Consider the following 57671-nt stretch of genomic DNA (forward strand, 5'->3'; position numbering starts at 1 on the left):
TCACTTCTGGTCACCGTCCTACTTCGCCGCCTCCGCAGGCGGAGCCCCACTCGCCATCATCGCCGAGTACATCACCAACCAAAAACGACCCGAACAGGCTTCCTCTGATTAATCCGGTGAAACACCGGGTGCTGAAGGTGCCGGACGGTCCGGTCGTCAGTGAGGCCAGTGCACGCGCGATGGCCGGAGCGGTCGCGGAACTGCTCGGAGCCGACATCGCCGTCGCGGTGACCGGTGCGGGCGGCCCCGACCCACAGGACGGGCAACCGCCGGGGACCGTCTGGTTCGGACTCTTCACCCACGGTCGCATCGACACCGAGATGCACCGATTCGACGGTGAACCGCAGGACGTCGTGACCGCCACGACCGACCGCGCCCTGGAACTGCTCGAGCAGGCGCTGGCCTCCGTGCCCAGTCGTGTTTCTCCCCCGCTCGCGTAAATCTCCGAGAGTCGGGTAATCGTCCGAGCGGGCACCTCTACACCCGAGGAGGATTTCCGTGCCGAAGACCACCGACAGTGGCAAGCCGAAGAAGAGCGAGCTCCCCGAGACGCTGAAGAAGTCGTCCGAGAAGGCGCAGCGCACGTTCGCCAAGGTGTACGACTCCGCGATGGACCAGTACGGGGACGAGGAACGAGCGCATCGCGTCGCGTACGACGCCCTCAAGCACAGCTACGAGAAGGTCGGAGACCACTGGGAGGCCAAGGACGAGAAGGGCCCCTCCGACGAGCGCGCGAAGAGCGGCGGCCCGAACGCGTCCGGTGAGACGGCCGAGGGCGTCGATGCCAACGCGAGCAAGGACCACCTCATGCACATCGCGCAGAGGCTCGACATACACGGCCGGTCGACCATGACCAAGGACGAACTCGTCGACGCGATCGAGAAGGCGAACCGGAGAGCCCGATGAGAGCCGTGACGTGGCAGGGCAAACGGAAGGTCAGCGTCGACACCGTCCCCGACCCGGTGATCGAACAGAAGACCGACGCGATCGTCAAGATCACCACCACCAACATCTGCGGCTCCGACCTGCACCTGTACGAGGTGCTCGGCGCGTTCACCAACGAGGGCGACATCCTCGGTCACGAACCGATGGGCATCGTCCGGGAGGTGGGGTCCGAGGTGACCGACGTGAAGGTCGGCGACCGGGTGGTCATCCCCTTCCAGATATCCTGCGGCAGTTGCCACATGTGCGATCGGAAACTGTTCACCCAGTGTGAGGTCACCCAGATCCGGGACGAGGGCATGGGTGCGGCGCTGTTCGGGTATTCGAAACTGTACGGGAGCGTTCCCGGCGGCCAGGCCCAGTACCTTCGGGTGCCGCACGTGAAGAACACCCACATCACGGTTCCGGAGGGTCCACCGGATTCGCGTTTCGTGTACCTGTCCGACGTGCTGCCGACGGCATGGCAGGCCGTCGAGTACGCGGGGATACCCGACGGCGGTTCCGTCGTCGTTCTCGGGCTCGGGCCGATCGGCGACATGGCGGCACGCATCGCCGCGCACAAGGGTTTTCGTGTCATCGGCGTGGATCTCGTGCCCGAGCGTCTCGCCCGTGCGCAGGCGCGGCAGATCGAGACGGTCGATCTGAACGACGCCAAGGGCGAACTCGGCGACGTGATCCGGGAGATGACCGACGGCCGCGGCCCCGATTCCGTCATCGACGCCGTCGGCATGGAAGCGCACGGCTCCCCCGGCGCGAGATTTCTTCAGCAGGTCACGTCGTTCCTGCCCGATTCCATCGCGGGCCCGCTGATGTCGACCGCAGGCATCGACCGGCTCCACGCGCTGTACTCGGCCATCGACATCGTGCGGCGCGGCGGCACCCTCTCGCTCGTCGGGGTGTACGGGGGAATGGCCGACCCGATACCGATGCTCACCCTGTTCGACAAGCAGATTCAGCTGCGGATGGGGCAGGCCAACGTCAAGCGGTGGGTCCCGGACATCCTGCCGTTGCTCACCGACGCCGACCCCCTGGGGGTCGACACGTTCGCCACGCACGAACTGCCACTGGACCACGCGCCGCACGCGTACGAGATCTTCCAGAAGAAGGAAGACGGCGCTGTGAAGATTCTCCTGAAGCCGTAATGCCTTCTCTGTGGCTCGATCACGTCGCCGGGCACCGCGGTGCAGTCACCGGGCGGTCGTGGGACGAACGCGGACGGTACGACACCGTGGTGGTGGGCGCGGGGGTGACCGGCCTGATCCTCGGGTTGCTGCTCGCCCGCGCGGGACAGCACGTCGCCGTCGTGGAAGCCCGGACGATCGGCGCCGTCACGACAGGGAACACCACGGGCAAGGTCAGTGTGCTGCAAGGTACCCGGCTCGCCGAGATCGGCCGACGCCACGCGGTGCACATCCTGCGCTCGTACGTCGAGGGAAACCTGGAGGGCCAGCAGTGGCTGCTCCGGTACTGCCACGACCGCGAGATTCCCGTCGGCACGGCACCTGATTTCACGTTCGCGCAGACCGAATCCGGCGTCGACGCGGTGCGCGCTCAGTACACGGCCGCCCGATCGGCGGGCCTGCCCGTGCGACTCGCGCGCGAACTCGAGATCCCGGTGCCCCACGTCGACGCCGTCACGCTCGACGACCAGGCGTTCCTGGATCCGATGCCCGTTCTCTATGCAGTGGCCCGCGACCTGATCACGCACGGCGGCGACGTGTTCGAGCACCGTCGCGTGACGTCGGTCCGGACGCTGGTGCGACTCCACGTCCTGTCGACGCCGGACGGCGACATCGAAGCCCGCCGCGTGGTTCTCGCGACGGGAACGCCGATCCTCGACCGCGGCGGATTCTTCGCCCGGCTGAAGGCGGAGCGATCGTACGCGGCGGCGTTCCGGGTACCGGGCGGTGCACCGGGGGGCATGTACCTGACCGCCGATCAGCCAACCCGGTCGTTGCGCCCGGCCGACGAGGGTCGCGTTCTGGTCGTCGGCGGCAACGGCCACGACGTCGGCCGAAGCACGTCGCCGCAGGCCGCGGTCGACGATCTGCTGGCCTGGACCGGCCGTCATTTTCCCGGGGCGACGCCGACTCACCGCTGGTCGGCGCAGGACTACTCCTCGCTGAACGCGCTCCCCTACGTCGGCTCACTGGTTCCCGGCAGCGACGGCATTCTCGTCGCGACCGGCTACGGCAAGTGGGGACTCTCGAACGGCGTCGCCGCCGCTCTCGCGCTCGCCGGACGCATCCTGGGTGGCCACATGCGGTGGGCGGAGGCCTTCCAAAGCTATTCGCCGACGCAGCTTTTCGACCTCCCCGCGGCAGTGAAGGCGAACGGTGAGGTGGCGGTGGAGATGGCCGCGGGCTGGGGCGACGCACTCGTAGGGCGACAACGAGGGAAGGGCCGGGCCCGTATCGTGAGAGAGGGCCTGCTGCCCGTCGGCGAGTACACATCGAACGGTCACACCGACCGCGTATGCGCCGTCTGCCCGCACCTCGGTGGTGTGCTCCGCTGGAACGATGCGGAGGCGTCGTGGGACTGCCCGCTGCACGGGTCCCGATTCACTGCCGGCGGAACACTTCTCGAGGGCCCCGCAACCACTGATCTCCGACGACTCTGATTGCCGATTGACCCCGGGCCTCCCGGGTACCCGTCGCCTGTACTCACGAGAGGAAGGAATTGCCCATGACATCGGCACAGACACTTCGCGGCCGGAAGGTCGCGATCCTGGCCACCGACGGCGTCGAGGAAGTCGAACTCGTCGAACCCCGGAAGGCCGTGGAGGACGCCGGCGCGGAGGTTCGGCTGATCTCGTTGTCCCCCGGCAAGATCCAGGCCATGAATGCGGATGTGAACGCGGCAGGAACCTATGCCGTCGACGCAGTTGTCGGCGACGTGTCCGTCGCCGACTTCGACGCACTGATCCTGCCCGGGGCACCACGAATCCCGACCACCTCCGGATGGACGAGTCGGCCGTCGCCTTCGTCCGGAACTTCGTCGATTCGGGCAAACCGGTGGGCGTGATCTGCCACGGACCGTGGACGTTGGTCGAGGCCGACGTCGTCCGCGGCCGCACTCTCACGTCGTATCCCAGTGTGCGCACCGATATCCGCAACGCCGGCGGAAACGTCGTCGACGAGGAAGTGGTGGTCGACAACGGATTGGTATCGAGCCGCAACCCCGACGACCTGCCCGCGTTCTGCGCGAAGATCGTCGAGGAATTCGCCGAGGGCCGCCACCCGCAGTGACGTCGGCGGGCCCGGTCAGCCGGAATCCGGGACCGTCACCACCACGCGGGTGCCCGCCCCGGGTGAGGACGTGACGTCGAAGGTGCCGCCGAGGCTTTCGACCCGCACGATGTGCGACGCCAGTCCGATGTGCCCCTGCGCCACCCGTTCCGGGACGACGGCCGGATCGAATCCGGCGCCGTCGTCGGCGACCGTCAGCGTGGTCCGCCCGCCGGCGCGGGTGAGTGCGAGTTCGATCGTGGTGGCGCGGGCGTGTTTGGTCACGTTGGTGAGCAGTTCCCGCGCCACCCGGTAGAGCAGTTCCTGGCTGTCGGGGTGACCGACGTCGTCGAGGCTCACCGACATCTCGAACCCCCGCCGGGCGTAGAGATCCGCGAGTTCCCGCAGCGCCGCGGTGAGACCCAGCTGCGCGAGGACCTGCGGATGCAGTGTGGTGACGGTGGACCGCAATTGTGCCGCGGTCTCGCGGAGGGCGGACTCGGCGGCGACGAGCATGTCGTCCGGGTGCCGCTCCAGCGCCTCCTCCACGTCGAGCCGGGCGGCCAGCACATTCTGCAGGGGCCCGTCGTGCAGGTCCTCGGCCAGTTGCCGTCGCTCGCGTTCCTCGGCACCCATCGATTCGGCGATCAGCTGCCTGCGCACATCCATCAGCGAGATCACCGTCGCAGAGCGCCGGACCAGCACGTACGACAATGCGGTCGTCGCGGCCGCGAGCCACAACAGGAAACCGAAGTAGAGGTACACCTCGTCGGGGAAGCCGACTGCGTCGTCGCGCTTGGAGTAGACGATCCACACCACCTGGTACCCGACGGCGGTGCAGACGCCGACGATCGCCGTCAGACGCGGCCGGTACTGGAACGCCACCGAGATCGGCAACAGGAAGAACACCGGGAGCAGCACCGACGTCGCGCCGCCGGAGACGACACACAACGCCACCACCGCGGTGACGTCCGCGGCCGTGGACACCCAGCCCGCCCATGGTCCGACGTCCCGCACCAGGACAAAGATCAGCCAGCCGAGCGCGACCGCCGCGTACCCGATCAGCAGGCCCGCGAAGACGTCGGGTTGCCAGTGCGTCACGCGGATCACCGGCCCGAGCAGCGCCATCAGTCCGATCAGCGGTAACCGGAGAATAGCGGTCACCCGGACCGCCTCGGTGCTGTAGCGACGAACTACGCGACTCTGGGACGGATGCGGCACGTCACTCCAGCAAGCCGCGTCGCATCGCCTCGGCCACCGCGGCCGCACGGTCGCTCACCCCGAGCTTCTCGTAGAGACGCTGGACATGGGTCTTGACCGTCGACGGCGCCAGATACAGCTCACCGGCGATCGTGGGAATGCTCTGGCCGCGTGCAATGAGCGCCAGCACTTCCTTCTCCCGACCACTCAGCACCGGCCCGACCGGTTCACTGCGACGACGCACCTCGCCGGCCAGTCCGACGGCGAGGGAGGCGGGGAGGACGTCGCGGCCCTGAGCGCAGTCGAGGACGGCTTTCACGATCTCCGCCCGGGTCGACTCCTTCGGCAGGAACCCCGCCGCCCCCTCCTGCAACGCGTGGTAGACGATCGCGGACTCGTCGTGCGCCGAGAGCAGCAACACACGCGTGGCGAGTTCGGCTCGTCGCACGGCCGCCGCCACCTGGGAACCGTCCAGCTCCGGCATCCGGTAGTCGAGCAGTGCGACGTCGGGGGCGAGTTCGCGGATCAGGGCGAGCGCGGCCGCGCCGTCGTCCGCCTCGCCGACCACCTCGATGTCGCCACTCGCGAGGAGCGCACGGACGACACCGTCCCGAAAGATCGGGTGGTCGTCGCCAACCACGACCCGCACGGCACTCACGGCGCGGTCCGATGCGAAGCGACTCCGGCGAAGTCCATTGCTCACTTTCTCACGAGAGCAGGCCCGCGCGGAGCACTTCGCGGCGCCGGTGTCCCCCGATCGGTGGACACCGGATTCATCCCGCCCTCGGTCCTGTCGGTGGACAGACGACGGCGCACATTCGCGACATAGTTGGTGCATACCGGAAAACGGGGACATCGGAAATCGAAACCCCCACGGCCCCAGACGTTCCACCCCCCCGAAGCGTCAGAACTCAGGAGAAGCCATCATGCGCACCACCGCCCGCCGCCGCATCGCCCTCTTCATCGCCCTGCCCGCCACCGCACTGGCTGTCACCGGACTCGCCGTTGCGGCCGCCGGGACGGCCACCGCCGGAACGATGCCGACGTCGGGACCCACGATCGCGATGACGATCAGCAACGACACCGACCTGCCGATGGTCCTCCAAGGGTGGTCGAACCCGTACGGGCAGTGGATTCAGGCGCCGTCGGACTACCTCGCCCCGCACAGCAGCCAGATCGTGAAGGCATACTCCACCGACCCGAACGGCGTCGAGGTGGACGCCACCTACTCGCTTCCCGGTGGCGCCCAGGCCGTGTTCCGCGCCGACAACTACAACAACACGACCGACGTGGACGGAACTCGCGTCGACGCCAACTACGGCCACGCCTACGGCATCAGCAGCTGGATCGACTCGGGCTACCCGAACATGAACGCCGGTTACCACCTGTACGGACACCCCTGACAGACGATCCCGACCATCCACTGAACACTCGAAGAAAGCCGGAGAACATGATCATGCACGTCACCGAGACCCCCACCCCGACGGTCTCCCGCACGATGTGGACCACCGAGGAGATCAAGGCGCGTCTCGAGGAGATGAACATTCCGCGCTCACGTACTCGCCGCGGGCCCCGCTGGGGAAACCGCGACCGATAAGCCGGGGGTTGGGGCCCGATGTCGCACTGGTTCACTCCGACAGAACCAGTGCGACATCGGTTCGGTTCACCCGGATGTTCGCCGGGTCAGCGCTGGTGTCGCGGCTTCCACACGACGAGCGCGTTGCTCCGCGGGATCGGCACGAGGTCGCGCCGGTAACCGGCGTGAATCTTCGCGACCTCCTCGGCCAGCTCACGGACCCGGTGCTGCAGAGCCTCCACCTGGTTGGTGAGTTCGATGATCCGCTTGATCCCGGCGAGGTTGACACCCTCGTCCTGCGAGAGGCGTTGCACCTCGCGGAGCAGCGCCACATCCCGCGGCGAGTATCGTCGCCCGCCACCGGACGTGCGGTGCGGGGTGACGAGACCGAGCCGGTCGTAGGTGCGCAACGTCTGGGCATGCATGCCGGCGAGTTCCGCGGCCACCGAGATCACGAAGATCTGGGCGTCCGGATCAACCGCGGTCTCGCGTGGATCCTGGGTCGTATCGCTCATCAGGCACCCGCCCACCCGGCCCTGGGATCGAATCCGCTGGCCTTCTCTGCTTCCAGATAGGTCTTCAGTGCTTCGGTGGCCGGGTCGTCGAGCTTCTGCGGAACGGCGACCTTGACCGTGACTAGCAGGTCACCGGCGCCACCGGCGCGCTTGGGAACGCCTCGGCCGCGTACACGCAGGACCCGGCCGTCGGCCGTGCCCGCCGGAATCTTCACACCGACACGCCCCTCCAAAGTGGGGACGGAGGCGGTGGTTCCGAGCACGAGCTCACCGTAGCTGACGGGGACGACGAGCGTGAGGTCGTCGCCGTTGCGGCCGAACACCTTGTCGGGACGCACCCGGACCGTGACGAACAGGTCGCCGGACGGCGCGCCGCGCAGGCCCGCCTCGCCCTGGCCTGCCAGCCGGATCTTCTGTCCGTCGCTGACACCAGCGGGGACGCGGACGGTGATGGTGCGGGTCCGGTTGGTGACCCCGTTGCCGTGGCACACCTCGCACGGCGAGTCGATGATCGAGCCGGTACCGCGGCAGTCGTCGCACGGCTCACTGAACCCGAATGCGCCCTGGTTGCGGCTGACGATTCCGGTTCCGTTGCAGCGCGGGCAGACTCGCGGGCTGGTTCCCGGCTTGGCACCGCTGCCGTGGCAGGTGGTACACGGCGACGGGCTGGTCAGTCGCAGCGGCACCGTGACACCCAGCGTGGCTTCGCGGAATTCGAGGGTCGTCTCCGTCTCGACGTCGCTGCCACGACGGGGACGGTTGGTCGTGCGGGTCGCGCCGCCACCACCGGCGCCGCGATTGAACAGGCCACCGAAGATGTCGCCGAGGCCGCCGTCACCGGCCGCCGCGCCGCCGCCACCGAACAGGTCGTTGATGTCGAATCCGCCCTGGCCGAAACCGCCGGCTCCCGGGTTGAATCCGCCGCCGCCCTGACCGAACCCGCCGCTCGCGAACAGCCGCCGGGCCTCGTCGTATTCCTTGCGCTTGGCAGGATCCGAGAGCACGGCGTGTGCTTCGCTGACGGACTTGAAACGCTCCTCGGCCTTCGTGTCGCCGGGGTTCGCGTCGGGATGAAGGTCGCGGGCGAGCTTGCGGTACGCCTTCTTGATCTCGTCCGCGGATGCGTGGGACGAGACGCCCAGCTCCTTGTAGAAGTCCTTTTCGATCCACTCCCGCTGGCTCACTGGGCGTCTCCTCCTCTCGCTCTTACTCTTGTTCCGACTCGGCGGGCTTCGCCGCCTCGTCGGAGGTGTTCGCGCCGTCATCGCCGGCGCGGTCGATCACAGCTACCATCGCATGCCGCAGGACGCGATCACCGAATTTGTAGCCCTTTCGCATCACCGTGCCGAGAACGGGGTCGTGACCCTCGCCCTCGTGCTGCACTGCCTCGTGCAGCGCCGGATCGAATGCGTCGCCCTCGGCACCGAACTCGCTCAGGCCGAGCGAGGTGAGGGTGCCGGTGAGCTTGTCTGCCACACCCTTCAGCGGCCCCGAGTCGAGGTCGCCGTGGCTGCGTGCACGGTCGAGGTCGTCCAGCACCGCGATGAGCTCACCGACGACGGACGCCTTGGCGTTCGCGATGTCGGCCTGCTTGTCGCGCTGGACACGGCGGCGGTAGTTGGCGTACTCCGCCTGCAGTCGCTGCAGGTCGGCGGTGCGCTCCGCCAACTCGTCCGTCTCCGGAGCTGCCGTCGCCGGCAGGTCCCCTTCGTCCACCGAGCCGGGCTGCGGGGCGGCAGCGGTGCCCGCGAGGGGCTCCACTACCGGCTCCGCGTCCCGTGTCCGACCGGTCTCGGGGTCGATCTTCCGCTTGTCCACGAAAGTGACCGGTTCCTGCTCGGTGTTGTCGGACGTCACTTCTTCTCCGAGTCGGACGGCTCGTCCACGACCTCGGCGTCGACGACGTCGTCGGCACCACTCGCGCCGGAGCCGTCGGTGTTGGCGGCTTCCTCAGCGGCACTGGCTTCGTAGATCGCCTGGCCGAGGGCCTGCGACTCGGTGGCCAGCTTCTCGACCGCGGTCTTCACGGCCGCGATGTCGGTGCCTGCGAGAGCGTCGTTGGCTTCCTTGATGGCAGCCTCGACCTTCTCCTTGACGTCGGCGGGCACCTTGTCCTCGTTGTCCTTGATGAACTTCTCGGTCTGGTGCACCAGCGACTCGGCCTGGTTGCGAACCTCGGCCTCCTCGCGGCGGGCCTTGTCTTCCTCGGCGTGAGCCTCGGCGTCCTTGACCATCCGCTCGATCTCTTCCTTGGACAGACCGGAGCCGTCCTGGATCTTGATCGTGTTCTCCTTGCCCGTGCCCTTGTCCTTGGCGGTCACGTGCACGATGCCGTTGGCGTCGATGTCGAAGGTGACCTCGATCTGCGGCACGCCACGCGGGGCGGGCGGCAGGTCGGCCAGCTCGAACGAGCCGAGCAGCTTGTTGTGCGAGGCGATTTCGCGCTCACCCTGGAACACCTGGATCTGCACCGAGGGCTGGTTGTCGTCAGCCGTGGTGAAGGTCTCGGAACGCTTGGTCGGGATGGTGGTGTTGCGCTCGATGAGCTTGGTCATCACGCCACCCTTGGTCTCGATGCCGAGGGACAGCGGGGTGACGTCGAGGAGCAGCACGTCCTTGACCTCGCCCTTGAGGACGCCGGCCTGCAGGGCGGCGCCGACGGCGACGACCTCGTCCGGGTTGACGCCCTTGTTGGGCTCACGGCCACCGGTCAGCTCGCGCACCAGATCGGAGACGGCGGGCATACGGGTGGAACCACCGACGAGCACGACGTGGTCGATGTCCTTGACGGCGATGCCGCTGTCCTTGATCACGGCCTGGAACGGCGCGCGGGTGCGGTCGAGGAGATCGGAGGTGATCTTCTGGAACTCGCTGCGGGACAACTGCTCGTCGAGGAACAGCGGGTTCTTGTCCGCGTCGACGGTGATGTAGGGCAGGTTGATCGACGTGCTCTGCGAGGAGCTCAGTTCGATCTTGGCCTTCTCGGCAGCCTCACGGAGACGCTGCAGGGCCATCTTGTCCTTGGTCAGATCGATGCCGTTCTGAGCCTTGAACTTGTCGACGAGCCACGTGACGATGCGCTCGTCCCAGTCGTCACCACCGAGGTGGTTGTCGCCGGACGTGGCGCGAACCTCGACGACGCCGTCGCCGATTTCGAGCAGCGAGACGTCGAAGGTGCCGCCACCGAGGTCGAACACCAGGATGGTCTGTTCCTTGTCGCCCTTGTCGAGGCCGTAGGCCAGGGCGGCCGCGGTGGGCTCGTTGACGATGCGCAGGACGTTGAGTCCGGCGATCTGGCCGGCTTCCTTCGTGGCCTGACGCTGGGCGTCCTCGAAGTACGCGGGGACGGTGATCACGGCGTCCGTGATGTCCTCACCCAGGTACGCCTCGGCGTCGCGCTTCAGCTTCATGAGCGTGCGCGCGCTGATCTCCTGGGGCGTGTACTTCTTGCCGTCGATCTCCACGTTCCAGTCGGTGCCGATGTGGCGCTTGACGGAGCGGATGGTGCGGTCGACGTTGGTGACGGCCTGGTTCTTGGCGGGCTGGCCGACCAGCACCTCACCGTTCTTGGCGAAGGCGACGATCGACGGGGTGGTGCGTGAACCTTCGGCGTTGGCGACCACTACGGGCTCGCCGCCCTCCAGCACAGACACGACCGAGTTCGTTGTACCGAGGTCGATACCGACGGCACGAGCCATAGTGTTCCTCACTTTCGTTTTGCAGTCCTGTGGGCAGGTTATTCATGACTGAACTGCGATGTTGGCGCTTGATGAGCGCCCTCCGCTCAAGTTTGCACTCCGACACCGTCGGGAGTCAATTCGAACTTGAGTCTTGCACGCTCAATCTTGTCGTAAGGCTCAACGGAGGGGTGCGGAGATTTGTTCCCGGGTGCCCACACTTTTTTCGGCGCCTTGTTTCGGCGCCTTGCTTCGGCGCCGCCGACGCGGACCCGCGCGTCGGCACGCCACGGTACGGCAGGTCGATAGGATCGCAGCGTGACGACACCCGAACAGCCGCCACGCCGGCCGGAACCGCCGCGACCCGTACCGCCGCGTCCGGAGTTCGCGGTCACCCCGCTGCGCGCAGCCCCCACCGATGCCACCCCGAAGGCGGTCGCGGTGTCGCTGTCCGCCTGGGTGGGATCGTTCGTCGTTCTCGCCGGAATCGCCGGGGCCATCGCGCTCGACCTCGGCGCGGTACGCGACGCCCTCGAGTCATCGGTGGCCGCGGACAATCCCGGGGACTCCGCGACGGACATCACCGACACGGTGAACCTGACGCTGATCGGCAGCGGCGCCATCGCCGTCGTCCTGATCCTCCTCGGGCTGCTGGGGATACAACTCCTGCGCGCCCGGAAACCGGCGGGCCAGATCACCCTCGCCGTCGTCGGCGTCCTCAGTGTCGCCGGCGGGGTGGGCCTGTGGATCCTGCTGTCCGACGCCAGTGACGCGACCGCCGGTGTGCTGCAGTGGGCGCCGCTCGCCTACAGCGCCCTCGTCGCGGTGGGAGTGCTCGCCCTGTTCGCCCCCGGGGTGTCCACGTGGCTGCACCGGAGTCGCTGAGACTCTCACTTGGCACGCGTCGGTGGCGGGGAAAGTGTTCCGGGCAGGTTGTCGTCCGGTGCGAGCAAGGGAACCGTCAGGGCTCGCCCGAATTCCATCCGCCCGCCGGTGTCGATCTCGGCGGCGGTCGAGGCGTATGCGAACGTGCCGACTCCCACTGTGACGGCGACGAGAACGGGCGACACCATGCCCCCGAGAACGCGGGGCCATGCGCGTCGGCGCGAGGGCCGGGGTGCCGGTCCCGGCGAGTCGAAGTTCATACGAGAATCCTTCGCGGCGGGAGCTTTCCGCACATCCAGGAAGGCACCCAACTTGGACCCCGAGAAAAACCCTGAGAAGGCCTTCCTAATGAGGACCGTTTCTGACCTCAATCGCCCCTATCGTTCTTCTCATGACCACTTCGCAGAAGTCCCCGGCCACCGGTGAGCGCGCCGACCTCCTCCAAATCCTGCAGGAGCAGCGAGCCACCCTGTTGATCACCGTCCGCGGCATCGACGACGAACAGGCACGGCAGCGCTCGACCGTCAGCGACCTGACGCTCGGCGGACTGATCAAGCACGTGTCCCACACGGAAAAGCACTGGGTCGAAACCATTCTCGAACCCGACGAGAACGCGGAGTTCGACATGGAGTGGGCGATGGAGAAGTACTACATGCGGGACGACGAAACCCTCGAGGGACTGCTGGCCGAGTACGCCGGGGTGGCCCGCGCGACCGAGGCCGCCGTGGCCGGACTCGACGACCTGGACGTGCTCGTCCCCCTGCCCACCGCACCCTGGGCGCCCGAGCGGCAGTGGTGGACGGTCCGTCGCACCCTGCTCCACATCATCCGGGAGACCGGCCACCACTCCGGTCACGCCGACATCATCCGGGAATCCCTCGACGGCGGAAACACCACCATGCAGATGGGCGCCGACGCCGGCATGGAGTTCTGACCGGCGGCGAGAACAGACGAAAACACCTCACCGGGTTCGGGTTCCGGTGAGGTGTTCTCTTCTCAGCGTGTGGCGTTTCGAGTGTTGACTGACCTCCTGCGGTTCAACTTTTCGCCGACTGGTGAGAACTATGGTGCCCCGATCCGGGGGCTCCGGCTACCTACCCCAGGGTGCATGTTGCCTACCTGCCGCTGCGGTTACGCCTCCGCCGTGACGGAGAGCACGACCACGTCGTCGGGGAACGACGCGGGTGTCTGCAGACCCACCACCGCGAGGGCCCGGCCCGTCATCGAGATGCCGGGAACCTCGCTTCCCGCGGACAGTCCGTCGGCTCGTCCGCCGCCGGGTGCGGTGGTGACGGTCGGCTGGTCGTGTGGGGGCACGTTAAACCACGCGGGCGGTTTCAGGCCCTCGTCCAGTACACCGGCGAAGACGGGACGCACTCGATAGCGCTGGTCGGGGACGAGCCCGGGCAGCGTGAACCTGCCGCGCGGTGACACCTCGGAGCGCCCCACGTACGCGAGGAAGAACAGCGCCTCCGCCCGGTCCTGCGCGACGGCGCCGTAGACGAGCAGGGTCGGGTCGATTTCGTCGGCGCGCACCATCGTTCCCGTGTGCAGGAGTTCACGGTGCCGCTTGTACAGGTCGATCCACACGGCGAGCTGTGCGTTCTCGTCGTCGGTGGCGGTTGCGAGGTCCCACTCGATTCCGAGGTGACCGTAGAGCGCCGTCCCCGCCCGGAACGACAGGCGGTGGTATCGGCCCGTCGTGTGGGAGATGCCGGACGCGATGTGCGAGCCGAGCAGCTCAGGGGGAAGCAGCTGCATCGTCCACCGGTTCATCTGCTGGCGCTCGAGCGGGTCGATGCAGTCCGAGACCCAGACGCGGTCGGTGCGTTCGAGGATGCCGAGGTCCACCCGCGCTCCTCCCGACGAGCAGGATTCGATCTCCAGTCCGGGGAAGCGGCGCTTCAGTTCATCCATCAGCCGATAGGTGGCGAGAGTCTGGTCGTGGACGCCGGCGCGCCCGTGCGGTGCGGTGCCCGCGTCGATCAGGTCGCGGTTGTGGTCCCACTTGATGTAGGCGATGTCGTACTCGCGGAGGATCGCGGACATCCGCTCGAGGATGTGGTCGTACGCCTCGGGGATCCCCAGATTGAGCACCTGCTGGTTCCGGGACGGCACGGGTGTCCGCCCGCCGGTCGCCATCACCCACTCGGGATGTTCCCGCGCGAGGTCGGAATCGAGGTTGATCATCTCCGGTTCGAACCACAGGCCGAACTCCATGCCGAGGGAACGGACGTGATCGACGATCGGATGCAGACCGTCCGGCCACACCGTTTCATCGACGTGCCAGTCCCCCAGTCCCGCCAGATCGTTGCGCCGGTACCTGAACCAGCCGTCGTCGAGCACATAACGGTCGACGCCGAGCTTTGCCGCGCGATCCGCCAGGTCCGTCAACCGGGCCAGGTCGTGGTCGAAGTAGACCGCCTCCCACACGTTGATCGTGACCGGGCGCGCGCGCCGCGGGTGCGTGGGGCGCGACCGGAGATAGTTGTGGAAGCGATGCGCCTGGTCGTCGAGCCCGTCGCCATAGGCGCCGTAGATCCAGGGCGTTTCGTAGCTCTCGCCGTCCGCCAGCCGTACCTCGCCGGGCAGGAGTAGTTCCCCGCCGCCGACCACCTGGAAACCGGTGAAGAGACGTTCGGCGTAGTGGCGGTGGTTGCCGCTGAACGCGACGTGGGTGCCCCACACCTCGCCGCGCGCGAAACCGAAACCGGGTACGCCGACGGAGAGCACCGTCGCGGCGTCCGGGCCGGTGCGACCCTTGCGCCCTTCCCGTTCGTGGATCCCGACGGTGAGCTCGCTGCGCTGCGGGACGCGTTCCTTCCCCCACCGGCCGGCGAAGTCGAGGATTTCCCGCGCCTGCGGCGGGACCGGGAACGCGAGCTGGAGGTCGTCGAGAAAATAGAAGGAGTCGCCCGCGTTCGTGACCTCGGCGCGCGCCCTCAGGAGGCCGCTCGGCAGCAGTTCGATGTCGAGGACCAGACCGAGATCGGCGACCGTGTCGTGTGCGACGACCCGCACCGCGCCGGCACCCACCTCGACGAGTCCCGACCGGTGCTCGGCTCCGTCGACCGTGAGCGTGGTGGTCGTGAACAGCGGCGACCAGTCGGCGCCATCGCGATGCCCCGCGATCCCGGGTTTCCCCACCCACCCGGTGTGGTGTTCGGGGAGTATCGACAGCCGCACCGGGAGATCGACCACGTTGCCCGCGGGGGGCTCGATGTTCGCCTGCGCCAGGGCTTCGACGTCGGTGAGGTTCAGAGCGTCGAGCGTCGCACCCCAGTGCACGATCGCCGGCAACCGTCCCCCGGTGAGGTCGAGCACGACGGACGCACCGCCGGCGGTGAGGTGGACGTACGCGTGCGGTGGAGTCGCACTCACTTGTTGGCTCCCATCGTCAGTCCGGAAACGAAATGCCGCTGCAGCGCGACGAATACGAGCACCGTCGGCAATGCGACGAGCACCGATCCGGCGGCGAGCAGGTTGGTGTCGGTGAAGAAGCTGCCCTGCAGATTCTGCAGCGCGGTGGTGACCGGCAGCTTGTCGCCGCTGACCATCAACGCGAGAGCCCAAAAGAAATCATTGTAAATCCAGGTGATCATGAGCGTCGCGAGCGCAGCCAGGGCAGGGCGGCACAGCGGGAGCACCACCTGCCAGTACTGGCGGAACAGCGCGGCGCCGTCCACGGTGGCCGCCTCGAGCAGTTCCGGCGGAACCGTCTTCATGTAATTGCTCAGCACGAACACGCAGAACCCGGTCTGGAACGCGACGTGCACCAGGATCAGTCCCCAGTAGCTGTCGTAGAGCGAGCCCGACGAACTCATCCAGTACGGCAACGGAATCGCGTTGTACAGACGGAACAGCGGGGTCAGCAGCGTCTGCTGCGGCAGCAGATTGCCCGCGATGAACACCGCCAGCATGATCACGTTGAGCTTCCACGGGAACCGGGCGAGCACGAATGCCGCCATCGACCCGATGAACAGGATCAGCAGCACCGCCGGGATGGTGATGAGCATCGAGTTGAGGAAGTAGTGCGGGATTCCGCCGACCTCCCACGACTCGGTGTAATTGCTGAGCGTGAATCCGCCGACCGACAGGTAGCCGTGGGTGAGGACGTAGTCGTAGTCGCGGAACGAGTTGTAGAGCGCCCACAGGAGCGGGGAGATCCACAGCAACGCCAGGGCGGTGAGCAGGAGGTACATCGCCGCGTGCGCGGTACTCAGCCGGCGCCGGTTGGCGACCGCGGCCTTGTTGCGGGGCCCGGTCCGGTCGACGGGCGCACTGTGGTCGGCGAGGGGTGTCGTCATGGTCATCAGTCGTCGCTCCGCATCACGATCCAGAGATAGAGGGCAATGAATACCAGCGAGATCACCAGCATGATCGTCGCCAGGGCCGAACCGAATCCGACCCGGCCCGCCTCGCCCACCACGTTGGCGGTGACGAGGGCGGAGATGAGTTCGAGTCCGTTGCGGCCCTTGTTGATCACCCACACGAGGTCGAAGGCGCGCAGGGCCTCGATGACTGTGATGACGATGATCAGCAGGTTGGTGGGCTTCATCAGGGGGAACACGATCCGGAAGAACGTGCGGATCGGGCCGGCGCCGTCCATGAGCGCCGCCTCGCGCACAGACGGGTCGATAGCCTTGAGGCCCGCCAAGTACAGCAACATGATGTAGCCGGTATGCCGCCAGCTCGCGGCGACCATGACGGCCCAGATGTTGACGTCGGGGTCGCCGAGCCAGTCGACGTCCGTGCCGAGGATGGTGTTGAGCACTCCGCCGTCGGTGGCGTAGATCAGTTGCCACACGAATCCGACCAGTGCCATCGACAACACCACCGGGATGTAGAAGATGCTCTGGTACAGCCGGCTTCCCTTCAGGCCCCGGTCGAGCAGAACGGCGAGGAAGATGCCGAGGATCGTCGGGAAGACGAACAGGAACGCCAGCCAGAGGACGTTGTTATGGAGGGCCTGCTGGAACGGTGGGTACGCCTGGACGGCGTCGACGTAGTTCTGCGGGCCGATCCACTCGATGGTGGACGTGCCGCCGATGCCGTCCCAGCGTGCGAACGACAGGATCACCGTGAACACGGTGGGAATCCACACCAGCCCGATCACGATCGCGGCGGGCAGCCCGAGCATGACGGCGATGGTCCACCGGTCACCCCGGCTGCGCCGGACCTTCGGCGCCGGGATCCTGGGTTCGGTTCCGGCCTGGGGAGGAACTGTGCTGGTCATGAATTCACCTGACCTGTCGGGACGGCGATGGTGGTCGTTGTCTTCTCGTGTGCGCTCATTGCCCGAACACCGCCGCCTTCTGACGCTCGATACTGCGGACCAGACCGTCGACGTCGTTCGGGTTGCCCAGGAACTGCTGCATCGCCGGGATCATCACGACGGACGCGAAGTCGGGGCGGGTGTCCCGGTCGAGGAACTGGGTGATGGACCCCGCACCCTGGACGAGGGCGGCCGACTTCTGCACGAGCGGAGGGAAACTCGACAGATCGGCGTCACGGTGCGCGGGTATCGCCTGCGGGTCCTGCTTCGCGTACGCGACCGTTGGCGCGGCTTCGGTGAGGAAGGAGAGGAACTGCTCGGCGCCCGCGCGGTTGCGGGGGTCCTTGCGCATCATGAATCCGTCCATGGGCGCCTCCACCGCCGAAGTGCCGACAGCGGAGTCGAGTTCGGGGAACGCGAAGAAGTCCAGATCCTCGCGGTCTGGCCCCGCGGGGAAGCTCTGCGCGACGAACATGCCGGCCACCAGCATGCCGACCTCCTTGTTGAGGAGGGCCTGCTGCGCCTCGGACATCTTGCGGCCCAGTGGTTGCGGCTGGTGGAACGGGAGGATCTCGCGCCAGGTGTCGAACACCGACCGGACGCGGTTGTCGGTCCAGCTCACGTCGCCCGCGAGGAGGGAGCGGTGGAAGTCGACGCCGTTGAGGCGCAAGTCGAGGTAGTCGAACGTGCCGAACGGTGGCCAGCCGTCGCGGACGCCGAACCCGATCGGGGTGAGTCCGTCGGCCTGCATCCGCTTGGACAGGGTCACCCATTCGTCGAACGTCTTCGGCGGCGCGTAGCCGCGCTGCTGCCAGAGGCTGGGACGGTAGAACACGGCCCACGGGTAGTAGAAGAACGGGACCAGATACTGCTTGCCGTCGGTTCCGGTGGACGCGTCGCGGAAACTGTCGCTGAAACCGCTGCCGTGCGACTGCCACACCGAGCTGACGTCGTCGACGAGACCCTTGTCGGCGAAGTACTTCATCCGGTACCCCGACATCCAGGTGAAGACGTCGTCCGGGGTGCCCTGCAGGTAGTTGTTGACGTTCTCCTGGAACGAGGTGGAGTCGACGGAGTTGATCCGCACGGCGCCGCCGGTCTGCTGCTGGAACATCCCGACGACGTCCTGCACGCCGCGTTTGGCGTTCTTGTCCGACAGCCGCGATCCGAGGGTGATCACGTGGGGGTCGACACCGCTCGTGCACCCGGACAGTAGGCCCGCCGTCGACAGGGCGCCCGCGGCGCCGAGCGCGGCCTTGAGAAAGGTGCGCCGGGAGGGTTGCCACGGGTGCGGCAGCTCGTTTCGGTTCATGGTGCCCTTTTCGATTGAGTACCGGGTGGGCGGAGTCGCTCACCAATTTGATCGAAATTGAACAACTTCGATCATGTTTCGGTGCTGCCGTCTCACGCCCTTACGTGATGCAGGTTACAAAATCACGCCGCATTGCGCGTTGTCAAGCAGTTAGAAGTGCTTTCACCTGCGGAAGTGCAGAAATGTTCATTCATGTTGACTTTTGAACAGCGATCGGACAGATTGTGAGCATGCACACAGCGAGCGAGCCCGGCGGGCGGCCCCTGCGGTGGCCGACCCGGGGCATTTCCTTCGGCGGTGACTACAACCCCGAGCAGTGGCCGGAAGAGGTCTGGCAGCGCGACGTCGAACTCATGCGCGAGGCGGGTGTCGACTTCGCGACCGTCGGCGTCTTCTCCTGGGCGCGGCTGCAGCCCACCCCCGACACGTGGGACTTCGGCTGGCTCGACCGCGTCCTCGACCTCCTGCACGACGGCGGCGTTCGCGTCGACCTGGCCACGGCGACCGCGTCCCCACCGCCGTGGCTCACGACCGCGCATCCCGAGGTCCGGCCCGTGGACGAGCGCGGCTACCGGTACGAGATCGGCAGCAGGCAGACGTGGAGCCCGAGTTCGCCGATCTACCGCGACCACTCCCTCGTCCTCATCGAGAAGATGGCCAGCCGTTACGGCGGCCACCCCGCACTCGCGCTCTGGCACGTGTCGAACGAACTCGGCTGCCACAACTCACGCTGCTACTCCCCCGACAGCGCGCGGGCGTTCCGGCGGTGGCTGCAGCGTCGCTACGGCGACCTCACCGAACTCAACCGGGCATGGGGCACGACGTTCTGGAGCCAGCACTACAGCGATTGGAACGAAGTGGTGCCGCCCGCCGCGAGCACGACGTTCGGCAATCCCACGCATCTGCTGGACTGGCGCCGGTTCTGCTCGGACGCCCTCCTCGACCAGTACCTCGCCGAGCGGGAGGTGTTGCGGCGCATCACCCCCGACGTCCCGGTCACCACCAACTTCATGGTGGGCATGGGCTCACCGCAGTCGCTCGCCGGCGACATGAACTACGCGCAGTGGGCGCCCGAACAGGACCTGGTTTCCACCGACCACTACCTGGTGGGGCCCGCGACGGGCGACGGCGCCGCCCACCACCGGCTGTCGTTCTCCGCCGACCTGACCCGCGGCATCGCGGGCTCGCGGCCGTGGCTGCTGATGGAACACTCGACCAGCGCCGTCAACTGGCAGCCGGTCAACCGGGCGAAGTCCCCCGGGGAGATGCTGCGCAACTCCCTCGCCCACGTCGCCCGCGGGGCGGACGGCATCGCCTTCTTCCAGTTCCGCGCGTCCGACGCCGGTGCGGAGAAGTTCCATTCCGCCCTGGTTCCGCACGCGGGCACCGACTCCGCACGATGGCGGGAAGTCGTCCAGCTCGGCGCCGTGCTGCGCCGCCTCGAGCCGGTGGCCGGCAGTCGCGTCGAGGCCCCGGTGGGCGTGCTGTTCGACTGGGAGTCGCAGTGGGCGTGCGAGCAGGACGGGCACCCGTCCCGATTGATGCAGCCCAAGGCGATCGCCGAACGCGCCCACCACGCCTTCTCCGGCGTCACGTGCGACGTGATCCCGCCGGACGCCGACCTGAGCGGGTACGCCGTGGTGGTCGTTCCGGCCGTGTACCTGTGCAGCGACGAGGACGCCGCGCGCATCGAGGCGGCGGCCCAAGCCGGCGCCCAGGTGCTCGTCACCGCGTTCTCCGGGATCGCGGACCGCGACGATCACGTCCGGGTCGGCGGCTACCCCGGGGCGTTCCGCGACCTGCTCGGTGTCCGCGCCGAGGAGTTCTTCCCGCTCGGCGCGGACGAGACCGTCACCCTCGACGACGGCACCGCAGCCGGCATCTGGACCGAGTACCTGACGGTGTCCGACGATGTGGACGTTCTCGCCCGCCACACCGAGGGGCATCTGCAGGGCGTGCCCGCCCTCACCCGCCGACCGGTCGGCGACGGCGCGGCCTGGTACCTCGCCACCGTCCCCGATGCGCAGGGCTGGACGAGGATCGCCGAGACGATCTGCTCCGCAGCCGGTCTCGATCTCCACGCGGGGCAGAACTCCGACGTCGAGATCGTGCGCAGGCAGGGCGAGAACGGATCGTGGCTATTCGTCCTCAACCACACGACCGAGAAGGTGACCGTCGAGGTGTCCGGCACCGATCTCGTCAGCGAACGGGTGGTCGACGGACCGCTCACGCTGGAACCCGGCAGCTGTGCTGTGATCCGCGAAGACAGCGCCACCACCGGCGCCCGGACCCGAAAGGCGGACGCATGATGCTCGCTCGTCAGCGCCAGCAGGTGATCCTCGACGAGGTCACCTCCCGCGGTGCGGTGAAGGTCGTCGACCTCGGCGCGACGCTCGGGGTCTCCGACATGACCATCCGGCGCGACATCAACGAACTCGTCGAGCAGGGTCTCGTCGAGCGGGTGCACGGCGGGGTCACGCTGCCGCGGTCGGCAAGTGTGCACGAACCGGGGTTCTCGGCGAAGTCCGAACTCGACCGCGAGGCCAAGAGGGCCATCGCCCGCGCCGCAGCCCGACTGGTCCGCCCGGGCACGTCGGTGGGCATCTCCGGCGGCACCACCACGCACGCCCTCGCCCGCGAACTCCTCGACGTCCCCGACATCACCGTCGTCACCAATTCGCTGCCCGTCGCCGACGCGTTCCACGAAGGCGGCCGCGACGACCAGACCATCCTCCTCACCGGTGGTCAGCGCACCCCGTCGTTCGCGCTGGTCGGGCCGCTCACGGTCGCCGCCCTCCGCGGGATCCACGTGGACATGCTGTTCCTGGGTACGCACGGCATGGGGATCGACTCGGGGCTGACCTGCCCCAATTTGATGGAAGCACAGACCAATCAGGCGCTCGTCGCGTCGTCGCGGCGGGTCGTGGTGCTCGCCGACCACACGAAGTGGGGGGTGACCGCACTGGCGAACACGATCCCGCTGTCCGACGTCGACATCCTCATCACCGACGCCGGGCTCGAGCGCGCCGCCCAGGAAGCGCTTGCCGACCACGTCGGGGACCTCGTGGTGACACGGGAGAACCGGGAAGGACCCACCGATGACCGTGCGTGACGAACAGGATGCGCCGGAGTCCGCCACACGGCTCCGGATGCGCAAGACCCGGACGACCCTCGCGGACGGCCGCGAACTCATCTACTTCGACGACTCCGAGCCGTACGTGTCGGGCGGCGCCACCCGCGAGCTGGTGGATTCACGTCCGCTGCCGCCGGCGGTGTCGCAGTCGCAGATGCGCTTCGACGTGCTCACCGGGGAATGGGTGGTCATCGCCGCCCAGCGGATGGACCGCACGTTCCTGCCGCCGCCGGACGCGTCACCACTCGCCCCGAGCATGCCGGGCAAGGCGCCCACGGAGATTCCGGCCGACGACTACGACGTGGTGGTGTTCGAGAACCGCTTCCCGTCGCTGGCGACGGCCGCCGCCGAGCAGGACCTTCCGGACTGCGTCGACGGAGAAGCGTTGTGGCCGTTGGCCCCGGGAGCGGGCAGGTGCGAGGTCGTGTGCTTCACCAGCAACCCGGATGCCGCCTTCTCCACCCTGAGCGTCGACCGGGTCCGCACCGTCGTCGACGTCTGGGCCGACCGCACCGCCGAACTGTCGGCGCTGCCGGGGGTCCGGCAGGTGTTCTGCTTCGAGAACCGGGGCAAGGAAATCGGCGTCACCCTGACCCATCCGCACGGACAGATCTACGCCTACCCGTACCTGCCGCCCCGCACGGACGCGCTGATCCGGCGCTCCCGCGCGCACTTCGAGAGCACCGGGCGACTGCTGCTCGCCGACGTCCTCAACGCCGAACGCCGGTCCGGCAGGCGGGTGGTCCTGGCCGGCGAACACTGGACCGCGTACGTCCCCGCCGCCTCGCGCTGGCCGCTGGAGGTGCATCTCGCCCCGCACCGCGACGTCCGTGACCTCACCGAACTGTCCGACGACGAGCGCGACGAACTCGCCCACGTCTATCTCGAACTGCTGCGGCGGGTCGACCGGTTCTTCGAGGGTGTCGACGCCGTGCCCTACATCGCCGCGTGGCATCAGGCGCCCGTCGGCGAGGACCGCCCGCTCGGACGCCTGCACCTGCAGCTGTTCTCGATGATGCGGTCGCCGGGCCGGATGAAGTACCTGGCGGGATCCGAGTCCGGGATGGGGGCGTGGGTCAACGACACCACCCCCGAGCGCATCGCCGACCGGCTGCGGGAGGTGGCGTCGTGAGTGCGGCGCAGTGGGTCACCCCCGTCGACGCCGCCGCGGTCGCGGGCACTGCGGAGGCGTTGTTCCGCAGCACGTTCGGCGGCGCCGCGGACGGCGTCTGGACTGCGCCCGGCCGGGTCAACCTGATCGGTGAGCACGTCGACTACGCCGGCGGGCTGGTGCTGCCGTTCGCGCTCCCCTACGTGACCGTCGTCGCCGTCCGAGTGCGCGACGACGGGAGCCTGCACGCCGTGTCCACGCACACCGGCGAGTCCTGGCAGGGTCCGCTCGCCGACGTCGCCCCGGGCCACCCGGCCGGCTGGGCCGCGTACGTCGCCGGGGTGGTGTGGGCGCTGGGCCGGTCCGGGCACCTGACGGCGGCAACGGGTTTCGACGTGGCGGTGCATTCGACGGTCCCCGTCGGCTCCGGGCTGTCCAGTTCGGCCGCGCTCGAGTGCGCGTTCGCGCTGGCGGTCGCCGACCTCGCCGGACTACCCACGGACGACGCCGGCCGACGGCCGCTGATCACCGCATCCATCCTCGCGGAGAACGAGATCGCCGGCGCCTCCACCGGCGGCATGGACCAGACGGTCGCGATGCTCGCCCGCCCCGGACACGCGTTGCTCCTCGACTGCCGCGGCGGCGCGACCCGGCACGTTCCGCTCGACTTCGGCTCTGCGGGCGCCCGACTGGTGGTCATCGACACCAACGCGACGCACCGGCTGGTCGACGGCCGGTACGGCAACCGGCGCGCCACCATCGAGAAGGCCTGCGCCGACCTCGGCGTCACCACCCTGCGCGACGTCGCCGACCCCGACGCCGCCGTCGCGGCGCTGAGTTCCCCGGCAGCGCAGCGGGTCCGGCACGTGCTCGGCGAGATCCGCCGCGTCCGGGAAGTCGCCGACCTGCTCGACCGCGGCCGGATCGCCGACATCGGCGACGCCCTGAACCGCTCGCACGCCTCGTTGCGCGACGACTACGAGGTCAGCTCCGTCGAACTCGACTCCGCCGTCGACGCCGCCCTCGAGGCCGGGGCCTGGGGTGCGAGGATGACCGGCGGCGGCTTCGGCGGCTCCGCGATCGCCCTCGTACCCGCCGACCGGGTCGACGCCGTCGTCGAGAACGTCGCCCGCCAGGCAGACTCCACCGGTCTGCCGGTCCCCCAGTTCCTGCACGCCGAGCCGTCGGGCTCGGCACACCGACTCTGAGATCCCCTTCCACGACCAGGAGAACACCATGGCACGAGTCACGTACGACGCAGCCACCAAGATGTACGCCGGCTCGGATGTGCCGGCCGTCGATTCGCTGAACCTCGACATCGAGGACGGCGAATTCCTTGTCCTCGTCGGCCCGTCCGGGTGCGGTAAGTCGACGTCGCTGCGGATGCTGGCCGGGCTCGAGGACGTCGACTACGGCGCCATCCGCATCGGCGAACGCGACGTCACCGCCCTCGCCCCGAAGGAACGGGACATCGCGATGGTGTTCCAGAACTACGCCCTGTACCCCCACATGACGGTGGCGAAGAACATGGGCTTCGCCCTCGAGATCGCCGGCATGGACAAGGCCGAGATCGGCCGCCGCGTCGAGGAGGCCGCGAAGATTCTCGATCTCGGCGACTACCTGAACCGCAAGCCGAAGGCGCTGTCCGGCGGGCAGCGACAGCGTGTCGCAATGGGCCGGGCGATCGTCCGCGACCCGCAGGTGTTCCTCATGGACGAGCCGCTGAGCAACCTCGACGCGAAACTGCGCGTGCAGACCCGCACCCAGATCTCACTGTTGCAGCGCCGGCTCGGCACCACCACCGTGTACGTCACCCACGACCAGGTGGAGGCCATGACCATGGGCGACCGCGTGGCCGTCATGAAGGCGGGCATCCTGCAGCAGTGCGCGAGCCCGAAGACGCTGTACGAGAAGCCGGTCAACAGCTTCGTCGCCGGATTCATCGGGTCACCGGCCATGAACCTGTTCGAGGTCTACGTCGTGAACGGCGACGCCCGGATCGGTTCGCTGTCGACGCCGATCGAGCGTTCGGTGCTGGGCGCCCTGGACACCAGCCGGGTCGTCGTCGGTGTCCGCCCGGAGGCATGGACCGTGTCCGACCAGGGCACCACCGTGAAAGTCGACGTGGTGGAGGAACTCGGCGCGGACGCCTACATCTACGGACGCATCGTCCGCGACGGCGAACTCGGCGGACACGACATCGTCGCGCGCGTCAGCGACTCCTCTTCCCCGGCCAAGGGCGAGGTGATCCGGCTCGCCCCGGACCCGGCCCGCCTGCACTACTTCTCCCCGACGACGGGTGCGCGACTCGGCGACTGAGCGCCGGGTCGTGGCCGATGCGTGGACGTATCTGCAGTCGCGGGGCGCGCGGGACCGCTACCGTGGTGCAGTGCGGTCGTGACGAGGCGTGCGGCGCCGCGTGGACTGCGAGAAGGAGGCTGGTGTGGACGACGCCGATTCCACGAGGCAGGGTCGGATCGTGGAGGTCCTCGTCGAGGCCTTCGCCGATCTGATGGAGGCGGACCCGAGCGCGTTTCGCACGAAGTTCCGGAAGATGGCCGCCGATCCGTTCGCCTTCTACCGGGGCAGCGCGTGCCTGTTCTACGACGATCTGCGTGACTTCGACGATCCGTGGGCGGACGAGCGCACCGGCCGAGTGTGGATTCACGGCGATCTGCACCTGGAGAATTTCGGCACGTACATGAACTCGGAGGGCACCCTCGTCTTCGACGTCAACGACTTCGACGAGGCGTACGTGGGGCCGTTCAGCTGGGATCTTCGCCGGTTCGTCGCGAGTCTCGCGCTGATGGGCTGGCAGAAGGCCCTCCCCGAGAGCGATGTCCGGGCACTGGCCGACACCTATCTGCGCAGCTACGTCGAGCACGTCCTGCACTACGTGCAGCGGGAGGCGGACGAGGCGTACGCGCTGCGCCTGGACAATTCGCGCGGCGCCATCCAGGACCTGCTGCTGAGCGCGCGGCTCGCCACCCGGGTGGACCTGCTCGAGTCCGCCACGGTGATCGAGGATTACGACCGGCGTTTCCGGCGTGGCCGCGGTGTCCGCGAACTCGACGAGGAGGAACGCACGACCGTGTGCGAGGCGCTGGACACGTACATCGAGAGGGTGCCCCGCAGCAAGCGATCCGCGCGATCGGTGTTCTACCGGGTCAAGGACGTGGTCGGGCGGAAGGGCTTCGGGATCGGCAGCGCCGGCCTCCCGGCGTACAACGTGCTCATCGAAGGGGCGACCCAGGCGCTCGAGAACGACATCGTGCTCTCCCTCAAGCAGGGCAACGTCGCCGCGCCCAGCCGCGTCGTCGACGAACCCCGTGTCCGCGACTACTTCGAGCACGAAGGCCACCGCACGGTGGTGAGTCAGCGCGCGCTGCAGGTCCACACGGATCCGCTGCTCGGCTACACGGAGATCGGCGGCACCGGTTTCGTGGTCGCCGAACTCTCCCCGTACGAACTGGACCTCGACTGGTCCGACCTCACCGAACCGGAGGACATCGCGCCGGTGCTCGAGGACCTCGGCCGGGCGACGGCGAAGGTGCATTGCGTCTCCGACGAAGACAGCGACCAGACTCTGGTCACGTTCCAGACCGAGGACGCCATCCAGAGCGTCGTCGACGGCAGGCTGGACGAGTTCGTCGGCGAGATCATCGACTTCGGCATCGCCTACGCCGAGGTGAGCCGCAAGGATCACCAGCTGTTCGTGAACGCGTTCCGGGAGGGTGAGATCGCGGGCGTGTCCGCCACCTGACCCGAACTACAGGCGGACGGTGTTCAGTTCCTCCAGAACACCTTCCGCGCTGCGGGCGGCGACGGTGCAGGCCCGCGCGGTGAACTGGTCGAGCAGCGGGTGGCGGGCCCGTTCGCGCCACTTTCGCACCGCGGCGAGTGCCCGCATCCGCTGCAACTCCACGGAGTCGTCGCCGTCGGTGCCCAGTCGTTCGGCGATCTGGATCCCGAATCCGCCGATCAGGCGTTGCAGCTCGGCCACGTCGTCGGCGGGCAGCCCCACCTCGGTGGACCGCAGCCGCCCGAGCAGGCGCAGTTCCTGGAAACCGTGCACGTCGGAGAGCAACCGTTCGGCCGACATCAGGATCTCGCCCGCACCCTGCACCGGTTGTGCCGTGAGCACTCGCTTGAGTGCCACGAGTGCCGAGTGGGTCTTCAACTGATCGGCCCGCTGCCCGAACTGGATGTCGATCACCTGGCGCAGTTCGTCGAGGCCGCTGCGTTCCACCAGCTCGGCCGCCAGCGTCGGCGAGTCCTTGGTGCCCAACCGGATCAGGGTGACGGCCATCCGGATCCCGAAGAGCCCGAACCGATCTGCCAGCTGGGCGCGCATCCGCGCGTCCACGGGAAGCGGACTGTCCTCACGCGCGAACCGGTCGGCGGACAGCATCGCCAGGTTCAGATCGTCCACCGGGACCTCGGCCAAATGCTGGAATGCGGTGAACTCGGCCTGGCGCATCGTGCGGGCACCGAGCGCCAGCAGACCCGCGACGGGGACGACGGCCTGGCACAGCCCGGTGCGCTCGAGTTCGCCCGCGAATCGGGAGGCCACCTCTTTCGCGGACATCATGGCGTCGAGGCGTCCCGCCCCCACCTCGTCGGCCCGCGACACGACACCGACCACCCCGAGCGGTCCCGATTCGTCGCCCACGTGGTCGCCGATCTGACCGAGGAACTGGACGTCGGTCGCGTTGAGCGTGCGCAGCAGGTAGACCACGGCGTCGGCGCCGGACGCCTCGTTGTCGGGTGTGAGCATCTCGAGGGTGCGGGCCGAGACGTCGCGCGACAACGAGGATGTGCCCGGGGTGTCGATGATCGTCGTGTGCGCCAGGGCGGACGACGGCCACTCCACGTCGAGGCGGTCCACCTGGTCGGCGGTGAGGTGGCCGAGGTCGAACGTGAGATGTCCGTCCCGGCGCAGCACCGGCACGTTGGCGGACCGTTGCGCGCCGCTGCCGGGGTCCGGCTGGTACCACGCCGTCACGGTGGGCGTCGACCCGCTGCGATACCAGGTGACGACGCGGGTGCACTCGGTCGCGTCGGTGGGTGCGATGTCCTGCCCCACCAGGGAATTGAGCAGAGTGGACTTGCCGGCCTTCAGCGAACCGGCCAGGGCCACCCGCAGCGGTTGTTCCAGTCGCCGGGCGCATTCGGTCAGCTGATCCCGGATCTCGGGTCTGCCCGCGTACAGCTGCCGGGCGGACGCGATGAGTGCCCGGGCCTCGTGAAGCGGAGCGGCCGTCATGCCGTGACCGCTCCCGCGTCGCCTGCGACGAGTTGCGCGGCTTGCAGTTTCAGTTCGGATGCGACGTTCAGATCCTTCTCGAGCTGCGCGATCCGGCGGGTCCGTTCGGTGGACTCGAGATTCGCCGCCTCCTGCGCGCCGCGCAGCGAGTCGTTGATCGAGCGCAGCGCCTGCTCGGCGATCGCGGTGAAGTGGTCGCGCAGCAACCGTTGGATCGCCCGGAGCCGATCCTTCGACTCCTTGCCCACCTGGAAGCTGGCGTCGTCGGCGAACCGGCGGATCGCGGCCTTCGCCTCCGCACGCCGCTTCAGGATCCGGCTCTCCCGGTCTTCCCGGTACGCCTTGGTGCCGAGGAGGACTCCGGCGCCGATCGAGATCGGATTGACCAGCGCCATCCCCATCATCGTGGTGATCAGACCGAACATGAGCACGCCGCCGTACGATCCGCGCATACCGACGAGGACCTTCTGGGTGATGCCGATGCGACCCGCCTCGAGGTCTGCGAGCGAGGCCACCGGTTCGAGGACCCCGTCCACATCAGCGACATCGAGGTGCGGCAGTTCGACGGCGCCGGTCTCGGCGAAGTGCTGCGCGACCACCTCGGCCAGCCACAGCGCGCGGTCGTGGGCCCACACGAAGTTGTCGCCGATCGCGGTGGCGAATTCCTGCTCGAGCCACTGGCCCAGCGCGTCCCAGTCCTTGCCGGGGTCGCCCTCGTCGACGGTCTCCTCCGCCTCGCGCGTGACGCGGCGCAACCGGTCCCGGAGGTCGTGGTCGATGTCCGCGGCCAGGTCGGCGATACCGTCGCCGAGCGTCTGCTGCCACAGCGACGTCTTCTTGTGCAGCTCCTCGGCGGCGGCCTTCGCCTTCTGCAGTTCGGCGACCGCGGCGGCGCCCTTCGCCGGATCACGCAGGGCGGCAAGCTCACTGCCGATCCCCAGCGTGAGATGCTCGGCCGCGGAGGACACGTCCAGCGACACGGCCCGGCGCGTGTTCGCCTCCGCCCGCGCCACCACCCGATCGCGCAGGAACGCGTACAGGTCGACGAAACCGGATTCGGTGTTGAGTTCCTCGTCCTGCAGTCGCAGCGCGTGCGAACGCAGCACCGAGGAGACCGGGATCAGGGGAACGTCGAGACCGGCGCGCGCGAGGTGCCCGCGGTCGGCCTCGACGATCTCGCGCCAGTGCGGGTACAGGTCGGTCTTGCTGATCAGGCACGCCACCGACGGGCACAGGCTCGTCACCTGGCGGATGAAACCGAGCTCGGGTTCGGTGAATTCCTGGCTGGCGTCGGAGAGGACGAACACGGCGTCGGACGCCGGAATCAGCCCGAGGGTGCTCGCGGCGTGCGGGTTGCCGGCACCGCCCACGCCAGGGGTGTCGACGAGGACCAATCCGTCGGCGAGAAGCGGGCTCGGGACGTTGACCTCCACCCGCAGCACCTCCCGGCCCCCGGCGCGAGGCGAGGCCGGCGTGATGCCGTTCAACTCGTCGAGCGGAAGGGGAACCCGGATCGGGTCGGCGCCCGGATCGGCGAGGATCAGTTCCGCCGACGCCGTCTCGGCGTTCTGGACGACGGTGGGGATCGCAGTGGTCTCGTCGTCACCCACCGAGCACACGGTGAGGTTGAGAAGGGAGTTCACGAACTGGCTCTTGCCCTGCTTGAGCGGTCCGACCACCACGATCCGCATCCGCGGGTCCTGCACCCGGGTCCGGGCCGAGTCGAGGCGCTGCGCCAGATCGCCGCGACCGAACCTCTTCGCCACGTCCAGGGCCTGCTCGAGCAACGCCGTCATCGACTGGGATCGGGCTGGACTCTTCTCGACGGCTGCACTGTCCATGAGCTTCGTTGACCCGCAATTCTTCCGACCTCTGTGCGGACACCGCGTTCAGTGCACCGACACCCGACTGTGTGAAACAGCCCCGCACGCATAACGCGTCCGGGGCTGATTTCGTTACATCGTACGGCGGTTCCGGCCGCCCCGTCTGGGGGATGCCGGAACCGCCGGTTCATCACGGCTCGAGGTGATCGACCACGTCCGTGACGTCGTGCGTCGTGGCCACCGAGGTGTCGGTGTCGCCGAACAGCGAGCCGTCGGTGTCCGCATGCAGGCCCGAGTCGGCGCCGAACGCATTGTCCGCGTCGATCGACGACCAGGTGTCGGCGCCGGTGTCGACGGCACCGCCCAGGGTGGACCCCAGGCCGCCTGCGATCGAACCGGTGGTGTCGGCCACGACCCCGCCGACCGCACCGAGGTCGGCCGAACCGTCCGTGGTCGCGTCCGCGTCGGCGGAACCACCGGCGGACGCTCCACCCTCGACCGATCCACCGGCGGACGCTCCGCCGTCGAGGGCGCCGCCCACTGCGGCGCCGCTGTCGACCGCGCCGTCGAGTGCGCCTCCGACCGAGGTGCCGAGCGATCCGAGGCCACCCACGCCACCGGACAATCCGGCGCCGAGGCCGGTGACCGCGTCGGTGGTGGCATCCAGGCCACCGGTCAGACCGGCAGTGGCGTCGACCGCGCTGTCCACGCCGCCTTCGATGCCGCCGGCCACGTCGCCGCCGATTCCGGCCACAGCATCCACGGTGCCGCCGAGGCTTCCGCCGACATTCGCAGCCGTGTCCAGGGCGCCACCGACCGTGCCGCCCAGGTTGGCCGCCGTGTCCAGGGCGCCACCGAGATTCGCGTCCACGCTCGCACCGGCGTCGGCGACCGCGCCGACCGAGGCGCCGGCCTCGCCCACCGCGTCGACGGCACCGCCGACGCTGCCGGTCAATGCGGAGCCGAGGCCCGCACCGGTTTCGAAGATTCCACCCAGACCACCGGTGAGGCCGCTGGTCAGACCGGCGCCCAGGCCACCGGCCGTGTCCAGTCCGCCGACCAGGTTGGTTCCCAGGCTGCCGCCGAGGTCCGCTCCGGCGTCGGCAACCGCACCGACACCCGCCGCTACACCGGCACCGATGCCGGCCGCGGCGTCCGCGCCGCCCGCCACGCCGCCGCCGACCGCGCCGCCCACGTTGCCCGTGACGTCACTGCCGACGTCGAGCAGTCCGCCGAGCGCTCCGTCGATGCCGCCCGTCAGGCCACCCGCGAGGTCGGTGCCCGCGTCGAGCGCACCGTCCAGGGCGCCGCCCACGCCGGCTGCGGCGCCGAGTCCGAGGTCGGCGTCCAGAGCGGAGTCGAGATCGAGGCCGCCACCGGCCTCCAGCGCCGTCTCCAGTGCGGAACCGAGGGTCGCGCTGAGGCCGCCGTCGGCTCCGAGGACGCCACCGAGAGCGGTGCCCAGCGTGCTGCCGATGCTTCCCTCCGCGCCGAGAACACTGTCGAGGTCGAGGGCGCCGCCGGTCTCCAGCGCACCGCCGAGCACTCCGCCGAGAGCCGCACCGAGGTCTGCGCCCGCGCCGCCACCGACACCGAACGCACCGCCGAGCAGGCCGCCCAGGTCGCTCACGCCGCCGAGGTCGACTCCGCCGTCCGCGCCGAGCACCGCATCCAGCGCCGCACCCAGACCGGCGGTGGCGTCACCGTCGACGCCGAGCACCCCGCCGAGCGCGCCGCTGATCGTGGTCCCCAGGTCGGCACCGGTGTCGAGAACGCCGCCCAGCCCGAGGCCGCTCTCCAGAGCGCCGCCCAGGACCGTGCCCAGGTTCGCGCCGGCCTCGCCGCCCAGCCCGAGGGCTCCGCTCAGAGCCGTCGTCAGCTCCGACGTCAGTTCTCCGCCGAGACCGAGGTCGGCGCCCAGCCCGAGGTCCAATCCGCCGTCCAGCAGACCGCCCAGGTCGATGTCCGTCACGCCACCCGCGCCGAGCACGGCGTCGAGGGTGCTGCCCAGTTCGGTGGCCAGGCCACCGTCCAGGCCGAGGGCGCCGCCGAGGACCGTGCCGAGTGCGGCGTCCAGTCCCAGACCGCTGTCGAGTGCGCCGGACAGGGCGCCGCCGAGGCCGCCGTCCAGGTCGAGGGCGCCGCCGAGCAGACCGCCCAGGGCGCCACCGAGGTCGCCGCTGACGTCGCCGCCCGAGCCGAGGACGCCACCGAGGATGCCGCTCAGCGCGCCACCGAGGCCGCCGTCGGCACCGAGAACTCCGCCGAGGTCGAGCCCGCCACCGGCACCGAGAACGGCGTCCAGCGCGGTGCCCAGACCTGCCGTCAGGTCGCCGCCGACTCCGAGTTCGCCGCCGAGCAGTCCGCTCAGCGCACCGCCGAGGCTGCCGCCCGCACCGAGGATCGCGTCGAGGTCCAGTCCGCCGCCCAGGTCCGCGATCGAACCGAGCGTCGCGCCGAGTGCGCCACCGAGGTCTGCGCTCAGGTCGCCGCCCGCACCGAGGACACCGCCGAGAGCGCCACCGAGGACCGCGCCGAGGTCGGTGCCGAGGACTCCGCCGAGCGAGCCGGCGACGTCACCGAGCAGTTCACCGCCGAGCAGGCCGTCGAGGATGGCGCCCAGTCCGCCGCCGGCGCCGATCGCCGCGTCGAGGGCACCGCCCAGCGCGCCACCGAGACCGGCGTCGACACCGAGCACGCCGCCGAGGGTCGTTCCGAGCACGCCACCGAGGTCGAGGCCGGCACCGAGTCCGGCGAGGATGTCACCGTCCAGGCCGCCACCGAGGTCGACGACGCTTCCGAGGGCGGCACCGAGAGCCGCACCCAGCTCGGCGCCCAGGTCGCCGCCGATCGACAGTGCGGGGGCGAGGATCCCGGTGAGACCACCGGCCACGTTGACCACCGGCAGGGCCGTGATCGCCGCGGTGAGGGTGCTGGCGAGCTGCGCGGTCAGGTCGGCGCCCAGGCCGAGGGCACCGCCGAGGGCTCCGCTGATCGCGGCGCCGAGGTCGAGGGCACCGCCGAGGTCGAGGCCACCGGTGAGGGAGAGTGCTGCGTCGAGGGCCGCACCCAGCGCGGCGCCGAGCTGCGCACCGATCTCGCCACCGATCTCCAGCGCGGCACCGAGCGCGGCGCTCAGGCCGGCCGCCAGTTCCGCGGCGAAGTCGAAGTCGCCGCCCAGGCCGGCACCGAGACCGAGGCCGGCGCCGGCACCGATACCGACCGCACCGCCGAGACCGCCGCCGAGACCGAGGCCTGCGCCCAGTCCGCCACCGACACCTGCGCCGAGACCGCCCGCGACGTCACCGGCGACGTCGGCACCGGCGTTGACGATCGCGGCCAGGTCGGCCCCGCCGCCTGCGAACAGTCCCGACTCCGCGACCAGGGGAGCGACGGAGACGATGTCCGCGTGGCTCACACCCTGCAGGCCGGCGGCGCACAGCGCGTCGGTCGGGTTGGCGCAGTAGGCAGCCGCAGCCTGCTCGTCGCGAAGAAGGCCGAGGATGAAGTCGAGGACGGCGTTGGTAGCCATGGCAGCTCTCCTGTGGTCGAGGTTCGGGGAGTTCGGGTGGCCACCACAACTGCTGTGACGGCGAGTGAAATACACGTTATGGATCGGCGGCCCCCTTCCCAACGGGGCGGCGCCCCCTACTCGGGGACCCCGGCATCGGGGATCTCCCATCGGGGGTCGGGCCCTCCCCGTTAGGGGATAGGGGGCCATTAGGGGATCGGCCCCGTAACTGCCGTCAACCAGCGGCGTCGCGTAACGAAACGGCCGCTCCACGCGACAATTCGAGTGACCACGACGGCTTCGGCCGTCATTTACGACGGCGGCACCGTCCGCCTGACGCAGGCGGCGTGACGCCCGCCCGGACCACAGGAGTGGAACATGGCTGCAGCGCTCGGCATCGGTGTCGGATCGGTCAATACGGTGGCCGCCGTCGACACGGACGGGGCGAGCGTGACGGATGCCGCCGACCTCACGGTCCTGTCCCGCGCGAGTGTTCTCCACCTCTCCCCCGATCGCGCTCCCGTCCTCGGCGACGACACGAGCGAACCCGATGCGGTGACGGTGTCCGACTTCGCGAACCGCGTGGGCGACCCGGTCGGGATCCTCACCGACGACGGCTCGACCTACTCCGGTGAAGACCTGGTGGCCACCGCCGTGAGCTGCATCGTGCACGAGGCCGCGTCGGGCCGCCACGGCCTCCCGACCACCGTCGTCGCCCACCCGACCGTCTGGCCGCCGTACACCGTGGGTGTCCTCGCCGACGCGCTCGAGCAGGCCGGCGTCACGGACGCCACCCTGGTGTCGGAGGCGCAGGCGGTGATGACGTGGCTCGAACGGACCCGCGGCACCCTCGGCGACGCGTTGACGGTCATCTACGACCTCGGCGGCACCTCGCTCGACATCACCCTGTTCCGTTCGGACGCACACGGCACGGAGACCGGCGTCCTCGGCAAGCCGGTGCGGTCCGAGGACTTCGGTGGCGCCCACTTCGACCACGCCACCATGCAGTACGTCCTCGGCAACGTCGCCGAGGAGTTCGGCGACATCGACCCGTTCGCCCCCGACACGGTCGCCGCCCTGACCCGGCTGCGGACCCGCTGCACCGCGGCGAAGGAGGCACTGTCCTCCGACACCGAAGCCACCATCGGCATCGAACTGCCCGGCATCGCCACCGACGTGCGGCTGGTGCGCTCGGAACTCGAAGACCTCATCCGCGAGTCCCTGCAGGAATCGGTGACGCTGGTGCGCGAGAGCATCCACGCCGCCGGCCTCGAATCCAGCGACGTCACCCAGGTGGTGCTCACCGGCGGAAGCGCCGCGATCCCGCTGGTCGCCGAACTCCTGTCGGCGGAACTGCGTGTTCCCGTCGTCGCGGCCGAACGTCCGGGCCATACCGCGGCCCTGGGCGCTGCCCTGATCGCCGCCGACCAGGATGCGGGACGCGCCGCCGCCCCGACCGTCGCGCGGATGCCGGTCGTCGTCCCCACCGCGGCGCCGGCTGCGGCAGCGCCCGCCGTCGCCCCGGACGTCGAGGCTGATGCCGAAACCGTCGTCTTCGCCGCCCGCACCCCCGCGCCGACCCTCGCCGAGCCCGTCCGCACCGGCATGTCGCGGAAGAAGAAGGCCGGGATCATCGCCGCCTCCGCCGCAGCCATCGCTGTGCTCGCCGCCGGTGGGCTGTCGCTCGGCACCGTGTTCGACGTCGCACCGGCATCCAGCTCGGGTTCCACCACCTCGCAGTCGTCGAGCACGTCGGCGGGCGCGGCATCCACGTCCGGTGCTCCGGCCGAGGCCGCCGCGACGGGCGCCGTCCCACCCGGCGCCGAAGCTGCAGGCGTCGTCGCCGCGACCGGTGTCCCCGGCACCGCGGCCGGCGTCGCGACTCCGGTCGCCGCACCCGGCACCGTCCCACCCGGCGCCGTGGCACCGGCCGCGGCCAAACCGGTTGCCGCAGCGCCCGGCACCGCACCGGCTCCGGCGGCCGCGGCTCCCGCACCGGCCCCGGCACCGGCTCCCGCACCTGCCCCCGCACCGGCACCGGCACCGGCGCCGAGCGTTCCCCAGACCGACGGCGGCGCCGCGATCGCCAACACCATCGTCGGCGGTGCCGGCGCGGTCGGTGACACCGTCAACGGCGTCGGCGACACGGTCGGCGGCGTCGTCGGCGGAGTCACCGGCCTGGTGCCCGGCGTCCTCGGCAACGGCGGATAGGGCGCCGGTGTCCACGCTGCCCTCACCACTTCCTCCCACGGAACTCGCGGAGCTCGACGGCCCGCAACTGTCCGCTCTCGCACTGGTTCTGCTCGGCAGCGACCTCGACGAGACCGTGGTCGCCCGAGTACTCGACGTCGAACCCGACCGTGCCCGTGCCGCTGTCGACGCGCTCCGCTCGGACGGCTGGGTCGACGAACGGGACACGCTGGTTCTCGCGGACCACACGCATCTCACGACAACGCTCGGCGAGAACCGGCTGAACACGCTCGCTCGCCGCCTGCTCACCCATCACGTCGACGGCGGAACGCTCACGCTTCCCGTCGCCCGCGCGGTCGCCGCGACCGGCACACCGAGCGACGAACTGAGCCAATTCCTCTGCGCCCAGGCCGAACTCGCCGAACCGGCCACCGCCGTCGCGCTATACGCCGAAGCCGGGCGGGTCGGCAGGCTCGCCGACAGCGCCGTCGTCGCCTACGCCGAGGCCTGCGCCCTGAACGGCGACCTCGACACCGCGGTCGGCCTGGCCGATTCGGTCCTCGAACGGTCCGGCACCGTCGCCGATCCGGCACTCGCTGCGGCCGTCAGGATTTCGGCCGCAGGCGCCGCGTTCTGCGGCATGATCGATCGCAGCGCCAAACTGTACGCCTGGCTCGGCGCCGACCGGGCGGGCGCCGACGCCTCCCTCGCCGCCTCCGTCCTGGTGGTCGCGGGGCGACTCGACGACGCCGAAGCCGTCCTCGCCACCAGCGCGGGCGCACCCCCCACCGCCGCCACCGCCGGCGCCGCACTCGTCGCGACCGGACTCGTCCAGTCGGTGACCGCGTCCGCCAACGCGGCACTGAACTCACTGACGCGTGCGCTGTCGCTGCCCGGACGCGCGTCCCGGCCACGGGTGCTGCCCGACTCCCCCGCCGCGATCACCGCCCTCGCCGCCCTCCACTGCGGCGAACTCGCCCACGCGGACACCGTCCTCGCCCGGGCACGCGGCGCCGAACGGCCCGGCAGTGTCACCGCGAACCGGCATCAGCTGCTCACCGCCTGGACGTCCATGGTCCGCGGCGACCTCGCCGCGGCGCAGTCCCGGCTCGACAGCCTCGACGCCGGGTCGATGCGGCAGCGCGATCTGCTGTTCGTCCACGGCCTGCGGGTCGGGCTGGCCCGGCGCACCGGCGACAATGCGGCGCTGCTCCAGGCCTGGGCGGGCGCGCAGGGCGTCCTCGCCGAGTACTCGGTGGACCTGCTGAGCCTGCTGCCGCTCGGCGAACTGTGGCTGACGTCGATCCGGGTCGGCGAACCCGCCCGGATCACCCACCTCGTCGAGGACGCGCAGTCGTTGCTGCGAACGCTCGGCGAGCCGGCAATGTGGGGATCGGCGCTGCACTGGTACGGCGTGCAGGCCTCGATCCTCGCCGAATGCCCCGCAGACCTGATGCCCCACGCCCGCGCTCTCGGCGAGGCCGCCAAGGTCAGCACGTACGCGTCCGGGCTCGCCACCGCCGGTCGCGCCTGGCTGCGCGTGCTTCAGGGCGACATCGACGCCGCATCCGTCGAGGACGCGGCCCGCACCCTCGACCGGATCGGCCTGCCGTGGGACGGTGCGCGCCTCGCGGGCGAAGCCGCGCTGCGCGCGTCCGACACGAGGGTCGCGACCACTCTCCTGCAGGTCGCGCGGGCCCTGCGGCAACCGACGTCCGTGGGCAGCGGCGCCGACTCCGCGGTCGTGTCGAGTCCGAGCACGCCGGGGTCGCTCACCGACCGCGAGGCCGAGGTCGCCGAACTGCTCGTCCAGGGGCTGACGTACCGGGAGATCGGGTCACGCCTCTACATCTCCGCCAAGACGATCGAGCACCACGTGGCCCGGATCCGGCGGCGGCTGGGCGCAGGGTCGCGGTCGGAGCTGCTGTCGATGCTGCGTGCGATGGGCCACGGGTATTCCGCCGACTCCTGACCCGTGAGTACTTATTAACCGCGGGCGGTTGATAAGTACTCACGGGCGCCGGAGGCGCAGCAGCCCCGTGTAACCATTCGACTTCGGCAGGCGACACACTGTGCACATGGTGCGGTGACGCACTCCCTCGAACTGTGCCAGTAAGGATCTTCATGACCACCGGAGTCGGACTCACCGTCGGCGATTCGGTTTCCACAGCGGTGGTGACCGCTTCCGGAACCGATGTGAGGACGATCGAACACCCGTCCGTGCTGTTCACAGCCCCGGACGGCACGGTTCAGCTCGGCGACCCCGGCACGGAATCGACCGGCGCCGTCCGCGACTTCCTGGGCCGCGTCGGTGAGCCCGCGGGCATCGAGTACGCCGGTTCACTGACCCGCGCCGAGGACCTCGTCGCGACCGCGATGTTCTGTCTGTTCCGGGAGGCCGCGGACGGAACGTCCGGGACGGTGAAGGTCACCGCGACCCATCCGTCGGACTGGGCGCCGGAGATCGTGACGAAGCTGCGCGAATCCCTCGACTACATGGGTCTGGGCGAGGCGACTCTCGTCCCGGAGTCGGTGGCGCTCGCCGCCTCGCCGGAGTCCCCGGCCCACGGCGCGGCACTGCTGGCGGCCGGGCTGGCACTGACCGACGAGGACACGAGCGCCGACACCGAGTCGATTCCGATCGTCGAGGCCCCCATGCACACCGCGTACTCCGCTGTGACGGCCGTGCCCGCAGCCGCGGCCGCCGCCGCCGACGCGTATCCGCCCGCCGAGACCGAGGCGTCCGCTGCCGCGAGCGCCCCGAACCCACCCGCCAAGCGCACGGACCGTCGGCCGCTGATCATCGCGGGTGCCGCCGCTGCCGCGCTGGTGGTGGCCGGCGGGGCGCTCGCGTTCGCGCTCACCGGCAACGGCAGCACCGCGGTCCCGTCGATCCAGGACGCCCAGACCGCGTCGGTGACGACGTCGAGCGCCCGACCCACGCCTGCCGCACCCGCGGTCTTCCCGACTGCGAGCACGCAGGAGGTGGCCGTGACGACGGAAGTTGAGGCCCCGATCCCGGTCGCTCCCCCGCCTGCACCGGTGGAGACGACATCCGTGTTCGTGCCGCCGCCTCCGCCCTCGACGACGCCGGAGATCACCCTTCCCTCGATCACCACGGTCACGCAGACGACCACGCCGACGACGACCGCAACAGCAACCACCACCACGACAACGACTCCGCCGGAGACGACCACGACGACGAAACCCGCGGCCGCGACCACCACCACGACGACGACCGCGAAGCCGGCTCTGAAAAGCCCAGGTGAGTGAGGCTCTAGTCACACCTCCCGGACCGTCTGACTCGTCCGTAGCTTAAGGTGGGGCGCTGATACCCACCCCAGAAGGAATCCTCAGTGAACGGATTCCGTGCAGAAGGGATTTCATGCGTAACGTGCTGGCGCACCGCGCCGCTGTTGTAGGCGCCTCGGCAATGCTTCTTTTCTTCCCGTTTTCCACTGCCGCCCAGGCCGACCCTGTTACGCAGCCCGACACCACTCAGCTGAGCGCCGACAAGTTGCCGGCCGAACTCGTCGAGGCCATCACCCGCGACCTGAAGATCAGCCCGCAGGAGTACCTCGACCGCGCCGCGAAGGCACAGGAGCTGGGTAGTTACGCCGAGGACTTCCGGGAGCAGCATCCCGACGACTTCGCCGGCGCCTGGATCGGCCTCGACGGCCAGCCCGTTGTCGCGGTCACGACGAACGAGGCCGCCGACGCCGCAGCGAAGGCCGGGTACACCACCCGCATCGCGCCCGTGTCCGCGAACGGCCTGGAGAAGACCCTCTCCGACGTGAACGGCTGGATCGCGGGACTGCCGAAGGACGTGGCTTCCCAGGTCAACTCAGCGTCGATCGACGTCCTCGAGAACCGCGTCGTCATCGACGTCGTGAACAGCCCCATCGGCCAGGCGTTGAACCTGCCGACGCTGCTCGCCAACGTCAAGGTCATGCTGAGCCCCGGCGGCGGCGGTCCGGTGGAGAGGGGTCCCCTCGCCGGTGACACCTACATCACCACCGCGGGTGAGCTGCCGAAGACGCCGATCTCGGAGATCTCCGTCTGCTCGCTGGGTTTCAACGCCGTGGACGACAGCGGCCAGGCCGTGAACATCAGCGCCGGACACTGCAACCCCGCCGAGGGTCAGCCGTCGCCGGTGTTCCTCCCCAATCACCAGAACGTCGACGACAGCCAGCAGATCGGCGCGTTCTCGAAGTCGTCGGTGGGCAACCCGGCCGACAAGCTGGACTACTCGGTGATCAAGCTCAACGAGGCGGGCGTCAAGGCCGGTCTGGACCGTCCCGCGGTTCGCGGCGCGAACGGCACCACGCTGGAAATCACCGGCACCGCCCGGCCCGTCGTCGGCGCCCCGATCTGCAAGTCGGGTCAGACGTCGTCGTTCACGTGTGGCGTGGTGGCAGCCGATCACGTCGAGACGCAGCTGTTCGTCGCCGACGGTTCGAGCCGCGTGGTCAACGGCTTCGCCGGCACGGCCTGCACTCTGGCGGGTGACAGCGGCGGCGCCATCGTCACCGGAACCCTCGCGCTGGGTATCACCAGTGGTTCCAACGCCAGTGGCGCCCCCAACTGCACGGAGGCGAACCTGGTGCTGGCACCGGAGGGTGGCACCGCCAGCCTGGGCATCCCCGTCGCGGACATCGTGGACACGATCGGATCCGGGATGCGCGTGCGCACCATCTCCGACTAGTTCTCCACCGCTTCACCCGTGCCCGGTGTCCGTTCCGCTCGGACATCGGGCACAGGTGTGTTCAGGCGTGGTGTCCGCTTTGTCCAGCTGCGTCGTCCACCGGGAGTGTTACAGGTGGGAATAGACGGGGCGAACCCATATAGTCGACTCCGACTGTGTACGGCCTTACCTGTCGGGGGGTCGTATTCGTATGCGCCCGCGAGGCAACTGCGAACAAACAAACATCAGAAAGGCCCCCATGCGAAGCTCCATCGCACGTCGTGCCGCCGTGTTCGGCTCCGCCGCGCTGCTGCTCCTCGGCCCGGTCGCCGCCTCCGCTCAGGCCGATCCGGTCGAGCCCGGAGTGTCCGGCCAGGCCGCCAGGCTTCCCGCGGAACTGATCGACGCGATCCAGCGTGATCTGTCGCTGAGCCCGGACCAGTACCTGGAGCACTCCGAGCTGGGCCAGAAGCTGGCCGAGTTCGCGAAGATCGCACGCATCCAGTTCCCGGACGCGTTCGCCGGAACCTGGCTCGACAACGCCGGCACCCCGATCGTCGGGCTCGCCGACGGTGCCGACAAGGACGCCGCCGTCGCCGCGGCCGAGAAGGCCGGCTTCCAGGTGAAGGATGTGGCACAGAGCGAGAGCAGCCTGCAGGCTCAGGTGAAGTCGCTCGACGGATGGCTGGACACCCAGCCGCCCGCCGTCGCGGATCTCGTTCGCGGTGTGGCCATCGATATCGTGAACAACGATCTCGTGCTCCGCGCCGACAACGTGGGCGGGTTGCAGCTTCCGGACTTCCTGAAGGGCGCACGCGTCGTGCAGTCGCCTGCCACGGCCGCTCCGCTGCCGTCCACCGACCTCGCGCCCATCGCCGAACCGCTTCCCGCCGACGCCCTGCTGGGCGGCGACGCGTACGGCTCGCTCGGCGGCGGAGTCGGGCTGCGCTGCTCGCTCGGTTTCAACGGCACCGACAGCTCGGGCGGGCCGGTGAACATCACGGCAGGACATTGCGACCCGAACCGGGCCGCTGCCGGCACCTCGGAGGCGTCGGAGGCGTTCTCCCTGGTCCCGGGTGGCACCGGTCCGCGGATCGGCACCTTCGCCAAGACCAGCCTGGACATCCACGACTACTCGATCATCCGGGCCGACGACAGCGCCGCACGCCGGTTCGAGAACAACGGCGTCCGGGTTCCCGGCGCAGCGCCGGTCGCCATCACCGGAACCGCCGACCCGATCGTCGGCGCCCCGGTGTGCAAGTCGGGTCTGACCACCGGTTTCACGTGCGGTCGCGTCACGTCGGTCGCGCAGACCGTCTCGGTCGGTGAGCGCACGCTGGCCGACAGCTTCTCGACGAGCATGTGCGCCCTGCAGGGCGACAGCGGCGGCACGATCGTGACGGGCACGCTGGCCCTCGGAATCTCGAGCGCCTCCAACGTCGGGCAGTACCCGGTCTGCCAGGTCGCGGACGTCGTCACGTTCGTCCTGGGCGAGAGCCCCGAGTTGTTCGCCACGCCGATCAACGAGGTACTGGCCGAGAACCCGGGTCTGCGCGTGCGCACCTCGTAACGCACTCCACGGACGACAGCGGCCCGCTTCCCTCTCGGGGAGGCGGGCCGCTGTCGTCGGTAACCCGCTCAGGCGGCGTAGGGCCGGACCGCCCGGGCATCCCGCAGGGTGGTGCCCCACCAAAGGAGTCCCCCGCCCATCCCGCTGTATGACACGAGGACGGCTACGCCCCCGCCGGAATCGGCACCATCGCCACACCGAGGCCGACGTCTTGGCCCACTTCCCGCAGGCCGCGCTCGACGCCGGGCAGGAGGCAGGACCGCGCCGGGTCCAGCACGCACTGGCGGACGCGTTCGCGCGACTGGACGCCTCCGGCCTTCTCCGTGTCGACGACCCACGCAGGGCCGCACACCATTTCGCCGGGGTCGCGGCCTTTCTCGACCGCTACCGAGCGCGCGCGAACTGATCAGGCGGTGGGCTCGGGCACGGGCGGAACGAACGGCGTGTTGATGGTGACGAGGTACTGGATTCCGAGGATCACCAGTGCGGCGCCGCCCACGAAAATGGTTCCGGCCAGTCCGCCGGCGGCGAATCCCGCCAGCAGCCCGCCGAGGCACCCGACCGGCGTGCCGATCACGGTCACGGCGAACAGGCCGCACCCGACCGTGAGACCGACGGCGCCGAAGATCACACCGAAGATCAGGCCGCCGATCAGCGTCGCGTAGCCGAGGTAGCTGTTGAAGTCGGCGAGCGCCGAGTCGTCACGCTCTTCCTGAGTGTCGAATCCGTCCTGCGCAACCGATTTCAGTGACGACGCGACGTCGGCGGGAACGTGCGGGGTGAGCGTCACCGTCCGCCCGTCGAGGTCGGCGTCGATCGGATAGACGGCGTCGCCGACTCGAATCGTCAGTGGCAGTGCAGCCACCACCTTGCCGCTGTCGTCCACCACCTCGATCGCTTCCCGGGTGTCGGTGATCCGGAAGGCGCCCGCGTCGATCGACGTGACGACGGACTCGCCCTCGGCGTGTGCCTCGTAGCCGATGTCGGACGAATCCTGCTGCGTCAGTGGAGCTGTGTGTGCGGTCCCGGCGGAGATCCCGAGGGAAGCGACGACGAGGAACGCTGCTCCGGTGACGGCCCGCAGGTTCCGTGCGAACCGGCCGCTCATGCCGTGGGTTCCGGTGCGACGAACGGGCTGTTGATGGTGTTGAGGTACTGAATGCCCAGAACCACCAGGGCGCCGCCGCCGACGACGATGGTGCCGGCAAGCGCGACGACGGGCGCGACGATCAGCGCACCTCCGATGCACCCGGCGACCGGCCCGGCGAGGCCGAGGAACGGAATCACCAGCGCAGCCGTCCCGGGGATGATGCCGATCGCGCAGCCGATCGCCCCGCCGATGATGGCGGCGACGATCGCGGTGATCGCGCTCGTGATTCCGAGTTGCTGCTGGAAGTCGTCGAGTGCGCGGTCGTCGCGTTCCTGTTTGTCCTGCGGTGCGGCGACGTCGTCGAGGGTCAGCCGTTCCGAGACGGGGACGGGGGTCGCTGCCGACGGATCCATGTTCGGGACGAGTCGCAGGACGCGAGCGGACTCGTCGACCGCTACGGCGAAGGGATGCTGCAGGTCGTCGACCCGGAAGAACGTGGGAATGGAGGCGACGACGCGGCCGCCGTCGTCGACCACGTCGACGGTGTCGTTCGTGGCGTTGATCGAGAAGGCACCGGCGTCGAGGGTGGCCACAGCGGCGTCACCGTCGCGAGCGGTCTGGTAGTTGATGTTCGGGATGCCCTGTGCCGCACCCGGCTGGGGTGCGGCGGCCGGATCGGCGTATGACGTGGCCGCCCCGACGCCCATCGCCGCAACGACGAGCATGGCTATGGCAGTAAACCGTCGGAGGTTCATCGAGATCCGTTTCGAGAGCAGCGCTGTGACGGACGAAGGTTAGCCTAAGCATGGGCTAGCCCGGCAGGTCAGCTCCGCCGGTGTGACGAGGTTCACTCCCGCGAGGCGCACAACGACGAACCGCCCGCCTCCGAGGGGAGGCGGGCGGCGTCCGAGGTACTGCGGGGGTGCGGCTACTTCACCCACTTCGGGGTGCCGGAAGCCCGGCTCACATCCCGTGAAGTCGTCAGAACAGCTTCGGTCCGACAGTCACGATCGTGATCACGTAACCGAAGATGTCGGCCAGGATGCCAAACAGTTCCGCCATGGATATTCACACCTCTCCTGGGCGCCTGCGCCCCTACAACCAGCTACTTCGCGCTCTTGCCGTTCTTCGCCCAGATCGTGGTTCCATCGGGCGCCGTCAGAGTCTGGGCCAGCTGAATACCCGCGATGACGAGCGTCGGCCCACCGACTATGACAGTTCCGGCAATCGCGCCGACTGCCGCGAATATGGGGACAGTCGCCAGCGCGACGGGCCCCGCAATCAGTCCGACCAATCCGATCGCGCCTCCGACGACGGTGCCGGCCAGCCCACCGACTGCCGAGGCCAGTGCAAGTTGCTGACCGAAATTAGTCTGCGCACGCGTGTTTTCCTCGACCGAAGCAACGTCGCCCAGCGGGAAGTCAGCGTCGGCGATCGGCGTCGCCTTCGCGCGATCGACGACCGGGGTCAAAGTGAGAGTTTTGCCGTCCTCGCTGACCTTCTCATCGAAGGGGAACTGCAGACCATCGAAGCGGTACGCGAGGGGCAGCGAGACAACCGCATTTCCGGCGCCGTCTTCGAGCGCAACAGATTGCCCGTCCGACGACACCACGAAAGCACCCGCGTCGATCTTCGTGACGACGGCACGATCTTCCACTCGAGTCTCGTAGCCGATCTGCCCCTGAGGCTCAGCCGGATCAGCAGCCGCAATCCCGGATCCTGGGGCGAAGACACTCGCCACCAAAGCCGATGTCGTGACGACTCGACGCAACTTCATTCGGTTCCCCTTTTAAGTCCAACCCCATCCGTTGCTAAACAGTAACTTGCTGATGTAAAAGATCCCAATTGAGTCACGAGTCGAGAAAAGCGCTCGGAAAATAGTCGGCGAGGGGCTTTGAAATTATGCCCTCGGGCGGCACCGAGACTGAATTCCAAGAATGGCACCGGTCACTGATTCAGTTATCCAGACACAAAGCGGGGAACCGGTCGGTTTCCTTGCGGGTGGCCCTGCACAAACGACTCGGCCCCGCCGTACGAGTCACGACGGGGCCGGGCGGTGAGGCGAGGGCTCTACTCGCCCCTGTCCGCGTAGATCGACGTCCCTGGAGCGGCGTTGTACGTCTCCCACAACTGGTACGCACTGACCCCGAGAGTGGGACCGCCGGCGACGATGGTTCCGACGACCCCGCCGATACCGGCTCCGGTCACGAGTCCGGCGACACAACCAGCGGGAAGTGTTGCAATACAGCCGATTCCGGCCCCGGCAATGGTTCCGATCAGGCTTCCGACAGTGACGGCAATGCCGACCTGTGCACCGAACTGACCGAACGCCCTGTCATTCTCCTCGCGAGACGCGACGTCGTGGAACGGCAGCGAAGGAACCGCGGGCGCGGCCGTTGCCGGAACAGGCGCCGCAGGAGCAGGTGCTGCGACCGGTCCCGCATGTGATACCCCGGCGGCCAGACCCATGGCGGCCACCGCCATGCTTGCCGTCACTGCAGCTTTTCTCACGATCATTGATGCCTCATTCCAGGAGGGTCCCGACGAAGTTCTGGTGTGATCGAAGTGCACTGCTCGGCCAACCGGGCGGCCGCTGGCCAGGGCCGGAAAACACGCTCAGAGTAACAGCGGAATCACGGCCGAAATGTTCATTGACGAAAAATTCATCGCACCTGTAAGTTACCGGCCAGTAGCACCGGATGAGAGTAATTCGCGCGAATTACACGCCATGAATTACGTCACTCGGGAAGATTTTCGGCAGCCCGGCGTGAGCCCGCAGAATATTTAGCCGTCGTTATCCGGCCGCAATACAACCGGTTCGAATTCGTGACGAAAACGACCTCCGGAGCAGTTTCACGAAGCAGCCTGGACGGCCTCCGGCGGCTGTCGGCCGAAGTTAGGGCGACCTTGGGCGAACGCCCCGATTCCGACCCTTTAACGTGGCGAAGAGAAAGTCCGATTGTGGCATGCACCACATGCCCCATCGGCGCCCCAGCTGCAGATATCCCGCTGAACACCGGCAAGTTACCCACAGGTAGGCTACTTAAGTTACTAACGGGTAACTTAGCAAGCGTTAGGATCACGAGCAGTCCCGAGGTGGCCGCCCTGCCGCCCTGAAACGAAAGGCCGCGACATGAATGCCCTGACGATCACGTTGGGCACCATCGGCGTGCTGCTGAGCCTCGTATGTTGGTTCTCCTTCATCACTGGCGCATTGAAGATGGTCAACGTCGTCCGGATCGGCCAGTCGGCCCCCGACCGATGGCGGCCCTTCTTCCCGCGCTTCAAGCAGATGTGCATCGAGTTCATCGCGCACACCCGCATGAGCAAGTTCCGCACCGTCGGCTGGGCTCACTGGCTGGTCATGGTCGGCTTCATGCTCGGAGCCATCGTGTGGTTCGAGGCATACGGGCAGACATTCGACCCGGCGTTCCACTGGCCGCTGGTCGGTAACACCGCCGTCTACCACTTCATCGATGAGATCCTGGGCCTCGGCACGGTCATCGGTATCACCACGCTGATCGTGATCCGCCAGCTCAACCACCCCCGCGTGCCCGCCCGGCTGTCCCGTTTCAGTGGCTCCGATTTCAAGGCCGCGTACTTCGTCGAGGCCGTCGTCCTCATCGAGGGCCTGGGCATGATCTTCGTGAAGGCCGGCAAGATCGCCACTTACGGCCACGCAAACCCGTGGACCGACTTCTTCACGATGAACCTCGCGAAGCTGCTGCCCGCGAGCCCGAACATGGTCGCGTTCTTCGCCTTCGTCAAGCTGATGTCGGGCATGATCTGGCTCTACGTCGTCGGACGCAACATCACCTGGGGTGTCGCCTGGCACCGCTTCGCGGCGTTCGCGAACATCTACTTCAAGCGTGAGGACGACGGCGACGTCGCCCTCGGTGCGGCCAAGCCCATGATGTCCCAGGGCAAGCCCATCAACATGGAGGACGCCGATCCCGACAACGACACGTTCGGCGCCGGCAACATCGAGGACTTCTCCTGGAAGGGCTGGCTGGACTTCACCACCTGCACCGAGTGCGGTCGCTGCCAGTCACAATGCCCCGCGTGGAACACCGGCAAGCCGCTGTCCCCGAAGCTGCTCATCACGTCGCTGCGCGACCACGGTTACGCGAAGGCCCCGTACCTGCTGGCCGGTGGCCGCAAGGACATGGGCGGCGACGAGGTCGGCCTGGTGAACGGCGAAGGCGCCGTGGACGAGGCGAAGCTGGCCGCGATCCCCGAGGCCGCGCGCCAGGAGGCCGAGCGCAAGCTGGTCGGCGAAACCGTCGAAGGCGAGCTGGCCCCGGTCATCGACGCCGAGACGCTGTGGAGCTGCACCAACTGTGGCGCATGTGTCGAGCAGTGCCCCGTCGACATCGAGCACGTCGACCACATCATCGACATGCGCCGCTACCAGGTGCTGATCGAATCGGAGTTCCCGTCCGAGCTGGCCGGCTTGTTCAAGAACCTCGAGAACAAGGGCAACCCCTGGGGCCAGAACTCCAAGGACCGTCTCAACTGGATCAACGAGATGGACTTCGAGATCCCGGTGTTCGGCCAGGATGCAGACAGCTTCGAGGACTACGAGTACCTCTTCTGGGTCGGCTGCGCCGGCGCCTACGAGGACCGCGCCAAGAAGACCACCAAGGCCGTCGCCGAGCTGCTCGCCACCGCCGGCGTCAAGTTCATGGTGCTCGGCGCCGACGAGACGTGCACCGGTGACTCCGCTCGCCGCGCAGGTAACGAATTCCTGTTCCAGCAGCTCGCCATGCAGAACATCGAGTTGCTGAACTCGGTCTTCGACGGCGTCGAGCAGCGCAAGCGCAAGATCGTCGTCACGTGCGCCCACTGCTTCAACGCGCTCGGCAACGAGTATCCGGAGGTCGGCGGGGAGTACGAGGTGGTTCACCACACTCAGCTGCTCAACCGCCTGGTCCGCCAGAAGAAGCTGATTCCGGTCGCGTCCGTCGGTGAGGACGTCACCTACCACGACCCCTGTTTCCTCGGCCGCCACAACAAGGTCTACGACGCTCCCCGCGAGCTGATGGAGGCCTCCGGCGCCAAGCTGAAGGAAATGCCCCGTCACGGCGAACGGTCCATGTGCTGTGGTGCCGGTGGTGCCCGCATGTGGATGGAAGAGAACATCGGCAAGCGCATCAACATCGACCGGGTCGACGAGGCGCTCAGCACGGATCCGAAGAAGATCGCGACCGGCTGCCCGTTCTGCCGCGTCATGCTCACCGACGGTGTCACCGCTCGCCAGGAGTCCGGCCAGGGCGAGGGCGTCGAGGTCGTCGACGTCGCCCAGCTGATGCTCTCGTCCATCACGCGTCTCGAGCCCGAGAAGCTGAGCGAGAACATCAAGGTCATCCCCCGCGAGAAGCCGGCCGAACCGGCCGCGGCCGAGGCCAAGGCTGAGGTCGTCGAGAAGGAGCGCGTCGAAGAGGTCGAGGAGGCCGCTGCAACGCCGGCCGCCACGGAGGCTCCGGCGGGCAAGGGCCTGGCGATGAAGGGCCTGGCCAAGGCACCCGGGGCGAAGGCTCCCGGCGCCAAGAAGGCTGCTCCCGCTCCGGCCGATGCCGGTACGGAGGCGCCCGCTGCGGAGGCACCCAAGCCCAAGGGCCTCGGACTCGCCGGCGGCGCGAAGGCACCGGGCGGCAAGGGTCTGCAGATGAAGGGTGCCGCCAAGGCTCCCGGCGCGAAGGCCGCCGCTCCGGCTGCCGATGCACCGGCGGCAGAGGCTCCCGCAGCGGAAGCCCCTGCTCAGGATGCCCCCGCGGTGAAGCCGAAGGGACTCGGACTCGCGTCCGGCGCCAAGGCACCGGGCAAGGGTCTGCAGATGAAGGGCAAGGCGAAGGCTCCCGGCGCGAAGGCCGCTCCCGCGGACGCTCCGGCCGAGCCGGCAGTCGCCGAACCCCAGGCTGCCGAACCGCAGGTCGCCGACACCTCCTCCGCGCCGGAGGCCCCCGCGGCCGAGGCGGCGAAGGCTCCCCCGGCGGCGAAGGCCGGTGGGCTCGGTTTCAAGAGCGGCGCGAAGGCTCCCGGAGCCCGCAAGGCCGCAGCCCCCAAGGCCGCAGCGCCGACGGCCGAGGCACCGACGGCCGAGGCACCGACGGCCGAGGCACCGACGGCTGAAGCCCCGAAGGTCGAGGCAACCGAGACGGCGGCTCCGGAGGTCGAGGAGTCGAACGGCGACGGATCCAACGGCAGGGCACCGGAGACGGTGAAGGCTCCGCCAGCGGCCAAGCCTGGCGGACTCGGTTTCAAGGCAGGCGCGAAGGCACCCGGCCGGAAGAGCTAGCCGACAGCAGTGAACAGCAGCGCTCCCACCGTGATCGGTGGGGGCGCTGCTGTTTTCCGTGACGGCCTCACTGTCGGCTCGCGCACTCGCCGAGATCTGACCTACCGCGGTCCGGTGCCGCCGCGTCCCGGCGTTCCGCCGCCCATCGGCTGGGCGGGCGCCGGGTTCTGCACGGTGTATTCCTGCACGGTGTCGTCCTGCGCAGTCTCGTCGGCGGACGATGCCTGTTCGACGGACGAGGTTGTGGTGGTCGTCGCGGAGGGGGTGTCGTCCTGGCCGATCAGTTGGGTCGCCGCCGCGCCTGCGCCGAGGAGGACGAGCGCGGCGGCGCTCGCCGCGACCATCCATCCCCGGATACCCGACCTCGGTGTCTTCCTCACCGGCACACTGGTCGGCGCCGCAACGACTGTTGCGGTCGGCGCGACGCGTAGGGTCGGCGCCCCGGACGATGCGGACGGAGGCAGCACGCGCGAGGACGCTGCCGCCACGATCGGTCGCGGCGCCGCCGGTGGTTTCACCCGCGGTCCCGGTGCCGACATCACCCGGGAACCCGACTGTTGGAGCGACGCCCGCTCGGCGATCACCGCCGCGCCGCGGGCGGACGCCGTCGCCGGCTCGGGTGAGACGACGAGCGGGACGTCCAAGGCCGTCGAGAGCAGTTCCGTCACGAGCGGAACCGCTGCTCCGCCGCCGAGGAGGACGACAGCGTCGACGGGGGTGCCGGTCTCGGCGAGACGTTCGAGTGCACGTGCCACCATGTTCGCGGCGCGGATGAGTGCTCCGCGGATGACTTCCTCGAATTCGGAACGCATGACACGTATCTGGCGTCGGATCCCGGGAAGCTCGACGGTCACCACGGCAGAGGTGTCCTGCGACAACCGCTCTTTCGCAATCCGGCAGCGGGCGGCGAGTTCGGTCAGTGCGCCGCGGTGGGCGGGATCGTCGACGTCGACGTCCGGGTTCGCGTTCGATACGAGCTCGACCACATGTCCCATCAGCAGCCGGTCGGCGTGGTCTCCGCTGAAGTCAGTGCTCCGCGTCGATCGGACCACGCCGAAATCGGCGCCGCGCCTCGTCGCCAGGGTCAGGTCGAGGGAATGGGCCCCGACGTCGCACAGCAGCAGTGTTGCGAAGTCGTCGAGTTTCTCCACCCGGGAGATCCACGCGAGTGCCGCAGTGGTTTCGGGGATCACGGTGACGGTGCGATTCTGCTGGAGACCCCAGCGGCGGAACTCGTCCTCGAGTTCCTCGACGGCGTATCCCGACCAGGCCGCCGGAGCCGCGACCACCACATGGTCGAGCGCCGGGGTGCGGCCGCGAATGAGGCAGTCGAGCGCGGTGGTCACCAATTGCACGGCCGGGGTCCGGGTCCCGTCGTCGCCGATCACCGGAACGGGATCACCGACCCTGTCGATGAAATCACGAAACACGATGCTGCCCTGAGGAATCGGTCCGCTACGGTGTGGGCCGAGGGCGGGTGGGCTGCTCGACGACAGCGCGAGTTCGGCCGAGTGCCGCACCACCGTGAATCCGTCGTGCTCCTGGTGCGTCTGCGATTCACTGTGCATCTGTGCGGACACGAACGAGTCGGAACCCATACTGATCCCCATCGATGTCCGCATGTCGTGATCTCCGTTCCGTGGTGACGGCAGGTGCCTTCCCTGCCGATCGAAACGCTAGACCGCATTCCTGTGCCGACCGCTGTGTGCTTCCTGCGATGTTCCTGTGTACGTGGGCTTCGCGGGCCCCTAGGGAAGGTGCAGCGTACTCCCATGGTCTTCCCAGGAACGGCCCATAACGTCGTCGGCAGTCGCCTCGAAGGGGGCAACCCCGAGATGAAGGAGCACTCATGACGAGAAGCGAAATCCACCCATCGGCCGTCCTCGATCACGACGTCCCCGCCCCGCACGCCGCGATCGTGCAGGCACCGCAGCCCGACCTGGGCGGCGCACCCCCTGCGGCGGACCTTCTGCGCAACGGCCTCGACGGACTCCTGCGCGACCTCCGCCCGGCGAACCCCTCCGTCGGAGAATCTGCTCAGCACGCTGCGCCGCAGCAGAATTCGCAGCCGTCCGACGAATCCCGCCACGAAGCACAGCGCAACAACAGCGGCCGCGACGAAACCAACCACCAGGACAATATCGGCGACCGGGACGGCACAGGCCACCAAACCGACACAAACCCCGGCCGCGACGACCACACCGCCGACCAGGGCCGTCAAGACACCCAACGCCATGACACAAGCAACCAGGACCACCAGAACGCCACCGACCACGACGAACGCACCGACACCCACAACGTGGCGGCCTCGGGAGCGGCCGCGGGCCACGAGAACGCACAGGCCGGCCACTCGACTTCGTTCGGTAACGCCGGTCGCGGCGAGTCGTCGATGAACCAGGCCGGCGCTTCCGCGACTCAGCCCGCGTTCAATCAGGGCAACCCGGTTGCGACGCAGCCGTCGACTCTGGCGCCGACGACGTCGGTGTCGTCACCGACGTCGCCCGCCGCCATGCAGCCTGCTGCAGCAAGTCCGGCCATGGGTGCGGCGCCGGCAACGGCGACGTCCGGGGCCCAGCCGATCACGGCGACGCCGGTATCGACCCACTCCGATGCGGCGGTGACGTCGCAGCCCCTCGACGCGACGATCCGGCAGACCAACACCGAACCGGCGTCCGTGTCCGCGACATCCACGCAGAATCAGAATCAGGTTGCGGATCAGCAGAATACGCGGAGTTCGGAGCCCACATCGACCTCCGCCGACGAGGGCACGCGAGCAGCGGGGACGGCGTCCGACTCGGCCACGCAGAACGCGACCGCACCCACCGCGGATCTCGGCGGGTCTCAGACGACGGCAGCATCGTCCACCGCGACCGACGACCGTGCGACGGCCACCGCGACCCAGACACCGGAGGCGACCACCACGGCCACAACGACCACCACCGCAGCAACGGCACCGGCCGCCGACCTCGGCCAGTCCCAGGAGACCAGCCCGTCCACGGCTGTCACCACCACCGCGGCGACCACTGATGTCTCATCGGCGGATCACACGTCCTCGAACACGGGTTTCGGCAACGACACCGCGACAACCGACAGCGCGATCACCCACACCACGACGACCGACCTGACGAATGCGACCGATACCGCAACGACCTTCGACACGGCGACCACATACGACTCCAGCACCGCGCTCGACTCCAGCACCGCGCTCGACACCGGCACGTCACTCGACGCGACGAACACGACGAGCCTCTCGTCGGGGTTGACGACCGATGCCGGCACCACTCTCGACACCCACGATCAGAGCCTGACTGCGACGACGACCGTCGACCAGCACGTGTTCTGACCTCGACGTGGCGGGCCCATCGACTCCCCTGCACGTGGGCCCGCCACACCCCTCTCCCGACCGTCCGTCACCCACTCTTGCGGAGATCATGAACGCCACCCACGAATCCCCAGCCGTCACCACCCCTTCGCGCCCGAATCTTCCTGCCGAGACCACGGCGTCGATGGCGGCGCTGCTGGCGCAGCTCGCGGCGCTCACCCGAACTGCGGGTCGCGGCGATCTCCTGAGCCGGCTGTCGCACACCGAGTCTCGTCTCGCCGATCCGCGGACGCGGGTCGTGGTGCTCGGCCTGACCGACAAGGGTGTCAGTTCGGTGGCAGGTGCGCTCGTCGATGCGGACGTGTCGGCGGCGGCGCAGTCCCGCCACGAGCCGGTAGTCGTCGAGTACGGGCCTGTCGCGTCGGACCCGGATTCGACGGTCACTCTCCCCCACGACCTGCTGGCCGAGGGTCTGGTGCTGGTCGACGCACCCGGATTCTCCGGTCACGCGCCCGCCCGTGCCGCGGACACCCTGGCACTCGTCCCCACGGCCGATGCGGTGCTGTTCGTGTCCGATGCGAGTCAGGAATACACCGAACCCGAGGTCGCTCTGCTCACCCAGGTCCACAAGCTGTGCCCGATGGTGATCTGCGTGGTCAACAAGATCGACTTCTATCCGCGCTGGGCGGACATCCAGAAGGCCAACCGCACCCACCTGCAGAATGCTGACCTACCACTGCCGCTGCTACCGGTGTCCGCACTGATGCACGCGGACGCCCGCGAGGCCGGCGACGACGCGCTCGACGTCGAATCCGGCATTCCGCAGCTGGTCGACTACCTGCGCAATCAGGTCGTCGCACAGGCGGACGTCGTGCTCCGCAATTCGGTGATCGCCGATGTTCGCACCGTCGCCGACCATCTCTCGCTGTCGTTGAGCGCCGAACTGGATGCGCTGCGCGATCCGCAGCGTGGCGCCGCGCTGCTCGAACAGATGACCCGGGCCCGCGCGGCAGCGGATCAGCTCCGGCAGCGCTCCGCGAACTGGCAGTACACGCTGGCCGACGGCGCGATCGAGTTGATGACGGACATCGAGCACGACTTGCGTCATCGTCTGCGCACCGTCATCCGCGCGGCCGAGGAGGATATCGGCAAGTCCGACCCGGCACCGCGATGGGAGGAGTTCGGTTCCTGGCTCGACGGCGAGATCGCGACGTGTGTGCGGGAGAACTTCGTGATGGCCCACACCCGTTCGCAGGCCCTCGCCCTTTCGGTCGCGCAACGTTTCGCCGAGGACGGCAAGGTCCCGGTTCCCGCGCTGCGAATCGACAACGTGGATCATGTGCTCGAACCGGTCAACACCCTCGAGTCTCTCGAGAGCGCGCAGGGTTTCACGCAACGCGTCCTCTCCAGCATGCGTGGGTCGTACGGCGGTGTGCTGATGGTCGGACTCGTCACGAGCCTCGCGGGCCTGGCACTGGTGAATCCCTTCTCGATCGGCGCGGGAGTTCTGCTCGGCGCCAACACGTATCGCGAGGATCGTAAGGCGCGGACCGCCCGCAGGCAGGCGGAGGCGAAGGTGGCGGTGTCGCGGTTGATGGACGACGTGATCTTCCAGGTGGGCAAGGAGTCGAAGCAGCGGCTGCGCGAGGTGCAGCGCGTCCTGCGCGACCATTTCACCGACCTGGCCAACGAGATGCTCCGATCCGTCGACGATTCCCTACGTGCGGCGACGGACGCGTCGAAGATGCACGACGATCACCGTGCGACGCGGTCGGCGCAGATCCGCACGGAACTCGACACGCTGCGGCAGATCCGAATGCAGGCCGCCGGATTCGCGGGGCAGGTGGCGGCATGAGCGTCACTCGACTGGGCTCCCAGACCCGTCAGCTGATCGATGCCGCGCGGCACGAACTGCGCGGCGACCCCGCCACCGTCGAGGAACTCCGGCACTGCGGCGCCCGCCTCGAGGAGCCACTGCGTGTTGCCCTCACCGGCACGTTGAAGGCCGGGAAGTCGACGCTGCTCAACGCCCTCGTCGGCGAGGAGATCGCACCCACCGACGCCACCGAGTGCACCCGGGTGGTCACGTGGTTCGAGCAGTCCGCCACGCCGCGAATCGATCTCACCCACGACGCCGGACGCCGGACGCGACTGCCCGTGCACCGGGACGAAGGCAAGCTCTCGCTGGATCTGGGGACGGTGACCGCGGATCGGGTGGAGCGGCTGCAGGTGGGGTGGCCGTCGGCGCTGCTCGGCGAGTTCACGCTCGTCGACACTCCCGGAACGTCGTCGAACTCGCGGGACGTGTCGGCGCGCACCCGGGCGCTGCTCCTTCCCGAGGACAGGCCGTGCGACGTCGACGCCGTCGTCTACCTGACCCGAGGCACCGACGGGGCGGACGTGCGGCTGCTCGATCAGTTGCAGACCCGGGTCGGGACCGCGGCGGGTCCGCTCGGCATCGTCGGTGTGCTGTCGCGGGCCGACGAGGTGAAGGGCGGTCGCGAACGCACCCTCGATGCGGCCCGGGCCGCCGCGGACGACGCGGGCCGCCGGGTGCAGCGGAGCCTGCTCCCCGTGTCGGGACTTCTCGCGCTCCGCGGTCGCACTCTGCGTCAGACCGAGTTCGACGACCTCGCCGTGCTCGCCGCCGTTCCGGACAGCGCACTCGAGTCCGCGCTGCGCTCGGTCAGCCGGTTCACCGGCGAGGACCCCGATCTCCTGCTGTCGCCGCGGCAACGAAGCGACCTCCTCGACGCGTTCGGCCTGTTCGGTATCCGGTTCGCGGTCAGGCTGATTCGCGCGGGCGCGACCGACGCGCCGGCGCTGGCCCGCGAGCTGACGGCGCACAGTGGCCTGGAGGACCTCCGACGCACCCTGCATCTGCAGTTCGGTCAGCGCAGCACCGAACTGAAGGCGCACTCGGCGCTCAGATCGCTGAAGGCCGTGCTGGCCCGCACCCCGTCGTCGGCGAGCCGCAGCCTGAGCAGGGCAGCCGACCGGCTACTCGCAGACACCCACGTGTTCCGGGAACTGCGGGTGTTGTCGGGACTGCGGACCAGCGGTCTGCAGTTGCGGGACGCGGACGTCGTCCTGCTCGAGCGGGTGCTCGGCGGCGAGGGCATGTCGCCGCACACCCGCCTCGGCATGCCCGCCGACGCCGCCCCGGAGCAGATCTCGCGCGTCGCGCTGACGGCCCTGCGGTTCTGGCGGTCCCAGGCGGGCCGGCCCACGATCGACACGGCGACGGTTCAGGCGTGCGCGTGCGCGGCCCGTTCCTGCGAGGCACTGCTGGCGCGGTGAGCGCTCGGCGCCGGGCGACTCGTCTGGCCTGTTTGCTACTCGGACAGGCCGAGCGATTCGGCAAGTTGCGGCCACGACGCACGTAGATCGTCCTCCCAGTAACCCCAGGAATGCGTACCGTTGTTTCGAAAGTCGAACGTCGCCGGAATGTTCAACTGATGTAGACGCTCCGCCAGCCGGTAGGTACAGACGTTGGTGGCTGCTTCGATCGCGCCGCCGACCGCTATCTGATCCTGCAACGGCGGAGATTGCGGAGTCCGCGGCTGCAGAGGGCTCTCGTGTGGTCCAGGGAGTCCGTTGCCGTTCGCGATGAAGAGCGAAAGCCCCCTCAGCCCCTCTGCGTCGAGGTAGGGATCGTGTTCGCGCCATCCGGGTCCGTTGAAGGGTCCCCACATGTTCCTCGCGTCGCCATTACCCAAGGCTTCGACGACCAGCCGGACGTAGGCCTGGCCGAGCGGGTCGCTGGTCTGCGCGCATCCGCTGTACGAGGCCACGCCCCGGTACAGACCGGGAGCCTCGATGGCCAGGTCGAGCACGGACGTGGCCGACATCGACAGGCCGGCGATCGAGTTCACCGAGTTCGTGCCGAGCTTCGAATCGATCACCGGTGGGAGTTCACGGGTAAGGAACGTAGTCCATCTGTTCCGCCCGAGTACTGGGTCGTCCGTCACCCAGTCGGTGTAGTAGCTGAACATTCCCTCGGCCGGAATCACCACGTTGGCGTTCTTGTCGGCGAAGAAGTCGAGAATGTCGGTTTGGTTCAGCCAGTTCGCGCCGTCCTCGCCGCCACCGGCACCGTTGAGCAGATACAGCGTCGGCCGCGGCGCACTGTCCTCGGAAGGTCGGATCACCTGCAACGGGATCACCCGATCCATCGACGGGGAGTACACGAACACGTCCCACCGGCGATCGTCGATCTTGTCGATGTGGTCGACATATGCGGTTGATGTCGATTGCGGCCGCTGCGGGTCGGCACCCGCCGGGGCCACCCCAACCAGACTCGAGGCAACCGTTGCGGCACTCACCAGACCCATAATCCATCGTTCACGCGCTCCTGACAGCCGAGGCGAACGCCCGTTTTTTCGTGAATCCTCGCGAACCCTGATTCGCGCGCGTCGATGACCGCAACTGACCGGCTCACCCATCATGTTGTTTGCTCTCTCAGGGCCTCGTTCAAGATCTGGCCGGTGACCGCAAGAGCATCGGGTGAGGTCATCCGCCAATGCGTGGCCGGCACGGCGTGGTCGTGGACCGCGCCCGTGACCGCGTGGCCCCAACCCTGGGCCGCCCGCTCTCCGTCGGCTGCCGCGGTGAAGAACACGATGTCACCGTCGAAGCGTGCGGGTCGATATTCGGACATCAACCTCGAGTTCCGCTCCGCCGCCGACAGGAGCCGCCCCAGCACCCATTCGACTCGTTCCACGGAAGACCCGGTCAGCTCGGCCAGACCGGCAGTAACATCGTCGAGACCGCGACCGGATTCAGTTCTCACGAACTCCTCTTCGATGCCGAAACCGCCCAGCAACTCGCTTATCGAGATGTCGTCGACCGACCCGTCCCCCGCATTCGGCCCGACAAAGCTGTCCATCATGGCCAGCAATTCCACCTGTTCGCCCACCGCCTGGAGATGCACCGCCATCGCGTGGGCGATGACACCGCCGAGCGACCAGCCGAGCAGCCGGTATGGACCGCAGGGATAAACGCGACGAATCTCGCGGATATAGCGGTCCGCCAGTTCCTCGAGCGACGCGGGCAGGTAGTTCT

The 57671-nt window shown here is 68.7% G+C and carries 45 protein-coding genes and 2 pseudogenes (1 of these 47 running past the window's edge); 26 read left to right on the forward strand and 21 right to left on the reverse strand.

Features of this window, described 5'->3' with window-relative positions:
- The 6 genes and pseudogenes from ACFWAY_RS36245 to ACFWAY_RS36270 form a co-directional block, all read left to right on the forward strand.
- Positions 1–112 (forward strand): transposase (locus ACFWAY_RS36245; protein ID WP_378513942.1); only part of this gene is annotated, 112 nt, incomplete at its 5' end.
- 4 nt (positions 113–116) lie between these two features.
- Positions 117–440, forward strand: a pseudogene (locus tag ACFWAY_RS36250) (CinA family protein); the annotation flags it as partial.
- A gap of 58 nt (positions 441–498) precedes the next feature.
- Positions 499–906: a ChaB family protein gene (locus ACFWAY_RS36255; RefSeq protein ID WP_164062077.1), complete on the forward strand. Its 408-nt coding sequence runs from the start codon at positions 499–501 to the stop codon at positions 904–906.
- On the forward strand, positions 903–2084 hold the full coding sequence (locus ACFWAY_RS36260) for a zinc-dependent alcohol dehydrogenase (protein WP_378513911.1): 1182 nt from the start codon (positions 903–905) through the stop codon (positions 2082–2084). The genes ACFWAY_RS36255 and ACFWAY_RS36260 overlap by 4 nt, the downstream gene beginning before the upstream one ends.
- Positions 2084–3562 (forward strand): FAD-dependent oxidoreductase, encoded by a 1479-nt coding sequence (locus ACFWAY_RS36265; RefSeq protein ID WP_378513912.1) that lies wholly within the window; start codon positions 2084–2086, stop codon positions 3560–3562. Before ACFWAY_RS36260 ends, ACFWAY_RS36265 begins: the two co-directional genes overlap by 1 nt.
- Positions 3563–3627: 65 nt before the next feature.
- Positions 3628–4190: pseudogene (locus tag ACFWAY_RS36270) on the forward strand (type 1 glutamine amidotransferase domain-containing protein).
- A 15-nt stretch (positions 4191–4205) separates the two neighbouring features.
- Here the strand turns inward: ACFWAY_RS36270 and ACFWAY_RS36275 are convergent.
- Positions 4206–5390 (reverse strand): sensor histidine kinase, encoded by a 1185-nt coding sequence (locus ACFWAY_RS36275; RefSeq protein WP_378513913.1) that lies wholly within the window; start codon positions 5388–5390, stop codon positions 4206–4208.
- Position 5391: 1 nt separating this feature from the next.
- Positions 5392–6027 (reverse strand): response regulator, encoded by a 636-nt coding sequence (locus ACFWAY_RS36280; protein WP_378451488.1) that lies wholly within the window; start codon positions 6025–6027, stop codon positions 5392–5394.
- Positions 6028–6295: 268 nt separating this feature from the next.
- On the opposite strand from ACFWAY_RS36280, the gene ACFWAY_RS36285 reads away from it, so the two are divergent.
- Both ACFWAY_RS36285 and ACFWAY_RS36290 read left to right on the forward strand, forming a co-directional pair.
- Positions 6296–6772 (forward strand): hypothetical protein, encoded by a 477-nt coding sequence (locus ACFWAY_RS36285; RefSeq protein ID WP_378451489.1) that lies wholly within the window; start codon positions 6296–6298, stop codon positions 6770–6772.
- Between the two features lie 47 nt (positions 6773–6819).
- Positions 6820–6966: a hypothetical protein gene (locus ACFWAY_RS36290; RefSeq protein ID WP_009478761.1), complete on the forward strand. Its 147-nt coding sequence runs from the start codon at positions 6820–6822 to the stop codon at positions 6964–6966.
- Positions 6967–7052: 86 nt separating this feature from the next.
- Here ACFWAY_RS36290 and ACFWAY_RS36295 read toward each other — a convergent pair whose 3' ends face one another.
- The 4 genes from ACFWAY_RS36295 to dnaK are packed head-to-tail and all read right to left on the reverse strand — an operon-like array spanning position 7053 to position 11158.
- A complete protein-coding gene (locus tag ACFWAY_RS36295; protein ID WP_378451490.1) occupies positions 7053–7460 on the reverse strand; it encodes a heat shock protein transcriptional repressor HspR in 408 nt (135 codons plus the stop codon).
- Positions 7460–8644, reverse strand: a complete 1185-nt coding sequence (dnaJ, locus tag ACFWAY_RS36300; protein ID WP_378451491.1) for a molecular chaperone DnaJ — start codon at positions 8642–8644, stop codon at positions 7460–7462. Before dnaJ ends, ACFWAY_RS36295 begins: the two co-directional genes overlap by 1 nt.
- A 22-nt stretch (positions 8645–8666) precedes the next feature.
- Positions 8667–9317, reverse strand: a complete 651-nt coding sequence (gene grpE / locus ACFWAY_RS36305; RefSeq protein ID WP_378451492.1) for a nucleotide exchange factor GrpE — start codon at positions 9315–9317, stop codon at positions 8667–8669.
- The gene (gene dnaK / locus ACFWAY_RS36310; RefSeq protein WP_037243515.1) at positions 9314–11158 is read right to left on the reverse strand and encodes a molecular chaperone DnaK; all 1845 of its coding nucleotides are present in this window, start codon (positions 11156–11158) and stop codon (positions 9314–9316) included. The genes grpE and dnaK overlap by 4 nt, the downstream gene beginning before the upstream one ends.
- 297 nt (positions 11159–11455) lie before the next feature.
- On the opposite strand from dnaK, the gene ACFWAY_RS36315 reads away from it, so the two are divergent.
- The gene (locus tag ACFWAY_RS36315; protein ID WP_378513914.1) at positions 11456–12022 is read left to right on the forward strand and encodes a hypothetical protein; all 567 of its coding nucleotides are present in this window, start codon (positions 11456–11458) and stop codon (positions 12020–12022) included.
- A 5-nt stretch (positions 12023–12027) separates the two neighbouring features.
- On the opposite strand, the gene ACFWAY_RS36320 is transcribed toward ACFWAY_RS36315, so the two are convergent.
- Positions 12028–12282: a hypothetical protein gene (locus tag ACFWAY_RS36320; protein ID WP_378513915.1), complete on the reverse strand. Its 255-nt coding sequence runs from the start codon at positions 12280–12282 to the stop codon at positions 12028–12030.
- 131 nt (positions 12283–12413) lie between these two features.
- Between ACFWAY_RS36320 and ACFWAY_RS36325 the strand changes: the two genes are divergently transcribed.
- A complete protein-coding gene (locus ACFWAY_RS36325) occupies positions 12414–12956 on the forward strand; it encodes a DinB family protein (RefSeq protein ID WP_378513916.1) in 543 nt (180 codons plus the stop codon).
- Positions 12957–13153: 197 nt separating this feature from the next.
- Here the strand turns inward: ACFWAY_RS36325 and ACFWAY_RS36330 are convergent, their stop codons facing one another.
- The 4 genes from ACFWAY_RS36330 to ACFWAY_RS36345 are packed head-to-tail and all read right to left on the reverse strand — an operon-like array spanning position 13154 to position 18609.
- Positions 13154–15403 carry an alpha-galactosidase gene (locus tag ACFWAY_RS36330; RefSeq protein ID WP_378513917.1) on the reverse strand — a complete coding sequence of 750 codons (2250 nt, stop codon included), beginning with the start codon at positions 15401–15403 and terminating at the stop codon, positions 13154–13156.
- Entirely contained in the window at positions 15400–16335 is a 936-nt protein-coding gene (locus tag ACFWAY_RS36335; RefSeq protein ID WP_378513918.1) for a carbohydrate ABC transporter permease, read from the reverse strand. The genes ACFWAY_RS36330 and ACFWAY_RS36335 overlap by 4 nt, the downstream gene beginning before the upstream one ends.
- Positions 16335–17258: a carbohydrate ABC transporter permease gene (locus ACFWAY_RS36340; protein ID WP_378451498.1), complete on the reverse strand. Its 924-nt coding sequence runs from the start codon at positions 17256–17258 to the stop codon at positions 16335–16337. Before ACFWAY_RS36340 ends, ACFWAY_RS36335 begins: the two co-directional genes overlap by 1 nt.
- 55 nt (positions 17259–17313) lie before the next feature.
- Complete coding sequence (locus ACFWAY_RS36345; RefSeq protein ID WP_378513919.1) at positions 17314–18609, reverse strand: ABC transporter substrate-binding protein; 1296 nt, start codon at positions 18607–18609, stop codon at positions 17314–17316.
- 230 nt (positions 18610–18839) lie between these two features.
- Here ACFWAY_RS36345 and ACFWAY_RS36350 point away from each other — a divergent pair, with 230 nt between their 5' ends.
- The 6 genes from ACFWAY_RS36350 to ACFWAY_RS36375 all read left to right on the forward strand — a co-directional run bounded on the left by ACFWAY_RS36350 (position 18840) and on the right by ACFWAY_RS36375 (position 26616).
- The gene (locus ACFWAY_RS36350) at positions 18840–20918 is read left to right on the forward strand and encodes a beta-galactosidase (RefSeq protein ID WP_378513920.1); all 2079 of its coding nucleotides are present in this window, start codon (positions 18840–18842) and stop codon (positions 20916–20918) included.
- The gene (locus ACFWAY_RS36355) at positions 20915–21721 is read left to right on the forward strand and encodes a DeoR/GlpR family DNA-binding transcription regulator (protein ID WP_378451501.1); all 807 of its coding nucleotides are present in this window, start codon (positions 20915–20917) and stop codon (positions 21719–21721) included. The genes ACFWAY_RS36350 and ACFWAY_RS36355 overlap by 4 nt, the downstream gene beginning before the upstream one ends.
- On the forward strand, positions 21708–22874 hold the full coding sequence (gene galT, locus ACFWAY_RS36360) for a galactose-1-phosphate uridylyltransferase (RefSeq protein WP_378513921.1): 1167 nt from the start codon (positions 21708–21710) through the stop codon (positions 22872–22874). Before ACFWAY_RS36355 ends, galT begins: the two co-directional genes overlap by 14 nt.
- Complete coding sequence (galK, locus tag ACFWAY_RS36365) at positions 22871–24061, forward strand: galactokinase (RefSeq protein ID WP_378513922.1); 1191 nt, start codon at positions 22871–22873, stop codon at positions 24059–24061. The genes galT and galK overlap by 4 nt, the downstream gene beginning before the upstream one ends.
- Before the next feature lie 28 nt (positions 24062–24089).
- A complete protein-coding gene (locus tag ACFWAY_RS36370) occupies positions 24090–25172 on the forward strand; it encodes an ABC transporter ATP-binding protein (protein WP_378513923.1) in 1083 nt (360 codons plus the stop codon).
- Between the two features lie 124 nt (positions 25173–25296).
- A complete protein-coding gene (locus ACFWAY_RS36375) occupies positions 25297–26616 on the forward strand; it encodes a DUF2252 domain-containing protein (RefSeq protein WP_378513924.1) in 1320 nt (439 codons plus the stop codon).
- Between the two features lie 6 nt (positions 26617–26622).
- Here ACFWAY_RS36375 and ACFWAY_RS36380 read toward each other — a convergent pair whose 3' ends face one another.
- The 3 genes from ACFWAY_RS36380 to ACFWAY_RS36390 form a co-directional block, all read right to left on the reverse strand.
- Positions 26623–28119 (reverse strand): dynamin family protein, encoded by a 1497-nt coding sequence (locus ACFWAY_RS36380; protein ID WP_378513925.1) that lies wholly within the window; start codon positions 28117–28119, stop codon positions 26623–26625.
- Entirely contained in the window at positions 28116–29960 is a 1845-nt protein-coding gene (locus ACFWAY_RS36385) for a dynamin family protein (protein ID WP_378513926.1), read from the reverse strand. Before ACFWAY_RS36385 ends, ACFWAY_RS36380 begins: the two co-directional genes overlap by 4 nt.
- Before the next feature lie 172 nt (positions 29961–30132).
- Positions 30133–33474 (reverse strand): IniB N-terminal domain-containing protein, encoded by a 3342-nt coding sequence (locus ACFWAY_RS36390; protein WP_378513927.1) that lies wholly within the window; start codon positions 33472–33474, stop codon positions 30133–30135.
- A gap of 357 nt (positions 33475–33831) precedes the next feature.
- On the opposite strand from ACFWAY_RS36390, the gene ACFWAY_RS36395 reads away from it, so the two are divergent.
- From ACFWAY_RS36395 to ACFWAY_RS36420, 6 genes are all read left to right on the forward strand, one after another.
- Positions 33832–35664 carry an Hsp70 family protein gene (locus ACFWAY_RS36395; RefSeq protein ID WP_378513928.1) on the forward strand — a complete coding sequence of 611 codons (1833 nt, stop codon included), beginning with the start codon at positions 33832–33834 and terminating at the stop codon, positions 35662–35664.
- Positions 35665–35671: 7 nt separating this feature from the next.
- Positions 35672–37615: a LuxR C-terminal-related transcriptional regulator gene (locus ACFWAY_RS36400; RefSeq protein ID WP_378513929.1), complete on the forward strand. Its 1944-nt coding sequence runs from the start codon at positions 35672–35674 to the stop codon at positions 37613–37615.
- Positions 37616–37767: 152 nt separating this feature from the next.
- Complete coding sequence (locus ACFWAY_RS36405; protein WP_378513930.1) at positions 37768–38916, forward strand: hypothetical protein; 1149 nt, start codon at positions 37768–37770, stop codon at positions 38914–38916.
- A gap of 112 nt (positions 38917–39028) precedes the next feature.
- The gene (locus tag ACFWAY_RS36410; protein ID WP_378513931.1) at positions 39029–40348 is read left to right on the forward strand and encodes a S1 family peptidase; all 1320 of its coding nucleotides are present in this window, start codon (positions 39029–39031) and stop codon (positions 40346–40348) included.
- Positions 40349–40586: 238 nt separating this feature from the next.
- On the forward strand, positions 40587–41897 hold the full coding sequence (locus ACFWAY_RS36415; RefSeq protein ID WP_378451513.1) for a S1 family peptidase: 1311 nt from the start codon (positions 40587–40589) through the stop codon (positions 41895–41897).
- Between the two features lie 148 nt (positions 41898–42045).
- Positions 42046–42303 (forward strand): TetR/AcrR family transcriptional regulator C-terminal domain-containing protein, encoded by a 258-nt coding sequence (locus ACFWAY_RS36420; protein WP_378513932.1) that lies wholly within the window; start codon positions 42046–42048, stop codon positions 42301–42303.
- Here the strand turns inward: ACFWAY_RS36420 and ACFWAY_RS36425 are convergent, their stop codons facing one another.
- The 4 genes from ACFWAY_RS36425 to ACFWAY_RS36440 all read right to left on the reverse strand — a co-directional run bounded on the left by ACFWAY_RS36425 (position 42304) and on the right by ACFWAY_RS36440 (position 45504).
- Positions 42304–43005, reverse strand: a complete 702-nt coding sequence (locus ACFWAY_RS36425) for a hypothetical protein (RefSeq protein ID WP_378513933.1) — start codon at positions 43003–43005, stop codon at positions 42304–42306.
- Positions 43002–43712, reverse strand: a complete 711-nt coding sequence (locus ACFWAY_RS36430) for a hypothetical protein (RefSeq protein ID WP_378513934.1) — start codon at positions 43710–43712, stop codon at positions 43002–43004. Before ACFWAY_RS36430 ends, ACFWAY_RS36425 begins: the two co-directional genes overlap by 4 nt.
- Positions 43713–44092: 380 nt before the next feature.
- Positions 44093–44764 (reverse strand): ammonium transporter, encoded by a 672-nt coding sequence (locus tag ACFWAY_RS36435; RefSeq protein ID WP_378513935.1) that lies wholly within the window; start codon positions 44762–44764, stop codon positions 44093–44095.
- Between the two features lie 293 nt (positions 44765–45057).
- Complete coding sequence (locus tag ACFWAY_RS36440) at positions 45058–45504, reverse strand: hypothetical protein (protein ID WP_378451518.1); 447 nt, start codon at positions 45502–45504, stop codon at positions 45058–45060.
- Positions 45505–46120: 616 nt separating this feature from the next.
- Between ACFWAY_RS36440 and ACFWAY_RS36445 the strand changes: the two genes are divergently transcribed.
- The gene (locus tag ACFWAY_RS36445) at positions 46121–49285 is read left to right on the forward strand and encodes a heterodisulfide reductase-related iron-sulfur binding cluster (protein ID WP_378513936.1); all 3165 of its coding nucleotides are present in this window, start codon (positions 46121–46123) and stop codon (positions 49283–49285) included.
- A gap of 101 nt (positions 49286–49386) precedes the next feature.
- On the opposite strand, the gene ACFWAY_RS36450 is transcribed toward ACFWAY_RS36445, so the two are convergent.
- On the reverse strand, positions 49387–50883 hold the full coding sequence (locus tag ACFWAY_RS36450) for an Hsp70 family protein (protein ID WP_378513937.1): 1497 nt from the start codon (positions 50881–50883) through the stop codon (positions 49387–49389).
- 251 nt (positions 50884–51134) lie between these two features.
- Between ACFWAY_RS36450 and ACFWAY_RS36455 the strand changes: the two genes are divergently transcribed.
- From ACFWAY_RS36455 to ACFWAY_RS36465, 3 genes are all read left to right on the forward strand, one after another.
- Positions 51135–52628: a hypothetical protein gene (locus ACFWAY_RS36455; RefSeq protein WP_378513938.1), complete on the forward strand. Its 1494-nt coding sequence runs from the start codon at positions 51135–51137 to the stop codon at positions 52626–52628.
- Positions 52629–52716: 88 nt separating this feature from the next.
- A complete protein-coding gene (locus tag ACFWAY_RS36460; RefSeq protein WP_378513939.1) occupies positions 52717–54462 on the forward strand; it encodes an Isoniazid-inducible protein iniA in 1746 nt (581 codons plus the stop codon).
- On the forward strand, positions 54459–55907 hold the full coding sequence (locus tag ACFWAY_RS36465) for a dynamin family protein (protein ID WP_378456200.1): 1449 nt from the start codon (positions 54459–54461) through the stop codon (positions 55905–55907). Before ACFWAY_RS36460 ends, ACFWAY_RS36465 begins: the two co-directional genes overlap by 4 nt.
- A gap of 35 nt (positions 55908–55942) precedes the next feature.
- Here the strand turns inward: ACFWAY_RS36465 and ACFWAY_RS36470 are convergent, their stop codons facing one another.
- The gene (locus ACFWAY_RS36470) at positions 55943–56941 is read right to left on the reverse strand and encodes an alpha/beta hydrolase (protein ID WP_378513940.1); all 999 of its coding nucleotides are present in this window, start codon (positions 56939–56941) and stop codon (positions 55943–55945) included.
- 110 nt (positions 56942–57051) lie between these two features.
- The coding region annotated (locus ACFWAY_RS36475) for a thioesterase domain-containing protein (protein WP_378513941.1) crosses the window boundary (this coding region is incomplete at its 5' end): on the reverse strand, positions 57052–57671 show 620 of its 1110 nt. Its footprint extends 490 nt past the window's final position.

It is taken from the genome of Rhodococcus sp. NPDC059968 (genome assembly GCF_042738615.1).
Classification (GTDB): domain Bacteria; phylum Actinomycetota; class Actinomycetes; order Mycobacteriales; family Mycobacteriaceae; genus Rhodococcus_F.

Bases quoted from the DNA above. Each gene is read 5' to 3' on its own strand.
- ACFWAY_RS36260 (WP_378513911.1), top strand. From the start codon at position 903: ATGAGAGCCGTGACGTGGCAGGGCAAACGGAAGGTCAGCGTCGACACC.
- ACFWAY_RS36265 (WP_378513912.1), top strand. From the start codon at position 2,084: ATGCCTTCTCTGTGGCTCGATCACGTCGCCGGGCACCGCGGTGCAGTC.
- ACFWAY_RS36285 (WP_378451489.1), top strand. From the start codon at position 6,296: ATGCGCACCACCGCCCGCCGCCGCATCGCCCTCTTCATCGCCCTGCCC.
- ACFWAY_RS36290 (WP_009478761.1), top strand. From the start codon at position 6,820: ATGATCATGCACGTCACCGAGACCCCCACCCCGACGGTCTCCCGCACG.
- ACFWAY_RS36295 (WP_378451490.1), bottom strand. From the start codon at position 7,460: ATGAGCGATACGACCCAGGATCCACGCGAGACCGCGGTTGATCCGGAC.
- dnaK (WP_037243515.1), bottom strand. From the start codon at position 11,158: ATGGCTCGTGCCGTCGGTATCGACCTCGGTACAACGAACTCGGTCGTG.
- ACFWAY_RS36320 (WP_378513915.1), bottom strand. From the start codon at position 12,282: ATGAACTTCGACTCGCCGGGACCGGCACCCCGGCCCTCGCGCCGACGC.
- ACFWAY_RS36325 (WP_378513916.1), top strand. From the start codon at position 12,414: ATGACCACTTCGCAGAAGTCCCCGGCCACCGGTGAGCGCGCCGACCTC.
- ACFWAY_RS36335 (WP_378513918.1), bottom strand. From the start codon at position 16,335: ATGACCATGACGACACCCCTCGCCGACCACAGTGCGCCCGTCGACCGG.
- ACFWAY_RS36340 (WP_378451498.1), bottom strand. From the start codon at position 17,258: ATGACCAGCACAGTTCCTCCCCAGGCCGGAACCGAACCCAGGATCCCG.
- ACFWAY_RS36345 (WP_378513919.1), bottom strand. From the start codon at position 18,609: ATGAACCGAAACGAGCTGCCGCACCCGTGGCAACCCTCCCGGCGCACC.
- ACFWAY_RS36350 (WP_378513920.1), top strand. From the start codon at position 18,840: ATGCACACAGCGAGCGAGCCCGGCGGGCGGCCCCTGCGGTGGCCGACC.
- ACFWAY_RS36355 (WP_378451501.1), top strand. From the start codon at position 20,915: ATGATGCTCGCTCGTCAGCGCCAGCAGGTGATCCTCGACGAGGTCACC.
- galT (WP_378513921.1), top strand. From the start codon at position 21,708: ATGACCGTGCGTGACGAACAGGATGCGCCGGAGTCCGCCACACGGCTC.
- ACFWAY_RS36370 (WP_378513923.1), top strand. From the start codon at position 24,090: ATGGCACGAGTCACGTACGACGCAGCCACCAAGATGTACGCCGGCTCG.
- ACFWAY_RS36380 (WP_378513925.1), bottom strand. From the start codon at position 28,119: ATGACGGCCGCTCCGCTTCACGAGGCCCGGGCACTCATCGCGTCCGCC.
- ACFWAY_RS36385 (WP_378513926.1), bottom strand. From the start codon at position 29,960: ATGGACAGTGCAGCCGTCGAGAAGAGTCCAGCCCGATCCCAGTCGATG.
- ACFWAY_RS36390 (WP_378513927.1), bottom strand. From the start codon at position 33,474: ATGGCTACCAACGCCGTCCTCGACTTCATCCTCGGCCTTCTTCGCGAC.
- ACFWAY_RS36395 (WP_378513928.1), top strand. From the start codon at position 33,832: ATGGCTGCAGCGCTCGGCATCGGTGTCGGATCGGTCAATACGGTGGCC.
- ACFWAY_RS36405 (WP_378513930.1), top strand. From the start codon at position 37,768: ATGACCACCGGAGTCGGACTCACCGTCGGCGATTCGGTTTCCACAGCG.
- ACFWAY_RS36410 (WP_378513931.1), top strand. From the start codon at position 39,029: ATGCGTAACGTGCTGGCGCACCGCGCCGCTGTTGTAGGCGCCTCGGCA.
- ACFWAY_RS36415 (WP_378451513.1), top strand. From the start codon at position 40,587: ATGCGAAGCTCCATCGCACGTCGTGCCGCCGTGTTCGGCTCCGCCGCG.
- ACFWAY_RS36420 (WP_378513932.1), top strand. From the start codon at position 42,046: ATGACACGAGGACGGCTACGCCCCCGCCGGAATCGGCACCATCGCCAC.
- ACFWAY_RS36425 (WP_378513933.1), bottom strand. From the start codon at position 43,005: ATGAGCGGCCGGTTCGCACGGAACCTGCGGGCCGTCACCGGAGCAGCG.
- ACFWAY_RS36430 (WP_378513934.1), bottom strand. From the start codon at position 43,712: ATGCTCGTCGTTGCGGCGATGGGCGTCGGGGCGGCCACGTCATACGCC.
- ACFWAY_RS36435 (WP_378513935.1), bottom strand. From the start codon at position 44,764: ATGAAGTTGCGTCGAGTCGTCACGACATCGGCTTTGGTGGCGAGTGTC.
- ACFWAY_RS36440 (WP_378451518.1), bottom strand. From the start codon at position 45,504: ATGATCGTGAGAAAAGCTGCAGTGACGGCAAGCATGGCGGTGGCCGCC.
- ACFWAY_RS36445 (WP_378513936.1), top strand. From the start codon at position 46,121: ATGAATGCCCTGACGATCACGTTGGGCACCATCGGCGTGCTGCTGAGC.
- ACFWAY_RS36450 (WP_378513937.1), bottom strand. From the start codon at position 50,883: ATGGGTTCCGACTCGTTCGTGTCCGCACAGATGCACAGTGAATCGCAG.
- ACFWAY_RS36455 (WP_378513938.1), top strand. From the start codon at position 51,135: ATGACGAGAAGCGAAATCCACCCATCGGCCGTCCTCGATCACGACGTC.
- ACFWAY_RS36460 (WP_378513939.1), top strand. From the start codon at position 52,717: ATGAACGCCACCCACGAATCCCCAGCCGTCACCACCCCTTCGCGCCCG.
- ACFWAY_RS36465 (WP_378456200.1), top strand. From the start codon at position 54,459: ATGAGCGTCACTCGACTGGGCTCCCAGACCCGTCAGCTGATCGATGCC.
- ACFWAY_RS36470 (WP_378513940.1), bottom strand. From the start codon at position 56,941: ATGGGTCTGGTGAGTGCCGCAACGGTTGCCTCGAGTCTGGTTGGGGTG.